Raw genomic sequence first — 54,590 nt, forward strand, 5'->3', positions numbered from 1 at the left:
GGGGGGGGGGGGGGGGGGGGGGGGGGCCCCCGGGGGGGGGGGGGGGGGGGGGGGGCTCCCCCCCCCCCGGGGGGGGGGGGGCCCCCCCCCCCCCCCCCCCCCACCCCTCCCTTTCCGTTTCGCTGATCAGACCTGGGAACCCGTCCGGCGGCGGCGGACGACGAACATCGCCGCGGCGCCGAGCGCCACGGCCGCGCCGCTCGCGAGGGCGAGCTGCGGGGTGGTGGAGGACGAACCCGTCGCGGCGAGGCTGCCGCCGGTGGTCACCGGGTCGTTCGACGCCGTGCCCTGGGCGTTCGGGCCGGAGCCGTCCGAGCTGTCCGTGCCGCCCGTGCCGCCCGTGCCGCCCGTGCCGGTGGTGCCGGGGTCGGGGTCGGTGTCGCCGGTCTTGCCGGGCTTCGGCTTCGCGGCCTTGACCCCGAAGTCGTACGCGATGATGTCGGGGTTGCCCCCGCAGGAGCCGTTCTCGTTGGTGTAGTCGGCCGTCACGAAGACGGCACCGTTGCCGGCCGGGGCCGTGGCGTCGACCGTGAGGCGCAGCTTGACGTCGGTGTGGGTGCCGGCCTTCAGCGGGCCGAGGCCGTTGATGTGGTGGTCGCCGCCGACGTTGTGCCACTTCGGGGAGGACGCCGTGGACCACTGCAGGCGCAGGAGCTTGTCGGTCTCCTTGAGGCCGCTCGTGTCGGTGGCGTGCACGTTGGCGTAGGCGAGGACGTCGTCCATGGCCTTGTCCGTGCGGTTGCTCACCCGGAGCGAGAGCGCGGTGGTCGTACCGGCGGTGATCGAGTCCGGAACGCCGGTCAGGACGGTGGTGAGACCGGGCGCGGCCACGCAGTCCTGGCCCTCGTTCGCCTCTTCCCTGGCCTTGGCCAGGGCCTCGTCGGCGGCGGTCTTCGCGGCGAGGGCGTCCGCCAGGTCCTTCTGCACCAGGGAGTAGGCGCGGGCAGCGGCGACCCGTGCGTCGTCGGAGGCGTCGCCGGCCTCCTTGGCCTTCGTGTCGGCGGCCGTCTTGGCGGTGGCGGCGGTCAGGGCGGCGGCCTCGGCCTCGGTGACGGCCGTCGTGGCCGCGGCCCGCTCCTCCTGGGTGGCCGATTCGGGCAGCGCGTCGAGGGCGGCCTTCGCGTCGGTGACGGCCTGGTCGGCGGCGGTCTTCGCGGCGCCGGCCTCGTCCGCGGCCGTCTTGGCGGCCTTGGCGGCCACGGCGAGCGGTGCCGTGTCGGAGAGCGCCTCCTTCACCACCTCGTAGGCGGCGGTCTTCGCGGCGAGGGCCTTGTCGTAGGCCTTCTGGGCCTCGGCCGCGGCCTTTTCGAGTTCTTCCACCGTCGGCTTGGCCTGCGTCCGCGCCGCCGGCTTGGCGTCGGCGAACGCGGGGGTGACGGAGAGCAGTACGGCGGGGGTGGTCACGGCGACAGCCACGGCAGTGGCGAGAATACGGCGAATCTTCACATGAGCCCTTGGGTCCGGGTCCGAAAAGGAGCGAAATGCAGGTGGGCGCCTGCCACAGCGGCTGGATCACGCGGGCGGCTGTGGAGATGTTATGGCGGTCGCCGGAGTCGGCGGGGTGCAATTTTTGGTGCTCCGCGCCTTGTTTCCGCCGACCGGCGCGGACAGACGGCACCAAAGGGCGCAGTTGCCCTCCGTTCCGGTGTTTTCGTTGTGACGAAACCCACGAGGGGTCCTCGGGGGCCGCGCTGAGCTGCGGTGATCCGAGTACGTCAGTGGCTCGCGCGGCCCGGCGGACCCGGCCCCGCCCCCTCACCTCAGCGGCACGTCCGGCGATGGCTTGAGTGCCCCCGGCAGGCGGATCGTGGCCACCGTGCCGTCGCCGTGCCGTGCCTCGCTGTCGCCGTCGTCCGCCGGGAGCTGGCGATCTCGCCGCCCGCCCGCTGGACCGTGCGCGACGATCGACAGGCCCAGGCCGGAGGCGCTGTTCGCGGCCATCAATGAGTGGGTTGAGGCGGATGTGCGGGGGGTCGGTTCGGTGCGGCTCGCGCTGATGAGCGGCGTGGTGATCCAGTGGCTGACCGACCCGGATCAGGCGCCGACGCCGCCGAGGCCGTGGCGGGCCTGCGGGCGCCGGCGGAGCGGTTGGAGGAGGCGCAGTCGTTTGCGTTTCTTTCGAATTGTGCGATGCTGGGCTCATCTTCAAAGGAGAGAAAGCCATGCACAGCACCGCTGAAGACCGAACTCTGCTACCTGAGCACCGCGCGGAGATCGCGGAGCTCTGTGCGTTCCTGGACCGGACCCCACAGGCGGTGGAGCCTGCCTTGCTGCGGGGCCCGGACGGCTCGACGAAGACGTTGCCCCCGGAGGTCTACGAAGCGCTGATGCTGGTCGTCCGCGCGCTGTCGGAGGGCAAGGCGGTCACGGTCGCTCCGGTGAACACAACGCTGACCACACAGGAAGCCGCAGATCTGCTGGGTGTCAGCCGACCGACGTTCGTCAAGATTCTGGACGAGGGCGAGGTGCCCTATTCACGGCCGGGACGGCACCGCAGAGTGCTGCTGGCTGATGTGCTCGAGTACAAGGAGAAGCGTCGTACCCAAAGAAGCCGAGGGCTCGACAAACTGATCGAGCAGACAGAGGACGCCGGCCTCTACGGCAGCTGAACCCGACAGGACATTCGAGTCACCTGGGAGCGATGTGCAGCGCGTGGTCCTGGACACCTGCGTCCTCTTTCCGAACTACCTCAGAGATACCTTGTTGAGGATGGCCGAAGCGGAGCTGTATGAGCCGCTGTGGTCGGCCGAGATCTTGGAAGAGCTGAGGCGAAACATCGCAGGCATGGTGTCTACGGTGAAGGCGAAGGCCCTGGTCGAGACGATGGCAGGGGCGTTTCCGGACAGCCTCGTGACGGGCTACGGCAAGCTGATACCCGCGATGACCAACGATCCGAAGGACCGTCATGTGCTGGCTGCGGCTGTCCGCGGCCAGGCGCATGCAGTGGTCACGCTGAACGTGAGGGACTTCCCGGCAGACGCGGCGGACCCGTACGAGATCGAAGTGCTGAGGCCCGACGACTTTCTGCTGGACCTGCTCGACCTCGCTCCGGTGGACGTGTTCGGGGTACTGCGGACTCAGGCGCAGAGCTACCGGCGCGAACCGCGCGATGTGCATGGGCTGCTGGACCGCCTGGCCGCCGGAGGAACTCCGCAGTTCGCAGCGGAGTTCCGGCGTCGCCTCTGAATCCCCGCCCCCTCACCCCAGCGGCGCGTCCGGCGGCGGCTGCGGCGCCCCCGGGAGGCGGATCGTCGCCACAGTGCCGTCGCCGTCGTCCGCCGGGAGCAGGGCGATCTCGCCGCCCGCCTGCTGGATCGTGCGCGCGACGATCGACAGGCCCAGGCCGGAGCCGGGGAGCTGGCGGGCGGACGGGGAGCGCCAGAAGCGTTCGAAGACGTGGGGGAGTTCGTCCTCGGGGATTCCCGGTCCGTGGTCGCGGACCGTCAGTTCTCCCCGGTGCAGGACCACGTCGATCGTGCCGCGATTCGGGCTGAACTTCACCGCGTTGTCCAGGACGTTGACGATCGCCCGCTCCAGCGCGGCCGGTTCGGCGCGTACGTACCAGGGGGCCAGCTCCGCCGTGATGGTCAGCTCGGGGCCGCGCAGGCGGGCTCGTCGCAGGGCGGTGCGGGTGATGTCGTGCAGGGCGACCACCTGGAGCGGGCCGGGCTGGGCGGCGTCCGGGCGGGCCAGCTCCTGGAGGTCTCCGATGAGCGAGGCCAGTTCGGTCATCTGGGCCTTGACCGAGGACATCAGCGCCCTGCGGTCGTCCGGTGGGATGGCCCTGCCCGTCTCGTCGCTGCGGGCGAGCAGCTCCACGTTGGTGCGCAGGGAGGTGAGCGGGGTGCGCAGTTCGTGGCCCGCGTCCGCGATCAGCTGGGCCTGGCGGTCGCGGGAGGTGGCGAGGGAAGCGGTCATCGAGTTGAAGGAGCGGGAGAGCCGGGCGATCTCGTCCTCGCCCTCGACCGGGATGCGGACGGTGAGGTCCTCGGTGCGGGCGACGTGCTCCACGGCCTCGGTGAGCTCGTCGACCGGGCGCAGCCCGGACCGGGCGACCCAGAGGCCCGCCGCGCCGGCGCCGACGACTCCGATGCCGGAGACGAGGAGGAGGACCCAGGCCAGGGTGGAGAGGGGTTTGTCGATCTCGCTCAGCGGGCGGGCGACGGAGACGCCGAGGTCGAGGTCGGTGCGCGGCAGACTGGGCCCGCGCGACACCGTCACCGTCACCCGGTAGGTGAAGACCCGCATCTTCACCCCGTTGGCATCGACCTCGGAGTGAAGCACCCCGCTCCGCTCGTGGTTGACGACCGCGAGGTCGGCCGCGGTCACCGGGAGCGCGGAGGAGTCCGGGGCGGTGCAGGCCGTCCCCTGGGCGTCGATGAGCTGGACGGTGAAGCCCGTGTAGGGCTGGGTCGGCTGCTTGCTGATGCCGGTGCAGTACTGGTACAGGCCGGTCAGGTATTCGTTGTCGACCTTCGTGGAACGCAGCGTCGTGTCCCGCTGCTCCTCAAGCTGCGCCTTCGTCACGAACCAGCAGGCCGCCGCGACCGCCGCCACCGCCACGGCCACCGCCACGGTGACCAGCAGCGCGAGCCGGGAGCGGAGCGGCAGGGCGCGGAAGCGGTGCAGGGGCCCCGTCACCCCTCGCCCCCGCCAGGCCGCAGCGCGTATCCCACGCCCCGCACCGTGTGGACGAGGCGCGGTTCGCCGCCCGCCTCCGTCTTGCGGCGCAGGTACATCACGTACACGTCCAGGGAGTTGGAGCTCGGTTCGAAGTCGAAGCCCCAGACCGCCTTGAGGATCTGCTCGCGGGTCAGCACCTGGCGCGGGTGCGCGAGGAACATCTCCAGCAGGGTGAACTCGGTACGGGTCAGCTCGACGCGGCGGGTGCCCCGGCTGACCTCGCGGGTGGAGAGGTCCATCCGGAGGTCGGCGAAGGCCAGCACGTTGTTGTCGGGAAGGTCGCCCGCCGCGGCCGCGTAAGAACTGCGGCGCAGCAGGGCCCTGATCCGGGCGAACAGCTCGTCCAGCTCGAAGGGCTTGACCAGGTAGTCGTCGGCGCCCGCGTCGAGTCCGGTGACGCGGTCCCCGACGGTGTCGCGGGCGGTGAGCATCAGGATGGGCGTGGTGGTGCCCGTGGCGCGGATGCGGCGGGCTGCGGTCAGCCCGTCCATCCGCGGCATCTGGATGTCGAGGACGATGAGGTCGGGGGCGTACGACTCCGCCTTGGTGAGGGCGTCGAGACCGTCGACGGCGACCTCGGTGCCGTAGCCCTCGAACGCGAGACTGCGTTGCAGGGCCTCGCGCACGGCGGGCTCGTCGTCGACGATCAGGATGCGCTGCGGATCGTCTTCGGCGGGGCTCATCGCTGCTTCGTCCTCTTCTCGGTCCGTACGGGCTGCGGCGCTGCCCTCCAGTTTCTCAGCCTCGCACGGCCCGGACGCGGTGGCGCGGATCAGGAGCTGTCGCCGGCCCGCAGGGTGTCCAGGTCGGCCTTGAGGGTGTTGACCGGGATGGCGAAGCCGAGGCCGACGCTGCCGGCGCCGGAGCTGCCGGAGCCTTCGGACGAACTCGCCGAGTACATCGCGGAGTTGATGCCGATGATCTCGCCGCTCATGTTGATCAGCGCGCCACCGGAGTTGCCCGGGTTGAGCGAGGCGTCGGTCTGGAGCGCCTTGTACGTGGTGGTGGAGTCGCCGGTGTCGCCGTTGAACTGCTTCCCGCCGAACTCGAACGGCCACTGCTGTCCGCCGCCCTGACCGCCCTGTCCCTGGCCCTGGCTCTGCCCGCTGTCGCTCTCCTTGGCGACCGTGACGTCCCGGTCGAGCGCGGACACGATGCCGCTGGTGACGGTGCCGGTCAGGCCCTCGGGCGAGCCGATCGCGACGACCTGGTCGCCGACGGCGATCTTGGAGGAGTCGCCGAGGGTGGCCGTCTTCAGCCCGCTCGCGCCCTGGAGCTTGATCAGCGCGAGGTCCTTGTCGGGGTCGGTGCCGACGACATCGGCGGTGTACGTCTTGCCGGTGCTGAGCGTCACCTTGACGGAGGAGGAGCCCGCGACGACGTGGTTGTTGGTGACGATCTCGCCGTCGGACGTGATGATCACGCCGGAGCCGGTGGACTGGCCCGCGGTCGAGGTCGCGCTGATCTCGACGATCGTCGGTGACAGGGCCGCGGCCACACCGGAGACGGTGCCCTTGCTGCTCTGCGAGACGGTGGTGCCCGGGATGACGCCGCTGCCGGTGCTGTTGGTGCCGTGGTCGGTGAGCTGCCCGATCACGGTGGCGGTGCCGCCGCCGACGATCGCCGCCGCGATGGCCACCGCCGCGAGCAGCGCGACCGGGCGGCGGGCCCGGCGCCGGGAGGCGGGCGGCTCGGGCGCGGGCTGCGGCAGCCCGGGGGCGGGCCACACGGGGTCACCGCCGCCGTGGCCCGCACCGCCGGTGTACCCGTCGGGGGTTCCGGGCGCGGGCCACGCGGGGTCACCGCCGCCCGAGCCCGCCGGCTGCGCGGGCTGGTATGACGGCGGCGGCGGGTAGGCCGCGTCGCCGTTGCCGTACGAGGGGTACATCGGGTACTCGCCGCTCGGGCGCTGGCTCTCTGTCATGTCTAGAAGAGTGTCCAGCGAAGATGAGAGGAGCGTGAGGACGCCCTGAGAAGCCCGGCAGAACCTCGTATGCCCGATATAAGGACCCCGGCCGGCGGGATGAGGATCCGTTCCGGCGGGTTCTTGTATCGGGCATACGCGACTCAGGACAGGACCTGGGCCGCCGGCGGCTCGCCGCAGCCGCAGGAGCGCCGGACCACCAGCGCCGAGGGGAACTGCTTCAGCCGCTCCCGCCGCGAGCCGGACACCCGGAGCGAGTCGTCGAGCACCAGGTCCACGGCCGCCCGCGCCATCGCCGGGCGGTCCGAGAAGACCGTCGTGAGCGGCGGATCGGTCAGTCCGGCTTCCTTCACGTCGTCGAAGCCCGCCACCGCGAGCTCGCCCGGCACATCGATCCGCAGCTCGCGCGCGGCCCGCAGCACCCCGATGGCCTGGTCGTCCGTCGCGCAGAAGATCGCCGGGGGACGGTCCGGCCCCGCGAGGAGATCCAGTGCCACCAGGTAGGCGTCGTAACGGTTGTACGGGGCCTGGAAGAGCCGGCCCTGTGTGGACCGCCCCGACTCGTGCATCGCCCGGCGCCAGCCCTCGATGTGGTCGGCGACCGGGTCGCCGACCGCCGGGGTCGACTCCACGCCGCCGAGGCACGCCACGTACTCGTTGCCGTGTTCCAGCAGGTGACGGGTGGCGAGCTGGGCGCCGCCGACATCGTCCGTGACGACCGCGACGTCGTCGATGGCCTCCGGCCGCTCGTGCAGCAGCACGACCCGGGCGTCCCACGCCTCTATCTCGGCGGCGGCCCGCTCGCTGGGGCCCTGGCTGACCAGGATCAGTCCGGAGACCCGCATACCGAGGAAGGCCCGCAGATAGTGGACCTCGCGCTCGTCGCGGTAGTCGGAGTTGCCGACGAGCACCATTTTCCCGCGCTCGGCGGCGGCCTGTTCGACCGCGTGCGCCATCTCCGCGAAGAACGGCTGCCGCGCGTCCGGCACGATCATCCCTATGAGGTCGGTCCGCCGCGAGGCCATCGCCTGGGCGACCCGGTCGGGCCGGTAGCCCAGCTCCTTGATCGCGGCGAGCACCCGCTCGCGCGTGGCCGGGGCAACCGGCCTGGGTCCGTTGTTGATGACATAGCTGACGACCGCTGTCGACGTCCCCGCCAGTCTCGCCACATCGTCCCGCGTCACCTTGGCCACGCGCGGCAGTCTACGCGGATGGACCTACCTCGTGGCAGGCCGGACCGGGGCTTCTTCCGAGACCTCGGTTACCTCCGGCTGCTCCGAACGGGTGAGGGTTTCGGCGGCCGCCTTCGCGGCGGCCGACTTGGCCTCCTCGGCGGCGGCCCGCTCCACCTTCTCCGGGGCCACGAAGCGGTAGCCCACGTTGCGGACGGTGCCGATGAGCGACTCGTGCTCGGGGCCGAGCTTGGCGCGCAGTCGCCGGACGTGTACGTCGACCGTGCGGGTGCCGCCGAAGTAGTCGTAGCCCCAGACCTCCTGGAGCAGCTGGGCGCGGGTGAAGACCCGGCCCGGGTGCTGCGCCAGATACTTGATCAGTTCGAATTCCTTGAAGGTCAGGTCCAGGACCCGGCCCTTGAGCTTGGCGCTGTACGTCGCCTCGTCGATCGAGAGATCGCCGTTGCGGATCTCCATCGGGGAGTCGTCGGAGGTGATCTGCTGCCGGCCGGTGGCCAGCCGCAGCCGCGCCTCGACCTCGGCGGGCCCCGCCGTGTCCAGCAGTACGTCGTCGATCCCCCAGTCCGCGGTGACGGCCGCGAGGCCGCCCTCCGTGACGACGAGGACGAGCGGACAGCCGGGTCCGGTGGACCGCAGCAGCTGACAGAGCGAGCGGACCTGAGGCAGGTCGCGCCGCCCGTCGATGAGGATGACGTCGGCACCCGGTGTGTCGACGAGAGCGGGGCCTTCGGCGGGCGCCACCCGCACGCTGTGCAGCAGGAGGCCGAGGGCGGGGAGCACCTCCGTCGACGGTTGGAGGGCATTCGTCAGGAGCAGCAGTGAACTCATCGCCGCCCACCTGCCTGGGTCGTCGGTCGATGATCGTGCACGGTTGGCTCGCCCATTACGTCGGTCCTCCTCGTTCCCTGCGAGAGGGGCACTCCCGGGCGGGGCCCGGGGGAGTATGCGGCACTGCTTCGTACGCTTATTCGTCTGGTGCCGTACGACGTTTCGTCATACGGGATTTACGGGTCCGGCCCCGCGCCCAGGGCCGCTGAGCTTGTCGAAACGTTTCCGTAACAACGCGCGGAAAGCACAAAAGGACCCGGGGGCTGCATTGCCCGGATCCTCTTCCCAGCAGAATAGCCCACATGAGTTCTGTGTCCGAGGGGCGATTTCGCGGTCTCTCTGTTCCCTTGATCACGCGCGGGCCGTCGCGGACCGTATTGCGGGCCGATGACGGTGTCCGGATCGAGGCGGTGTACGACCCGTGTACAGCGGATGACGGCGCGTTCGCGGAGCCGGGCGACGCCGGTACGGCGATCGTCGTCGCGCACGGTTTCACCGGGTCGGTGGACCGCCCCGCGGTGCGGCGCGCCGTGGAGGTGTTCGCCCAGCGTGCGGCCGTGATCACGTTCTCCTTCCGGGGGCACGGCGGCTCCGGCGGACGGTCCACGGTGGGCGACCGCGAGGTGCTGGACCTGGCGGCCGCGGTGGCCTGGGCGCGGTCGCTCGGGCACCGGCGCGTCGTTACGGTCGGGTTCTCCATGGGCGGTTCCGTGGTGCTCCGGCACGGGGCCCTGTATACGGATCCCGCGGCGGAGGGCGAGGGTGCCCGGTCCGTTCCGGTGCGCAGGGGGCGCACGGAAGCGTGTGAGGGGGCATATGCCGATGCGGTGGTGTCCGTGAGCGCCCCGGCGCGTTGGTACTACCGGGGTACGGCCCCGATGCGTCGCCTGCACTGGGTGGTCACCCGTCCCGCCGGCCGGCTGGTCGGGCGGTACGGCCTCCGGACCCGGATCGACCGCAACGACTGGGACCCGGTCCCGCTCTCCCCGGTCGCGGCGGTCCCGCGGATCGCCCCGGCGCCGCTGCTGATCGTGCACGGCGACAAGGACCCGTACTTCCCGCTCGACCACCCGCGCATGCTGGCCGACGCGGCGGACGGGGCCGCTGAGCTGTGGCTGGAGCGCGGCATGGGGCACGCGGAGAACGCGGCGGACGAGGCCCTGCTCACCCGCATCGCCGACTGGGCGAGCCCGCACCGCCGACTGGGCGACGGGCCGATGACGCGGTGAACGATGATGGACAGCCGACGCGAGACGAGAGGAGCGCCGCCATGCCCGCGGGAACGATCCGTTACTGGGCAGCCGCCAAGGCCGCTGCCGGAACGGCGGAGGAGCCGTACACCGCCGCGACGCTCAAGGAGGCGCTGGACGCGGTGCGCGAGAAGCACCCCGGCGAGCTGACCCGAGTGCTGCAAAGGTGTTCGTTCCTCATCGACGGTGACCCCGTCGGGACCCGGAGCCATGAGACCGTACGCCTTGCCGAGGGCGGCACGGTCGAGGTGCTCCCGCCGTTCGCAGGAGGGTGAACCGCAGAACATGAGCAGCAGCGATCAGCAGCATCCGTACCCGAATCAGCCGCAGCAGCCGAATCAGCCGTACGGCCAGGAGCCGCGGCCGTACGGGGACCAGGCGTACGGGGACCCGGCCTACCCGGATCCCGCGTACGGGCAGCAGCCGCCCTACGGCGGTCAGCCCCAGAGCGGTCAGCCGTACGGCGAACCGTCCTACGGGCAGCAGGCTCCCTACGCGGGCGGCGCGGCGCCGTACGCACCGCAGATGCCGCAGGGCACGTACGAGCCGCAGCAGGCCGTACAGCAGCCCTACCAGGCCGCGCACCACACCCACCCCCGCCAGGCCGCACAGCAGCCGCAGCCGCAGCCGCAGCCGCTGCAGTCGCACGAGCCGCACCCGGCTCCTCAGCCCTTCCAGGCACCCCAGCCCTTCCAGGCACCGCCGGCCGGGGACGACTGGCCGGCCGGAGAGCAGGGCGTCGCGCAGACCTGGGAGGGCCAGACCTGGGACACCCAGTACCAGCCCACCATCCAGCCGAGGCAGCAGCCGGTGCAGCCGGTGCAGCCCGCGCAGGCCGCCGAGCCCGTCCGGCCCGCCGCCGACAACACCCACCTGCTGCCGCAGGGCGCGTCCGGCGCGTACCCGCTGCCCCCGGAGGTCCCGGCGGCTCATCCCGCCGCGCCCGTGCCCGAGCCGGTGGCCGCCGCCCCGGGCGCCGCGCAGGACGACGGATACAGCGCGCCCACCACGCTGGGCAACAGCCGCGTCACGGACGCCCAGCGCGCACGGGCCGAGGGCCGTTCGCCGATCATCGCGCCCGGAATGCAGCCGGCCGCGATCACCGCGGGGCTCGGGCTGCTGCTCGCGCTCGGTGCGGCCATCGGCTCGTACGCCCTGCTCGTCCCGCTGGTCCTGCTCCAGGCGGTGACCGCGGCCGGGTGGTTCCGGCTCAACGGCATGTGGCCGGCCCGGCAGGGCATCGCGCTCGCGTTCGCCGGCGGTCTCGTCGCCGATGTGGTGCTGCTGGCCGCGGGCCGGGAGAACGGGCCGGCCGCGATCCTCGGCACGCTCGGTGTCTGGGTGCTGCTCACCGTCGTCCTCCAGCTGCGCAGCCGGGCGGGCGCCGACGAGCGGATGCAGGGGCTGATGGCCACCGTCGCCTCGGCCGCGCTCGCGGTCCTGGCCGCCGGGCACCTCGCGGCGGTCCCGGACGCCGTGACGGTCGGCGGGGTCGCCGTCGCCCTCGCGGTGCTCGCACGGGCGCTGCCGCTGCCCGGACCGGCCTCCGTCGTGGCGGCGCTGGTCGTCGCCGCGGGTGCCGGTGCCGCGGCGGGTGCCGTGACCGATCTGGGCGCGAAGGGCGCGCTGCTCGGCCTCGCCGCCGGTGGCTGTGCGCTGATCGGGCTGCGGGTGGCCAGCTATGACTACCCGTCACGCTTCGTGCACATGACCGCCGGGGTCGCGCTGCCGCTCACCGCGGCCGCGCCCGCCGTGTACCTGATCGGCCGCGCGATCTCGTAACCGTCACAGAGCCCGTCACGCACACGAGACCCGTCACGCGAATCGCGTCACGTCTCACGCGTCACAGAGATGCCGAAGCCCTCCACGGGGAACCGATGGGGGGCTTCCGCTCGTCGATCACCCGGGGCGTGATGTGCGGCCGCAGTAGGCTCACGGGCGCCAGGGGTCCGAACGGACGCGGGTGGGGAGGACAGTCATGCGTGCACTGCGAATACTGCTGGTCATAGTGGTGGTTCTGGCCGGCGTGTTCATCGCCGTCGACCGCGCGGCGGTGTATTTCGCCGAGTCCCGGGTCGCGGACCGGGTGCAGGTCTCCGGTACGGACATCGGCTCGACGGACGTCGACATCAAGGGCTTCCCGTTCCTGACCCAGGTCGCCGGATCGGAGCTCGACGAGGTCGACGTGAAGATCACCGGCATCGAGACCAGCGCGAACGGCCACACGCTCCGGATCAGCCGGATGAACGCCGAACTGCACCAGGTCCGGCTGACCGACGGCTTCTCCGGCGCCACCGCCGCACGGGCGACCGGCACGGCAGTCATCTCGTACGCGGACCTCACCAAGGCGGCCAGTGCGGACGTCGCCGTCGAGTACGGCGGCAACGGCAAGGTGAAGGTGACCGGCGCGGTCGACATCCTCGGCCGCACGATCTCGCGCAGCGTCCTGTCCACCGTCAGCCTGGTCGACGGTCACACCGTCCGGGTGCACGCCGACAAGGTGCCGGGCGAGGGAATCCCCGGACTCGAGGGCATGGTGCGCAAGAAGGCCGACTTCGAGCGCGAGGTCGGCGGACTGCCGAACGGACTGAAGCTGGAGAAGATCCAGCCGACAGCCGCGGGCCTGGAGATCTCGGTGACCGGCACCGACGTCTCGCTCGCCGGCTGACTCCCGCCGCGACCGGCCGCGCCACATACTGAGACGGCCATGTCCGTTCCCCAGCTGTCCGGCGGGCGCGGCGCTCCGGGGAGCGGCCCGGGAGAGGGTGCGAGACCCCCTCTGTCCCGCATGGTGGACGATCGTGTCTCAATATGCGACACAACGGTGACATGTCCGCCCGTACATCCCTACGATCGGTCCCATGCAGTGCTCTATTAGCGGTCTCCCACAGCGGGGACGGGCGGATCTCACGAAGCGGCGGGCAGTGGACCTGTGCCGCGTCGCCGCCATGCTCTGTCGCACTGTCTGAGCGGGATCCGTCGATTTCCCGCATTCCCGGCCCTCCGACCGTTCGTCGGGGCCATCCCGATGCCTCTGTGCACGCGCCGAACCGGCTCCCGTACATCCGCATCCCGCACCATCTCGCACCATCTCGCCGCAGACTGCCCCGGAGGAGAACACAATGAGCCGCAGTGACGTCCTGGTAGACGCCGACTGGGTCGAGGCCCACATCGACGACCCGAAGGTCGCCATCGTCGAGGTCGACGAGGACACCTCCGCGTACGAGAAGAACCACATCAAGAACGCGTTCCGGATCGACTGGACCAAGGACCTCCAGGACCCGGTCCGCCGCGACTTCATCGACCAGGCGGGCTTCGAGGAGCTGCTGTCCGGCAAGGGCATCGGCAACGACACCACGGTCGTCCTGTACGGCGGCAACAACAACTGGTTCGCGTCCTACGCGTTCTGGTACTTCAAGCTCTACGGCCACCAGGACGTCCGCCTGCTCGACGGCGGCCGCAAGAAGTGGGAGCTCGACTCCCGCGACCTGGTCGACGGCGACCAGATCCCGTCCCGCCCGGCCACCCAGTACAAGGCCAAGCCGCAGGACGAGTCGATCCGCGCCTACCGCGACGACGTCGTCGCCGCGATCGGCAACCAGAACATCGTCGACGTGCGCTCGCCCGACGAGTTCAGCGGCAAGCTGCTCGCCCCGGCCCACCTCCCGCAGGAGCAGTCGCAGCGCCCCGGCCACGTGCCGAGCTCGCGCAACATCCCGTGGTCGAAGAACGCCAACGACGACGGCACCTTCAAGTCGGACGACCAGCTCAAGGCCCTCTACGAGGACGAGCAGGTCGACCTGGCGAAGGACACCATCGCACTCTGCCGCATCGGTGAGCGTTCGGCCCTGACCTGGTTCGTGCTGCACGAGCTGCTCGGCGTCGACAACGTCAAGAACTACGACGGCTCGTGGACCGAGTACGGCTCCCTCGTGGGCGTGCCGATCGAGCTCGGCGCCAACAAGTAGTTCGTCGACAAGTAGTTCGCCGACAAGTAGCTCTTCGCGCGAATCGGATCGGTGAGTCCCCGGAAAATCGCGGGACTTACCGGCCGGCACGCACCGGACCGGCACGAACCAGACCGGCATGACCCCCGATCAGAAGGACAGAACACCATGTGTGGAGCAAAGGCCGGCGGCCCCGACGCTTCGACGATCAAGCCCGGTGAGACCACCATCCAGGGCAGCGTGACCCGCGACGGCGAGCCCGTCACCGGCTACGTCCGCCTGCTGGACTCGACCGGTGAGTTCACCGCCGAGGTTCCGACCTCGGCCACCGGACAGTTCCGCTTCTACGCGGCCGAGGGCACCTGGACGCTGCGCGCCCTCGTTCCGGGCGGCAGCGCCGACCGCACGGTCGTGACACAGACGGGCGGCCTCTCCGAGGTGGCCATCGCCGTCTAGGAGCGGTCACCGGAGCAGTCACCGGAGCAGTTCACCGGCTGCCGCCGCTCCGCGGCTGACGAGAACGGGCCGAAGGGCCGTACCCCAGGGGGTTGGACGCCCACTGAACCGGGGTACGGCCCTTCGCGCCGTTCGGGTGTCGTCCCGTGCTGCCGCCCCGCCCGCTCCAGGACCGGCTGAGCGGGCGGATCAGGCCTACGCTGGACTCATGTACGCCCGACGTCGTCGCGCATATTTCCTGATGATGGGCGGATGTCTCGCCCTCTTCGTCTCGGCCTGGGCCTTCGTGAGGCTCTGGTCGGTTCCGGCCGCCATCATCATGTGTGTGATCGCCATGGTCATCCCGCCCGTCGCGGCGATCGTGGCCAACCGGAAGGGCCCGGAGGACCGCTGGTGGGACGATCCGCCCCCGGGCCCCCTGAACCAGTCGGGCAAAGTGAACCAGTCGGGCAAAGTGAACCCCACCGGCGACCCGGAGTCCGACGAGTGGTGGGACGAACTCGACGGCAAGAAGCGCCGCCGGTGAGGGACCGGAGCCGTCAGTAGACGAGGGCCTGGACGCCGTCGGCCATGATCTCGCTGACGAAGACCTGGGCGCCGGCGATCCGTACGCCCTCCAGAACGTCCTGCTCGGTGATGTCGCGGCGGGCCGCGCACTGGGTGCAGAGGGTGATGAGGCCGCCCGCCTGAATCGACTCGATCAGATCCGGCAGCGGCGCCGAATGCGGCAGTTCGAACTCGGCGGCCCGCCCCGGCAGCGCGAACCAGGCGGATTCCCCGGTCAGCCAGAGCGAGACCTCCACGCCGCTGGCGACGGCGACCGCCGCCACCGTGAACGCCTGCGAGCAGCGCTCGGCGGAGTCGGCACCTGCGGTCACCTTGATCACGAGCTTCTTCGGCATATGCCGAACTGTAATCCTCCGGCGCACAACCTGGACGGTGAGTGGCAGGTCAGCTGGGTGCGCGGGTGACGGAACCTGCGCTTCAGGTCTCTGGGGGGACCCATTTTGAATCCGAATGACACCATTCCCGACGAGCCCGGCGGAGTGACTCCAGTTCCGGGACCGGGCGCGGTGAAACGACGCGCGCGCGGGCGTACGACTCTGATCGTCGCCGCCGCCGCGGTGCTCGGGATCGCCGGCGGCACCGCTGTCGGCTACGGCGTACAGGCGGGGCGGGCACCGACCCCGCTCGGCGCGCTGTCGCAGCCGGGTCTGGCGTATCCGGCGAAGGCGGCGGCCGCCGACCAGGTGCCGGATCCGCTGCCGGCCACGCAGGACCGCAGGGTCCGGACGGACGGTGATCTGCGCAAGCTGCTCATCCCCAGGCCCGCGGGCTGGAGCGAGAACAAGGAAAGGCTGTCCGTGCAGGACGGCTGGATGGAGGTGGAGGACTACGCGCTCGACTTCAAGGAGGAGGACTTGATGTTCAGCGACCTCGTGGGGGCCGACGTCCGCCGTATCGCGGCTGCCGCCTGGAAGAAGGGTGAGTACCGCACGGCCGAGGTCCTGCTCGTGCAGTTCCGCTCCGGCAGCGGCACGGGGGCCGCCGAGCACTCCGCGGACCAGCGCTCGTACATGCCCGGCAAGAAGGACGGCGCGGGCTACGACGGCGACGCGATCAAGGGCAGCCTCAACGGCCGCTATTACGTGTACAAGGCCGAGCTGAAGCCGGGCTACCTGCCGCTCTACCGGGCCAGAGCGGTCTTCGACCGCGGCGACGTCATGGCCGAGATCAATCTGTTCGACACCCGACCGATCAGCAAGAAGGACATCCGGACGCTGGCCGAGAGACAGCTGGAGCGCCTGTGAACGACGACGCCACCACACCCGCACCGCTGCCCGAGCCCGCCTCCGGCCCCTCACCCGAGCCCGCCGCCGTCCCCGATCCCGTCCTCGACCCTGCCCCCGCCCCCGATGCCGTCCCCGACCCCGTCCCCGTGCCGGCCCGGAAGGGCAGGGCGCGACGGGTGATCCTCGCGACGGTCCCCGTCGTGCTGGTGCTCGCCGCCGTCGCCGGTGCGGCCGCGTACACGAAGGTCACCGTCGACGACGCCGACCGCACGGTCACGACCCGCCTCTGGGCGGCGTCCTCGCACGGTCCCGGCAAGGACCCGGCCGGCGACGTCTCCCGGGGCCGGGCGTCCACCGGACTCGGCAAGCTGCTGTTGCCGGTCCCTGGCGGATACCGGCTCGGCCCGGACGACGGGGCGCACGGCAACGACAGCGTGCTCAGCGGCCGCGCGGCCACCGCCGAGATGAAGGCCGGCAGCCGCGGGCTCGCGGGCAAGCAGCGGCGGGAGCTGGAGAAGCGGATCGACAAGCTCCACGTCCAGGGCGTGGCCATCCGCACATACGCGTCGGACGGGAACGACCTGATCGTCAGTACCGAACTGGTGCGGATGAAGGACAAGAAGGCCGTCCGGGACCTCTACGGCTTCCAGGTGGAACTCTTCGACGCCATCAGCGTCTTCAGGGACGGTCCGGTGATCAGCGGCCACAAGAAGAACGCCAAGTGCGTCCTCCAGCCCAAGGACAGCAAGCACAAGATCGAGAGCATGTACTGCCTGGCGTACGACGGGGAGATGGCCCTCAGTTTCTACGCTACGGGCCTCAGGCCCGTCGACAAGGGGTCCGTCGCCGAACTGGTGAAGGACCAGCTGGACCACATCACGTCCCCGGGGGAGTACGTATGACCGAGCAGACGGCCGCACCCGCACCCGATCCCGCCGCGCCCGATCCCGCCGCCGCCCCCGACCCGGCCGGCGTCACCCCCGAGACGGCTCCGCCCCTGCCGCTCCCGCCCACGTCGCCGCCGCCCACGTCGCCGCCCCCGGCGCCCCGCCCCCCGCGCCGGGTGCTGCGGGCCGTGGCCCGGTGGACCGTCGCGGTCCTGGTGCTCGGCGGGTTCGGTGCGGGCACGGCGTACGCCATCACCTCGACCGAGCGCACCGACGTGCCGGGGCTGGCCACGAAGGACGACGGGCGCTGGGACTTCCCCCGGCTGAGCCTGCCCGCGCTCCCGGCCGGCGCGCCGCGCCCGTTCAGTGACGGCAACACCGCCGCGATCCACCACGCCGACCTGCGCGGGCTGCTGCTCCCGGCCCCGGCCGGAGCAACGGCCGACAAGAAGCTGACGGGCGGCTGGGTCAGCACGGAACAGTTCGTGTCCGAGTACGAGAAGGACTCCCGTGCCGGCATCGGCGACCAGCTGAAGGAGTCCGCCCTCCGGCACATCGCGGCGCGCGGCTGGACCATGCCGGACGGCACGTCGAGCCGGATCTACCTGCTCCAGTTCAACTCGACGGGCTTCGCCGACGCGTTCCGCGACGACCGCTACATCGGCGCCTCGACGGGGGATCCGCTGTCCGGTGCGGCTGAGATGGATCTGGACGAGACCTGGTCGGGCGGCGGGAAGGTGGAGAACACCACGTCCTACGTGGCCCTTGAGCCGAAGCCCTTCGGGGCCGCCCAGGTCCGGCAGGCCTATCTGATCGCCGGCGACACCGTCGCCCTGATCGTCCAGTCCCGCCCGGGTGCCGAGGGGACGGAGCACGTCCCCTTCCACCAGACGGTGATCCTGCAGAACCAGCTCCTGGGCTGACCGCCCCGCGGCAAACCCCGAACCGGCGGGCCGGGCCCCCACCCATTAGGCTGGGGCCCGGCCCGTACTGCTGCCATACCGCTCGTTCAAGGAGCTCCCGTGCTTGAGGCATTCTTCACCACCCTGCTGGTCCTGGTCTGTGTCGGCACCCTCGCCTTCGCCGGCCTGACCGTGAAGAAGCTGTACGAGGGTCAGCGCTGATCCCCCGGTTCCACGCGCGCCCCTCCCCGTCCCCCCGCCTCACAGATCGTCTGAGCCGCTCATGATCGAGATTCCGTCCGACCTCCACCCGGACCTCGTCCCGCTGGCCTTCCTCCTGGGCAACTGGGTGGGCGCGGGTGTGTCCGACTTCCCCGGCGCCGAGAAGTGCAACTTCGGCCAGGAGGTCTCCTTCAGTCACGACGGCCGGGACTTCCTGGAGTACGTCTCGCACACCTGGGTGCTCGACGCCGAGGGCGAGAAGGTCCGGCCGCTGGAGTCCGAGTCCGGTTACTGGCGCATCGACAAGGACCGCAAGGTCGAGGTCGTGATGGTCCGGGACCAGGGCGTCATCGAGATCTGGTACGGCGAGCTGGCCCACCAGAAGCCGCAGATCGACCTGGTCACCGACGCGGTGGCCCGGACCGCGGCCTCCGGCCCGTACAACGGTGGCAAGCGGCTCTACGGCTATGTGAAGAGCGACCTGATGTGGGTCGGCGAGAAGTCCACGCCCGAGGTGGAGCTGCGGCCGTACATGTCCGCGCACCTGAAGAAGGTCGTCACGCCCGAAGAGGTCGCCGCGATGGCGAAGAGCCTCGGTGACCTGCCGGACGACGGGATCGCGTTCTTCAAGTAGCCGGTGAACGGTCACCCCGTACCGCGGACTCCGCACTGCGCTGGGTACGGCGGCCGCCCCCGCCTACACTGGGCCTGTGGTGAGCACCGACTGGAAGACCGATCTTCGGCAGCGCGGCTACCGGCTGACGCCGCAGCGGCAGCTTGTCCTGGAAGCCGTCGACACGCTGGAACACGCGACGCCCGACGACATCCTCTCCGAGGTGCGCCGGACCGCGTCCGGCGTGAACATCTCGACCGTCTACCGGACCCTGGAGCTCCTGGAGGAGCTGGGCCTCGTCAGCCATGCCCATCTGGGCCACGGGTCCCCGACGTACCACCTGGCCGACCGCCATCACCACATCCATCTGGTCTGCCGGGACTGCACGAACGTCATCGAGGCCGACGTCGGCGTCGTCGCCGAGTTCACCGAGAAGCTGCGCGGCACCTTCGGGTTCGAGACGGACATGAAGCACTTCGCGATCTTCGGCCGCTGCGCTGACTGCGCGGCGAAGGCGGCGGAGCAGTCCGCGAAGCCGGCCTGAGAGGTCGCCCGACAGCATCTGCGGGCCCGAGTCGTACGCTGGTCGTATGAAGAGCCCCCTGCTGTCCCTGCCCGGTGCAGTCCCCGCCGAGGGCTGCGACGAAGGCGTCGCCGCGCACTACGGCGACCTGTTCCGCGAGCAGCGCGCCCTCGCCGACGGCTCCGGCCTCGTCGACCTCTCGCACCGCGGCGTCGTCACCGTCACCGGGAGCGACCGGCTGGCGTGGCTGCACCTCCTGATCACCCAGCACGTCACCGACCTCGCACCGGGTCAGGCCACCGAGTCCCTGATCCTCACCGCGAACGGGCACGTCGAGCACGCCATGTACCTCGTCGACGACGGCGAGACCCTGTGGATGCACGTCGAGCCGGACACCCAGGGCGAGCTGATCGCCTATCTGGAGTCGATGAAGTTCTTCTACCGGGTCGAGGTCGCCGACCGCACCGAGGACTTCGCGGTCGTGTACCTGCCGGCCGGTTCCATCGCCGCGGTGCCGGACGGAGCCGCGGTACGGGAGATGCCGTACGGCCGAGACCTGTTCCTGCCGCGCGCCGAACTCGAGGCGTACGCGGCGGAGCACGGCCCGGCCGCCGGGGTCCTGGCCTACGAGGCGCTGCGCGTCGAGGGCCACCGCCCGCGCCTCGGCTTCGAGACCGACCACCGCACCATCCCGCACGAGCTGGGCTGGATCGGCACCGCCGTCCACCTCCAGAAGGGCTGCTACCGGGGCCAGGAGACCGTGGCCCGGGTGCAGAACCTGGGCAAGCCGCCCCGCCGCCTGGTCTTCCTGCACCTGGACGGCAGCGAGGTGCTGCTCCCCGGGCACGGCACCCCGATCCGGCTCGCCGCGGACGGGCCCGAGGGCCGTCAGCTCGGCTTCATCACCAGCTCCGCCCGCCACCACGAGCTGGGGCCGATCGCCCTGGCCCTGGTGAAGCGGAACGTGGCGGTGGACGCGGAGCTGCTGGCGGGGGAGAACACGGCGGCGGCCCAGGAGACGGTCGTCGAACCGTAGGCCCTCCGCTGCCGCCCTCCGGCCGCCGGCCTCGATCCGCCGGTCAGACCTCGATGATGACGGTGAACGGGCCGTGGTTCGTGAGCGAGACCCGCATGTCCGCCCCGAACCGGCCCGTCTCCACCCGCGCCCCGAGCGCCCGCAGCCGCGCGACCACCTCGTCGACCAGCGGCTCGGCACTCTCGCCGGGCGCGGCGGCGTTCCAGGTGGGCCGGCGGCCCTTCCGGGCGTCCCCGTAGAGAGTGAACTGCGAAATCACCAGAAGCGGCGCATTCACATCGGAGCAGGACTTCTCGCCCTCCAGGATGCGGACCGACCAGAGCTTGCGGGCGAGCTGCGCCGCCTTCTCCGGGGTGTCCTCATGGGTGACTCCGACCAGCACACACAGGCCCTCGCCGATGATTTCGCCGACCACCGCGGGGCCGCTGCCCTCGCCGTCGGCGCCGGCCACCGTGACGCTCGCGCCGTCCACCCTCTGTACCACTGCACGCATACAGACCAACCTATCTTGGGCTGAACGGGTACAGAGCATCTCCACCGGCACCCTCGGAGTGGCACCATGCTCGGAGGCGGTGCGCCGACGCACCGGTCGAGGGGATGGACACAAGCATGAGCACCCATGGAACCGGGCAGTCCCCGGGCACCGTGCCGGTCACGCGTGCCGGCGTCAACAGCAGTGCGGGTACGAGTACGAGCACCATGCGCCCACCCGTGCAGCGGACCGGCCAGGGCTCCGACGAGGGTCCGGCCGCGCCCCCGCCCGAACTGGGCGCCCTGCGGCTGCCGGAGCTGCGCACCCTGCGCCGCGACTCGCAGCGCGACGAGGCCGACCTCAGCTATGTGCGGCGGCTGGTCCAGGGGCGCATCGACATCCTGCGGGCCGAGCTGGCCCGGCGGCGGGACCCGGAGTCGCCGGTGGTGGACCGGCTCTCGGAGATCCTCGCCGACACCCCGTCGCTGCACCGCTCCTCGGCCCGGCACGTCACGCTGAGCACCCCGCGCAGCGACGAGTACCGGCAGCTGGCCGCCGAGACGCTCGCCGAGGTCGAACTCTCCGACCTCGACGCCCGTACGGACGAAGAGCTGCACACCGCGATGGGACGCCTGGTCCGCTACGAGCAGCAGGTCTCCCGGCGCCGTCACCGGCTCCAGCGCACCGCGGACGGCTGCAGTGCGGAGATCGCCCGCAGGTACCGTGACGGGGAAGCACAAGTAGACGACCTGCTCGCCTGAGGCAACCCCTCCGGGGGCGGGTCCCGCCCCGCCCCCGGAAGGCCACCATGACCTCCAGCGCAGCCCCGTCCGCCCCGTCCGGCGCCATATCCGGCCCGGCACCCGCCCCGCCGGTGCTGGCCGAGGTCGTACGGTCCGGATTCGTCGAGGGCCACCATCGCGGCTCCCTGGTCGTCCTGGCCGCCGACGGCAGCGTCGAACTGGCCATCGGCGATCCGGCGGCACCGGTCTTCCCCCGGTCGTCCAACAAGCCGATGCAGGCCGCGGCCGTGCTGCGGGCCGGGCTCGAACTGTCCGGGGAGCGGCTGGCGCTGGCCGCCGCGAGCCACGCGGGCGAGGGCTTCCACCTCGATCTCGTACGCAGGATGCTCGCCGAGCACGGACTGTCGCCCGACGATCTGCAGACCCCGCCCGACCTTCCGCTGGACCCGGCCGAGGCGGAGACGTATCTCGCCGCGGGCCACGTCCGGGAGCGGATCACCATGAACTGCTCGGGCAAGCACGCGGCGATGCTCGCGGTGTGCGTGCGCAACGGCTGGGACCCGGCCACCTATCTCGACCCGGCGCATCCGCTCCAGCGGCTGGTCCACCAGGTGGTCGAGGAGGCGGCGGGCGAACCGGTCGCCGCGGTCGGCACGGACGGCTGCGGGGCGCCGCTGATGGCGATCTCCCTGGTGGGTCTCGCGCGGGCGTTCCGTACGTTCGTCACGGCGGCACCGGACACGGCGGAGCGCCGGGTGGCGGACGCGATGCGCGCCCACCCCGAGTACGTGGCGGGCACCCGCCGCCCCGACACCTGGCTGATGCGCGAGGTGCCGGGCGCGCTGTCCAAGATGGGCGCGGAGGCGGTCCAGGCGGTGGCGCTCGCGGACGGCAGGGCGCTGGCCTTCAAGATCGACGACGGCTCTGGCCGTGCGCTCGGCCCGGTCCTGGCCCGTGCGCTGGGGCTGCTCGGGGTGGACGCCCCGGTGGTGTCGCGGATCGGCCGGGCGCCGCTGCTGGGCGGCGCCGCGGAGGTGGGGGAGATCCGGGCGGCGTTCTGACGCCGGCGCACGGGGCCGGCCCCGTACACCAGGAAAAGCGGGCGACATCCCGCACCGCCGTGTCTAGCGTGGAGCGCATGAACAGCCTTGAGGCCCGCCCCGTCACCGAGTCCGAGTTCGCCGACTGGCTGCGTGCCTTGAACACCGGCTTCCTGCGCCCGCCGACCCCCTCGGACGAGGAGGTGGCCGGACGGCTGCCGCACACGGATCTGGCCCGCGTCCAGGGGGTGTTCGACGCCGGCCGGTGCGTGGCGACGTTCCGTTCGTTCGCACAGGAGCTGACCGTCGTCGGCGGGGCGACGGTGCCGGCCGACGCGATCACCAACGTCACCGTGACCCCCACCCACCGCCGTCGCGGGCTGCTCACCCGGCTGATGGCGAACGACCTGGCGGCGGCCAAGGAGCGCGGCGACGTGGCCGCCACCCTGATCGCCGCCGAGTACCCGATCTACGGGCGCTACGGCTTCGGTCCCGCGGCCTGGACCACCGAGTGGGAGATCGACATACCCCGGGCGGGGCTCGACCCCCGGCTGTCCGGGACGTCGGCCGCGGACGGCGGCCGGATCGACCTGGTGGACGGCGCGGAGGTGCGCAAGCTGGGCCCGGCCCTCCACGACCGGCTGCGGGCCCGGCAGCACGGGGTGGTGAGCCGCGGTGACCGCTGGTGGGACCTGACGACCGGCGAGGCGCTCTTCCCGCACGACCACTGGACCGAGCCGTTCTACGCCGTCCACCGTGACGCCGAGGGCACCGTGGACGGTCTCCTCGTCTACCGCGCCGACGACCACTGGGGCGACGCCAAGCAGCCGCTGAACCGGGCGACGGTGCGCAGCATGATCGCGACGACCCCCGCGGCGGAGCGGGCGCTGTGGCACTTCCTCTGCTCGGTCGACTGGATCACCACGGTCCGTACCGGCAACCGCGCCCCCGACGACCTGCTCCCGCTGCTCCTCCCGGACCCGCGCGCGGCCCGCGTGGTGACGCAGGCGGACTTCCTGTGGGTGCGCGTCCTGGACGTCGTACGCGCACTGGAGGCCCGCACCTACGCGGTCCCCGGCTCCCTGGTCCTGGACATCCACGACGCCACCGGCCTCACCGCCGGCCGCTTCCACCTGGACGCCTCCCCGGCCGGAGCCACCTGCGCCCCGACGACGCGCAACGCGGACCTCGCGCTGGACGTAGGTGAGTTGGGGACGCTCTACCTGGGCGACGAGTCGGCCCTGCGGCTGGCGGCCCTGGACCGCGTCGAGGAGCTGACCCCGGGCGCGGCGGCGCTGGCGGACGTGGTGTTCCGGGCGGGGCGGCGGGCGTGGTGCCCGGACGTGTTCTGATCCTTCCTGTGTTCTGAACGGCGTGCCCGGCTCCGTCCTCACCGGGTCCGCACTCTGAACAGCGCGCCCGACAGTGCCATCGCCGGCAGCGGGATGCGGCCGGCACCGCTTTCTTCGCACGAGCCTTCTACGTACTGATTACGCGTGACTGTGTAAGGGTTACGCATAACTAGGATGGCCGTCGAGGGAAGGTGGGTTCAGGTGACGGAAGAGAGCGGTTCGCCGGGCGGTACGGGCCTGCCGGTCAGCATCGAGGCCGCCTGGGGGCTGCGGGCGCGCCCGGTGAAGGGGCCCAAGCCGGGGCTCACCCTGGAGCGCATCGTGGACGCCGCGGTGGCGGTGGCGGCGGCCGAAGGGCTCGGCGGGGTGTCCATGGGCCGGGTCGCCAAGGACCTCGGCGCCTCGACGATGTCGCTCTACCGGTACGTGGGCGCCAAGGACGAGCTCTACGTACTCATGCAGGAGGCGGCCATGGGCCCGCCGCCCCCGCTGCCCGCGCCGGAGGAGGGGGCCGGCTGGCGGGAGGCGCTCGCGCAGTGGGCCTGGGCGCGGCGCCGGGTCTTCCACCGCAACCTGTGGATGCTCCGCATCCCGATCTCCGGGCCGCCGGCGAGTCCGCACTCCGTCGCCTGGTGGGAACAGGGCCTGAAGGCCCTCGAAGGCAGCGGTCTCGGGCCGGGCGACGCGGTCTCCGTCATCCTCCTGGTCGGCGGGTTCGTGCGGAACGAGGCGCTGCTCATGGCTGATCTGGACACCGCCGTCGAGGCGCGCGGCGTACCGGCGCAGGAGGTGATGGACGGCTACGCCCGCACGCTGAACCGGCTGGTCGATCCCGAGCGCCATCCCGCGCTCTCCCGGCTGATGGCGTCCGGCGTGATGTGGGGCCCGGAGGAGCCCGACCATGAGTTCCGCTTCGGTCTCGAACGGGTGCTGGACGGTATCGAGGCGCTGGTCAGTGAGCGGCACCGGTGAGGCCGGCCGTACGCTTCATGGTCATGAGCGCAGAGAAGCCCAGGTCCGGCGCGGCGGCGGACGAGGACGCGTCCCGTGGGCCGAACGCGCCCATGAGCCTGCGTGAGCGGAAGAAGCAGCTGACGTACCAGGCCGTCTCCGACGCCGCGATCGCGATGTTCCTGGAGCGCGGCTTCGACAAGGTCTCGGTGGCGGAGGTCGCGGCCGCCGCGGACATCTCCAAGCCGACGCTGTTCCGGTACTTCCCGTCCAAGGAGGACCTGGCCCTGCACCGGTTCGCCGATCACGAGGACGAGCCCGCCCGGACGGTCGCCGCCCGCGCGGACGGCGAATCTCCGCTGGACGCGCTGCGGCGCAACTTCCTGGACGGCCTGGAGCGGCGCGACCCGGTCACCGGCCTCTGCGACGTGCCCGAGGTGCTGGCGTTCCACCGGCTGCTCTACGGCACGCCGTCCCTGGTGGCCAGGCTCTACGCGTACCAGGGCCGCTCCGAGGCCGCTCTCGCCCGCGCCCTGGGCGACCGGGTGCCCGATCGGCTGGCCGCGGGCCAGATCATCGCGGTCCTGCGCATCCTGGCCCTGGACAACTGGCGGCGGATCAGCGCGGGACAGAGCGCGGACCAGGTGTACGGGGACGCGGTCGAGGCGGCGGAGCTGGGGTTCGTGCAGCTGCGGTCGGGGCTGGGGCGGTAGGCCGCGGACCGCCCCAGCAGGTGTGCTGCGGCCGGGACGTGGTCAGGTACCCGGATCGTCATCCCACTCGGGTACCTGACCACTGCGCGGGTCTCAGCGACGCGGCCCTCTCACGTCGGCCCCCTCGCGAGGGCCACGAAAGCGTCGCTCCCCCGCGTGAGTGTGCGGATCAGCAGCTGGTGGCCCACTTGTGAGACCTGAGGTGCGCCCCGGTGTTGCCCTTCTCGCCTTGGCGGACGCAGCCTTTGTAGCCCTTGTAGTCGGCACCCTTGTAGAACTTCACGTGCCGGTAGGCGCCTTCCCCTCCCGTACCGCGGTTCCAGACCGACAGGACGCTCTTCGCCCCGGACCAACCGCACCGGACGGTGCCGCCGCGCCAGTCGAGGTCGTCTCCGTCCCAAGCGCATACCGACCCGGTGCCGTTGCTGCCCGAGTAGACGCAGATGTCCCCGACGGCGCAGCCGCCCCACGCTGCCGCGGTGCCCGCGGGCGTGGCCGCCATTGCTCCGGATCCGGTACTCAGCGCGCTTCCCAGTGCCAGCGTGGCTCCGAGCGCGGCAAGGGTCAAACGATGACGTCCCATGTGGTGTTGTCTCCTTCGGCTGGGGAGCCGCCGACAGCCGGCAGCTCCGTGCGCGACCGAGGTCGCGGGCTTCCCTGGCCCGCACGGTCCTTCTCGGGCCGTGCGGGGGAGACCGCCGCGCCAGGTGCGGCCGTCTCGGGATGACCTCAGCTTTCGTGGCCGGGCGATTGTCCGGCAGCCCCCTTTCGCCACTTCGGACAATCGCGGCGGCCCACGCGGGCGGGCGGTGTGCCGCCTTGTGGACGCCCGCAGAGGTTCGTAGCTTCGATGGGGCAGCCTGCGGATGAGGGGGAAGCCATGGGGCGTCGTGAGCGGCCGTTGGACATGGACGGGGGGCCTGTCGCCGAATTCGCCGGCGACTTGCGGAAGCTGCGTGACAAGGCCGGAGGAATCACCTACCGGGCGATGGCGGGCAAGGGGCAGTACTCCGCCGCGACCCTCGCGCAGGCCGCTGCCGGAGTGCGATTACCGACGCTCCCGGTCGCCATCGCCTACGTCCGTGCCTGCGAGGGCGACTGCGAGGAGTGGGAGGAACGCTGGCAGCGGGCGGTACGTGAAGTGGGCGACGACAACGCGGCCTCGGAAGCCGGGAGTTCCCCCTATCCGGGCCTGGCCCGCTTCGACGTCGAAGACCACGATCGGTTCTTCGGGCGGGACCGCCTCGTCGACGAACTGGTCGACCTGTTCGTCCGAAGAGAGATGGTCGTGCTGGTCGGGCCGTCGGGCAGCGGCAAGTCCTCCTTGCTGCGGGCAGGACTGCTGCACCGCGTGCGGCAGGGCGGGGCCCGTGGCCACCGGACATCCACGATCCGCGTCCTCACCCCCGGCCCGCGTCCTGCGCACACCCATGCCGGGCTGCTCGATCCCACAGCCATGAGCGAGGGCACGCTGCTCGTGGTGGACCAGTTCGAGGAGATCTTCACGCAGTGCTCGGACCCGGGCGAACGCGCACGCTTCGTTGAACTGCTGTGCTCCGCCCCCGGGGCCGGCCGCGGTGCACGAGTCGTGATCGCTGTCCGCGCCGACTTCTACGGTCACCTCACCCGGTATCGAGCACTCGCCGAGGCGGCCCGCAAGTCGACCCTGCTGGTGCCTCCCATGAGTGCGGAGGAGCTGCGTGAGGCGATCATCAAGCCCGCGGCACACGCCGGGCTCGTCGTGGAACGTGCGCTGACAGCGCGGCTCCTGAGCGAATCCGCCGACGAGGACGGCAGTCTCCCGTTGGTGTCCCACGCTCTGCTGGAGACCTGGCGGCACCGCAGAGGGAGGGTGCTGACCGAAGCCGCCTACGACGAGGCGGGCGGCATCCACGGCGCGATCGCCCGCACCGCGGAGGACCTCTACCGGCGCCTGTCACCCGACCGGGCCGACACGGCCCGGCGCATCCTGCTCCGCCTGGTCACCCCGGGCAGGGGCAGCCCGGACACCCGCCGGCCCGCCCCACGCGCCGAGATCACCGCGCTGGGTCCGGGCGGCACGCAGGACACCGAACTCGTCCTCGAACGCCTCGCCCGCGCTCGCCTCATCACCCTCGACGAGGACTGGGTCGATCTCGCCCACGAGGCCGTGCTCGCTGCCTGGCCCCGGCTCGGCTCATGGCTCGACGCGAGCCGCGACCGGGTCCGCGCCCAGCGCCGGCTCACGGAAGCGGCCGCCAACTGGCAGAGCCTGGAGTGCGACACCGGGGCCCTGTACCGGGGTCTGCGTCTGGACGAGGCTGCGGGGTACTTCGGCAGCCCGGAGCACAGCGGGGAACTGACCGATGGGGAACGACAGTTCCTCAAGGCCAGTCTCACCGCCCGGCGCCGGCGGCACCACCGCCGCCGGGCCGGGACCACCGTCCTGTCCGCTCTCCTTGCCCTGAGCCTCCTCGCCGGCCTGGCTGCCTGGCAGCAGAACCGGATCAGCGAGCAACGCAGCCGCGAGGCCGAGGCCCGCCGCCTCGTCGGTACCGCCGCCGGCCTCCGTCTGTCCGACCCACAGACCGCCATGCGCCTGAGCCTGGCCGCCTGGCAGGCCGCCGACCTGCCCGAGACACGATCGGCGCTGCTGAGTGCCATGGTGCAGAAGCAGCAGGACGTCTTCACCGACCCGGACAGCAGTGCCGCGTCCATGCGCCACCTCACCCCTGACGGCCGCACGCTCGTCAGCGTGGGCGCGGACCGGGTGGCCCGCTGGGACGTCGACAGCCACCGGCGCATCGACGTGCGTCCCGGGCTCGGCCGGGACTTCGACGAAGCGGGCTTCATCCGCGCGGACGCCCGGTGGCTGCCGGTATTCAGCCGTGAGGCGGTCCCGATGCACGGCCGTCGAACGGTCTCACTGCGTGACCTCACCACAGGACACACGGACAGAAGCACGGCGCTGTCCGCCCACGGCGGAGCGGAGATGACGCCGAGCGGCCGCAGCCTTGCCGTCTACGACTCCGACGCGGCCGGCTACTCGGTCAGCCTGGTCGACGCGGAAACCCGGCGCGTACTCCTGCGGATCGAGGTTCCCGGAGGCGGCGGCACGGATACCGGGATGCTGGAAAGGATCCCCTGGGCCCGGCAGACAGCGCTGAGGCAGCAGTTGGAGATGGAGCATCGGCCCTTCACCTTCATGGGCGAAGAGTCCGTCATCCCTGATGAGCTTGCTCCCGATGCGACGGTCAGCTCCGATGACCGTTACCTGGCGCTGTGCACGGAAGGCGAGCGACTACAGCTGTGGGACGTCGGCAAAAAGCGTCGCATCTCCGCTGCGTGGCTTCCCGAAGTCACTCTTGAGCAGTGCGTTCACGAACACATCGTCTTCAGTCCGGACAGCGCCTACCTCGGGGTGATCACCGACAGAGGTTTTCGCGCCTGGCACATCGCCTCGGGCCGGGAGCTGCCGCCGGTGGAACACAGCGGGCTGAAGACCGCGGTGCTGAGCGAGGACGGCTCCTACCTGGCAGCCTCGGACGGCACGGAGATCCTCGTGTGGCGACTGGCCAACCCGGACTTCCCGTCGGTACGGCACCAGTTGTCCGGCGAGACCGTCAAAGACCTCCGTCTCGATGCCGCGTCGCACACACTCCGGTACCTCGGCGGCCCCGAAGGATCTTGGGGGCCCCTCGTGCACACCCTCGACCTGGGGCCGATGTTCAACACCCCATGGAGCCGCGCGCCCGCGCCGACCCAGTACAGCCGCTCGGGCGACAAGCTCGCTGTCGCCCGGCCGGACCCGGACGGCCGGTACGTCCGCGTGCGCATCCTCGACGGAAAGACCGGTGCACTGCTTGCAACGCCACCGCGCGTGCCCTGTCCGCAGTACGAAAATTTCCAGCACTGCGTCGTCGCTCTCGCTTTCGACTCCACAGGACGGACCCTCGCCTACGGCGTGACAGAAGTCGAAGATCCGTCCGGCCCGGGGCGAATCGCCCTCTACGACGTGCCCCGGCAGCGCACCACCGCCGTCCTGACGGGCAGCGACCTCAGCGGGATCGAATGGCGGGACATCGTCTTCACCCCGGACGACCGGAAACTGGTCATCGCCGGCAAACCGGGCCCGTCGGCGGCCATCCGGATCTGGGACGTCGGAAAGAAGGCCGTCACCGCCACCATCCCCGATGCGGCCGGCCGGCCGGTGCTGAGCCCCGACGGCGCCCTGCTCACCACGACGCAGGGCACGGCGTACCGGCTGCCCTCCGGCACACCACTCCCTCCGTCGCGGACTCCGGGCAGGGCCACGGCCCTGGCCTTCAGCCCTGACGGGAAGTACCTGGCCGTCGGTGACGACTCCGGCCGGGTCGGGCTCTGGGACGGCCGGATCACGCGGCGGCTCGGCGAACTCGCCGACTCGGACACGTCCACCTCCCAGTACGTGTCCGCCCTGGCCTTCACACCCGACAGCCGCACCCTGGCCGTCGCCGGCGACGAAGGGTCCGTGCAGCTCTGGGACTCCACCACCCACCAGCGCATCGGTATGCCCCTGCCGACCGCGGGTGACACCATCGGCAGCCTCGTCTTCGAGAGCGACCACGTGCTGCGTGCGGTGGGCAGCCACACGGCGGCCCACACCTACGAGCTGTCACCGCGGGCCGCGACCCGGGCGATCTGCCGCCGCACGGGAAAGCAGATCACTCCCGGCGAATGGCGCGCGTACCTTCCCGGAACCCCCTACGGACAGACCTGCCCGCGACGCGACTGACGCAGGCGCTGCTTGCCGGAGAGCCGGAGAGCCGGGGGGCCGGGAGGGCCGGGAGGGCCGGGAGGGCTGAGAAGGCCGGGAGGGCCGACGAGTAGTCCTTAGGGGGTGTCCTCGGAGTGCTGCACCGCTTCGGCTATCTCCCGCACGCGGTCGAGCGTGATCCCGTTCCGCTGCTCCACGGCCAGCGGGTGGTCGGTCGGCTCCAGCTCGATGAGCGGGCGCCGGCCGATGGGGCGGGTGTGCGCGTTGGTCTTCAGGTTGGTCGTACGGGGGGAGTAGAGCCCCAGCTCGGTGGTCAGCCAGCCGAAGTACGGCTTCTCGGACTCCCGGCCCGGGGTCTCCCACACATCGAGGGCCCGGCCGAAGTTCTCCCGGCTCAAGGACACCCAGACGCCCCAGGAGAACGGCTCCTGGCTGCCCGCCACGGGTATCTCGATCAGACCCTTGATGAAGTAGTGCTCGTGTCTGACGATGCACTGGTCCGTCGAGAGCATGCTGTCCGGGTCGCTCTCCAGACTCGCGTCCCAGACGTCGGGTGCCATGGTCGAGTACCCCATCGGGAGTTCCGTATGGTGTCCGCCGCAGCGGGAGCAGGTGTAGCCGGGGTCGGGTGCCATGGGCGGGATCCTAGAGCGTCTGCCCGCGCGGGTGCCGCACGGGCCGTCAGCGGGGCCGCACGGGCCGTCACCGCCGGGCCCGCCGGACAGGCCCTGGCGGACATCCCCCGGCGCGGTCCGGCGCGGCGCGGTGCGGTCCGGTGCGGTGCGGCGCGGTCCGGTGCGGCCGGTCTGGGACTATTTCGCTGGCCGATCCGATTCCGCCCCCGCACAGTGGCCGTATGACCCACCCCGAAGCCGCCTTCCTGCCCGGTCTGGAGCTCTCCCGAATCCTGTACGAGGAGGGGGTGCGGCCGGTCCTGGACGCCGCCTTCCCCGGACTGCCGTACGCCGCCGCGCGGATCGGGCCGGGCTCCGAGGTGCTCGGCTTCGACACGGCCCGGTCGGCCGACCACGACTGGGGCCCGCGTCTTGACCTCTTTCTCGCGGCGGACGACGTGGCGGCCCACGGCGAGGCGATCCGGCGGCTCCTGGCGGACCGGCTGCCGAAGGAGATCCGCGGCTGGCCCACCCACTTCCGCCCCGCCGATGACCCGCTCGACCCGGTCGGGCACATGGAGAGGACCGAAGGGCCGGTCAGCCACCGCGTGTCCACGTACGACATCGGCGGCTGGCTGACCCGGGAGGCCGGCTTCGACGCGTCGGCCGCCGAACCTGCCGTCCGGGACTGGCTCGCGATGCCGCAGCAGAGGCTCGCCGGGATCACCGGCGGCGCGGTGTTCCACGACGGCCCCGGCCTCCTCACCGCCGCACGGCGCCGGCTGGCCCGGTATCCCGAACAGGTCTGGCGCTACCTGCTGGCCTGTCAGTGGCAGCGGATCTCCCAGGAGGAGGCCTTCGTGGGGCGCTGCGCCGAGGTCGGGGACGAACTCGGCTCGGCCGTGGTCGCGGCCCGGCTGGTGCGCGACCTCATGCGCCTCAGCCTGCTCCTGGAGCGGCGGTACGCGCCGTACGGCAAATGGCTGGGCAGCGCGTTCGCGCAACTGGACGCGGCCGAGGGGCTGTTGCCGTCGCTGCGCGGCGCGCTGGCGGCCACGGACCTGCCGGAACGGGAACGGCACCTCTGCGCCGCGTACGAGGCGGTGGCGATCCGCCAGAACGCGAGCGGCCTCGTCGATCCGGTGGACCCGTCCCCGCGCCCGTACCACGGCAGGCTGTTCCTGGTCCTGCACGCGGAACGCTTCGCCCGCCCGCTGGCCGCCTCGGTCACGGACCCGGAGCTGCGCGGCCGGCCGCTGACCGGGGCCGTGGACCAGTGGGCGGACAGCACGGACCTGTTGACGGGCGCGGGCGGGGACGCGCTCCGCGCGGCGGAGGCGGCGACGGCCCGCCGGTGAGGTGGCGCCGAACGCCCTTCCCGCACCCGGACGCCCCCCGCTGTCCGCGTCTACGGCAGCAGCTGAACCCCGCCCCTCCGCGTCCCGTACCCACCGGGCGGCTCTTCTGCCGTACCGGCCTGTTCTGTTCACGGCTGAAAGGATCCCCCGTATGACCACTTTCCGCGCGCCCGACGGAACCCGGCTCGCCTACCGCGTCCACGGGGACGGCGACCCGCTCATCTGCGTCCCGGGAGGCCCCGCGGACTCCCGCTACCTGGGCGAACTCGGCGGCCTGTCCGGTCACCGCCGCCTGATCGTCCCGGACCTGCGCGGCACCGGGCGGTCCGATGTCCCCGAGGACGCCTCGTCCTACCGCTGCGACCGCCTCGTCGACGACATCGAGGCCCTGCGTGAACACCTCGGCCTGCCCCGGACGGACCTGCTCGCCCACTCCGCCGGTACGAACATCGCGACGCTGTACGCGGCCCGGTTCCCGCAGCACGTGGGCAGGCTCGCCCTGATCACCCCGAGCACCCGGGCCGTCGGCATCGAGATCACCGGGGAGGAGCGCCGCGAGCTCGCGGCGCTCCGGAAGAACGAGCCGTGGTACCCGGCCGCGTCCACCGCCCTGGAGGCGATCACCCGGGGAGAGGGCGGCGACTGGGAGGCCGTGGCCCCGTTCTTCTACGGCCGGTGGGACGACGCGGCGCGCGAGCACTCCGTGGCGAGCCGGCCGGAGAACCCGGAGGCCGTCGCCGGCTTCGGGGCCGAGGGCGCCTTCGGCCCGGACGCCACCCGTGCGGCGATCGCCGGCTTCGGCTCCCCTGTCCTGCTGCTCGCCGGGGAGTTCGACCTGAACAGCCCCCCTCGGTCGGCAGCCGGATTCGCCGCGCTGTTCCCCGGAGCGGCGCTCGTCGTGCAGCCGGGGGCGGGGCACTACCCGTGGCTGGACGACGCCGACCGGTTCACCGCGGCGGTCGAGGCGTTCCTGGGGTGATCCGGATAGGCCGAAGAGGCGTCGTCGTCTCCCGTTCGGCCGCGGGATGGCGTGGCAGACGGGATGGCGTGGCACACGGGATGGCGTGGCAGACGGGATGGCATGGCGCACGGGGACGCCATGGCAGACCCGGCTGACATGGCACGCGGGGATGACGTGGCACGCGGGCCGGGGTGATGCTTGCGGTCATGGAACTCTCGACGGCGTTCACGGACTTGCTCGGTGTGCGGCACCCGATCGTGCTGGCGCCGATGGGCGGATCGGCCGGGGGCGCGCTGGCGGCGGCCGTCTCCCGCGGCGGCGGACTCGGCATGCTGGGCGCCGGAATGGGGGGCCGGGACTGGCTGGCCCGCGAACTGCCGGTCATGGCGGGTGTGCGGGAGCCCTGGGGCGTCGGGTTCCTGAGCTGGGCGGCCGATGCCGGTGCGGTCGGGCAGGCGCTGGAGTACGGGCCCCGGGCGGTGATGCTGTCCTTCGGGGACCCGGCCCCGTTCGTGGAACGCGTCCGCGCGGCCGGTGCGGCGCTGATCATTCAGGTCACCGATCTGGAGGAGGCCCGGCAGGCCGTGGACCTGGGCGCCGACATCATCGTGGCGCAGGGCACCGAGAGCGGTGGGCACGGTGCCCGGCGCGGGCGGTCCACGCTTCCGTTCGTGCCGGTCGTGGTGGATCTGGCGGAGCCCGTACCGGTGCTGGCGGCCGGTGGGATCGCCGACGGCCGCGGCGTGGCCGCCGCCCTGGCCCTGGGGGCTGCGGGTGCGGTCATCGGCACCCGGTTCCAGGCCACGGCGGAGGCGCTCGCCGACCCCTCGGTCACCGAGGCGCTCGTGCGGGGACGCGGGCAGGACACGGAGCGCAGCCGGGTTCTCGACATCGCCCGGGGGTCCCGGTGGCCGGCGAAGTACACGGCGCGCACCCTCGGCCACCCCTACCTCGACCGATGGCGGGGCCGGGAGGCGGAACTCGCGGCGTCCGCCGGGGCGCGGCAGGACTATCAGGCCGACGTCGCCAGAGGCGATGTGCCGCCCCTGCCGGTATGGGCGGGCGAGGCCGTCGACCTCGTCACCGACGTGCCGCCCGCGGCCGGTCTCGTCGCGACCCTGGCGGCTCAGGCCGTCGAGGCCCTGGCACGGGCGGGTCGGCGCTGACCGGGCCGGGACGGGGGAGCGGTCCGGGTGCCCGGCCGCGTTACTCGCCGACCTTGCGCACGTGTGACGTCGATGCAGTGACGGGCCGGCCGCTCCGGTCCAGGACGCGGAAGCGGGGCACGTCCCGTCCGTCGTGGTCGATCAGGACGGAGTGGTCCTCGCCGGGGGCGAAGGCGTGGCTACGCGATCCAGCCGGTGCTGGCGGCTGCGGGCAGCGACCTCGGGCTGGCTGGTCGCGGTCGGCCGGCTCGGGTACTTCGCCGGGCTCGTCCTGCTGGTGCCTCTCGGGGACGTCCTCGACCGGCGCACGCTGATCGTCGGGCATCTGATCCTCACCGGCACGGGTGCGACGATCACGTCCCTCGCGCCCGGTGCGGTGATCGCCGGGGCCGGTCCGGCGGTCGCGGGCCTGTTCGCGGTGGTCGTGCAGATCACGGTCGCCTACGTGGCGGCCACCTCGCCGGCGGACGAGCGTGGCCGCAACATCGGCACGGTCACCTCGGGCGTGGTGCTCGGGATTCTGGGCGTCCGCGTACTCGCGGGCGTGCTGGGGGACAGCCTCGGCTGGCGGTCCGTCTACGCCGTACTCGCCGCGCTCTCTCGCTGATCGCGCACCTGACCCTCCGCCCCGATACCCGGCCCGCGCGGGCCCGCTACCGGGACGTCCTCGCCACCGCGGGACGCCTCGTCGTCACCGACCGGCTCTTCCTCGGCCGCGGGCTGATCGCGTTCTTCCTGTTCGCGTCCTTCGGCACCCTGTGGAGCGGGCTGGCCCTGCCGTTGGGGGCCGCGCCGTGGCACTTCGGTACGACGGCCATCGGGCTGTTCGGCCTGGCCGGCCTCGTCGGCGCCGTGGCCGCCGCACGCGCGGGCAGCTGGGCCGACGCGGGGCGCGCCCAGGCCGTCACCGGCTGGTCGCTGGCGCTTCTGGCCGCGTCCTGGACGCTCACCGCGCGGACGGCACCGACCCTGTGGCCGCTCATCACGGGCGTCGTCCTGCTCGACTTCGCCGTCCAGGCCGTACACGTCAGCAATCAGCACCTCCTCACCGCCGCGCACCCCGAACACTCCAGCAGCGTCATCGGCGCCTACATGGCCTTCTACTCGCTCGGCTCCGCCCTCGGCGCCGTCACCACGGCATGGGCGTACGCCGCCGCGGGGTGGTGGGCGTCCTGCCTGCTCGGCGCCGCCTACGCCGCGGCCGCGCTGGCTGTGTGGGCACTCGCGCGGCGCGCGACGGTCGCCTCACTGGTGCGGTGCCCGGCATGACGAGTCGGGCAGACCCGTTGCCCGGCCGCCTTCCCCCCAGCGCTCGACGAACGGGGGGTCACCTCCCAGCCAGTGGGCGTCGTTGCCGGGCAGGAGGCCGCCGTACGGGTGCGTGCCGCCCAGGTGCCGGCGGACGGCCTGACGCCTCGCGAGAAGGGCGGCCGGTGTCGAAGAACCGGTCACCGCAGCGAGTTCCATAGATACGCCATCGATGCTGCCGTCCACCCCAGACCCACCAGGATCGCGCTCGTTCTGACTCTTGCCTCAGCTGCCCGCAGCCCCGCGAGGACGCCTACGGAGCCGAATGCGACAGAAAGCCCGCCGAATGCACTGAGTACGAACATCAAGCCGAAGGAAGCGTCCTGGTTGGCCGGGTTGTCGGCTCCCCAGATGCCGAGAGGAACGGTAAATCCTGCCCCCGTCAGGATGAAGACGGCCCCGGCGACTATGGGACCGGGCTGGAGGGGCCGCTTCGCCTCCTCGTCCCGCTCCTTCCGCCCGTCCCGCTCCTTCCGCTTCTCCGGTTCGCGCCCGTCGTCGCGCTTGCGCGTGCCGCCCTCGGCGCCCACGCCCTTGTCGCGGCTGCGCGGGAGTTCCTGGCTCGCAGCATGTGGTGTCGGTGCGGTCATCGGCTTCGTGCGGGCGGGTCGGCCGCTGTCGAGCATGCGCAGCGCCTCGGCGGGGGAGGGGCGTTGTTCGGGATACTTGTCGAGCAGCGCTGTGATCAGCTCCGCGAGAGGGCTGGGCGGTACGGGTGGGGCGGGAGTGTGGAGGCAGACGGCGTTGAGTGTGTCGGTGCGTGTCTCACGGTGGAACGGGGACGTGCCCGTGACCGTTTCGTAGAGGGTGGCGCCGAGGGAGAACAGGTCGCCGGCCGGTCCGTCCTGTGTTCCGTCGATACGTTCCGGAGCCATGTACTCGGGAGAGCCGATGACCATTCCGGTGGCGGTCATGCGGGTGTCGGCCTCGTGGGCGGCGATCCCGAAGTCGGTGAGCAGGACCTGCCCGTCGGCGCCGAGGAGGGCATTGGCGGGTTTGACGTCGCGATGCACGATGCCGGCCGCGTGGACGGCGTCCAGGGCGGACAGAAGGGCGCGCGCAACCCTGGCCGACTCCTCGGGTGGGAGGGGACCGGCTTCGAGTCGTACGTCGAGCGGGCTGCCCGCGACGAGGCGCATGATCGTCCAGGGGATGCCGTCCTCGAAGACGAGGTCGTGAACGGCGACGATGTTCGGGTGGTCGCGCAACTGGGCGGCGTTGTGGGCCTCTCGCTCGGCGCGCACCCGTCGCTCGGCCGCCTCGGTGTCGCCCGGCAGTTCCGGCAGCCAGACCTCCTTGGCGGCGACGTCGACCCCCAGCACCTCGTCTCTTGCGCGCCAGACGCGGCCGAAGCCGCCGCTGCCGAGTACTTCCTTGATCTGGTAGCGTCCCGCGATCATCTGCCCCGGCTCGGCCCGTCCCACCACTGGAACCTCCATTCCGTCCGTCGAGTGCGGCCACCCGGTACGTCATGTCACACCGTCTCAGCGGCCTTCGGCCTGCGGCGGTTCCCAGACCGAGCAGTCGTGGGCGAAGAGCACACGTCGTGGATCGAAGTCGGCGAGTCGGTCCAGCCAGTGCTGATAGGGAGGAAGCGGCTGCTCCACGCCGTGAAGTGTCGCGTGGCGGGCCAGTTGCTCGGACGCGAAGTGGGAAGCGAAGTCGTGTGCCTGGCCGGCGAGGACCACTGTGCCGTCGCCTTGCCGGACGACCAGCGACTGGTGCCCTTGGGTGTGCCCAGGTGTCGGAATGATCCAGATTCCCGGCCAGACCTCGGTTTCGCCCGCGATTTCCTCGTAGGTGGCGCCGGGAAAGTCGATGAGCTCATCGAAGGTGTAGTTGCCCCGACGAGCGGTGGCCAGTTCGACGTCCTGGACCAGGACGGGCTTTCCGCTCAGGAGAGGGTTCCCGCCGCAGTGGTCGAAGTGCAGGTGGCAGTTCACGACCATGGAAATGTCGTCAAGGGCGACTCCGGACGCCGACAGGGCGTCCTGCAACGCTCGCCGGCGGGGCCGGTAGTGTGCTTCGGTCCCGGGGTCCGCGCTGCCGATGCCGGTATCGAAGAGGATCAAGCCCCTGTCGTGTTGCACCAGGTAGGCAAGGACGGGTTCGACCCGTGGCTGCGGGCCGCCCGTCTCCGATGCGGGCCGGATGAAGTACCCCAGATCGAGTCGACGCACCACCGTATTCATCCCCATACGGCCATCCTGGCAGTTCTCCGTATGGTGTCCAGCCGGTCTGCCGACAGCGAAACCGCAACCACCACCCCGTCGACCGGCATTCCCTCTGCGGATCGAGGACGGGTCCCTGGTGTGCCAGGACACAGTGGAGGCTGCCGACGCGCAGTTCCTCGGACGCGTGCCCGGGGCGCAGGGGCGGGCCATAGGGTGATCGGATGGCTGCCCCAGAGGGATCTTCCGGGTCGATGCGCCGCAGGACCTCTTGACCGACCTCTGCGCCTCGCCAGTCGCCGTCGACCGCCTGGAGCGACCGGAGCCGTGGGCAGTAGCCCGGGTCCGGCTCCAAAGGGCTTCCGCGCTTCCGCGCCCCGTCGTCGTCAAGTGGAGACCGGACGGGCAACGCGAGGCTCGTACTGACCCACGACGGCTGCGCAACGAACTGGCCGCGCTCCGATTCCTCAGCGAGGATCTCGGGATCAACCTCGCGCCTCGCGTCATCGCCGCCCGACACCGCCGCCCGACTCCTCGTCCCGGAAGACCTCGCTCCCCGCATCTGCCTGGACCAACTGCTTCGAGGGGGCGGAGCGGCAGCGCACGGCGACCGACTCACCGCGTTCGCCCGCGCTCGCGGTGCGCTGAGCGCGGCCACCGTGGGGCAGGTGGAGACCTACTACGCTGGCCCGATCCCGACGGCACCTACCCGCCCGGCCCGGCCCGCAGGTCCGTGACCACGCGCAGTTGTTGCAGCTCGTCGCGCTCGGCCGTGCTTGCGCGGTCTCACCGGAGTCGTGCCGAGCCCAACTGCACGGTGACCTTGCGGCCGTGCCCGTGCTGGACGCGCCGACAGTCACCACCGTGATCGCCTGGCCACCGCACAGCCGGTCCAGAGCCGTCGCCGACCTCGTCCGGACTGCGACACGTCTCCAGCTAGCCAGTGATTCCCACCTGCCTGGCCGGGTTCCACCTGCCGTGTCCCGGCTCAGGCAGGACATCACTCATCTGATCAAGGTGGTGACACGTGGTGAGGCGCTGCTGTCCTGTCCCAGATATCTGTGGGCGGGTGAGGTTCTGACCTGCGTTGCCTACGGTTGAGTGGGACAGGTTGGCGGTCGGTGTTCCGCTCAACCGTAGGCAGCGTGGTGGTTCACCCGCGGAGCCAAGCCAGCAGGCGCCGTGGCTTCGGTTGCGAGGCGCTGGCTGCCATGGGTCGGGGAGCCGGCTTGGCTCTCCTGGCTTGCCGGGCGAGTCGGTACTCGTCGGCTTCACGGATGAGTTCCTGAGAGCGGATCTGGTGCAACTCGAAGTGCATGCCGCTCGCTCCTACTGCTGGAGCTCCACGACGTCGGCGACCACGCAGCTGACGTTGTCGGGGCCGCCGGAGCCGTTGGCGAGGGCGATGAGTTCGCGGACAGCCTGCTCGGGCTCCCTGATCTCGGAGAGCACCCGGTGGATCTTTTCGGTCGGCACGACGGTCGACAGGCCGTCGGAGCAGAGCAGATATCGGTCTTCCCGCTGGGCGTCGTGCAGGCGCATGTCGGGGGTGCCATCGGCTCCTTGGCCCATGGCCCGAATCAACAGCGACCGCTGGGGGTGGGAGACGGCCTCCTCCGGGCCGAGGCGTCCTTCGTCGACCATCGACTGCACCATGGTGTGATCGTGGGTGATCTGGAACAGCTCTCCGGCGCGCAGGAGGTAGACGCGGGAGTCGCCGATGTGGACGAGGGCCAGCTGTGAGCCGGTCCAGAGCATCGCGGTGAGTGTGGTGCCGGCCTCCCCGGGCGATGAGGCGGGTCCGGCGACGCCGTTGACGGCCTGTTTGGCTTGTTCGATGGCGTCCTCGAGGAGGCTGAGGAGATCGCCTGCCGGGATGCTGTCGGTTTCGAGGCGCTTGAGCGCGTCAACAGCGGCGGCGCTTGCGGGGGCTCCTCCACTGCCGAAGCCGTCGGCGACGGCGAGCAGGCGGGACCCTGCATAGGCGGTGTCCTGGTTGCTCTCACGGACAAGGCCCGTGTCGGAAAGAGCGGCGTAACGGATTCCCAAGGGCTTAGCGGTCGGAGACATAGCGGGGTCCTTCCAGGACAGATGGCCGATGAGGAAGGAAGCGAGGTCTCGCCGCGCGGCGGTGGCGGCCTCGACCTGGGCCCAAAACGCGCGGACCTCCCGGGCTGCCGGGCCTGCCTCCAGCGTGCAGACGTGCTGGATGCGGGCCAGGGGCATCCCCAGGCGCCGGAGCCAGGCGACCAGCCGGGCTTGCTCCAGCTGTTCCGGGGCGTAGAGACGGTAGCCGGTCACCGGGTCGACGCGAGCGGGGGTCAGCAGACCGAGCTCGTCGTAGAGACGTAGCGCCTTCGGCGACAGCCGGGACGCTTTCGCGAACGTCCCGATGGTCAGCAACCCCATGCCCGCTCTCCTCCTCATGCCGAGCACATCGCCCGGCCCCACCGATGCTGTGGCTTCCCCCAAGGTGAAGGTCAACTAGCGGCTCTCCGACCGAACAACAAACCCCAGATCTGGCTCCGGGCGATCGTGCTGCACGGCTGCTTCGACTCGCATGGCGGTCCGCTTGAGTTCAGTGAGGAACCACGCCCGAGCCGTGGTCCGGAGCGCTCGTTCCTGGGGCAGTCGTCGGTTGAACTCCGCTCTGAACTCTTTGAACTTCGTTTCATTGTCGGTGAGAGCGAGACTCCGCCAGTATGGGGATGCAAAGAGCGAGATGGCCTCGACGATTTCCGGGTAGACGGCGACATAGCGGCGTGGGTCGAAGGGGCGAACCTCCCGGGTGACCGGCGACAACTGGCGGAGCCGTTCCGCTCGGTCACTGAGTCGGTATCCGCGCTGGAACAGGCTGTGCCAGAAGTCCGAGCCGTACTGGTAGCACGAATCCATCACCTCGCCCGGCCGGGCTGCGGTGAGCTGGCCGAACATGCCGTCCGGCTGCTTGGCCAGCGAGCGGCGAGTGCGGGCCGAGCCCAGGGTGTGCCGCCCTGAGGAGAGTGCGGACAGCAGCCGGTAGAACGTCGTCCGGGACGGCAGTGCCACCACTCCCGGACCGTGTTCGGCCTCCAGCGCACGTTCCATCCGGCGCCGCAGGACCTGAGCGGACACCGTGGAGCGACTGGTCTGGTCCTCCACGACCTTCCGCAGGGCATCGACGACCCTCCGGTCGACGCGGCCGGTACCGTCCGAGACGGACCGCAGCCGCGGGTCGACCAGGCCCAGCGCGCCCTCGCGCTCGAAACGCCCCCGCATCCGCTGGATCAGCTTCAAGGACGCGGGGTGCCCACCCGCCTCAAGCTCTTCCGCCTTGGTCAGCTCTCGCTGCCGCAGCGAGCGGACCGCCGGATCGTATGCGGCCCGCACCGGCCCGTGCGGGTCCTCCATAGGACGGCCGGTGTGCATCTCCACCAAGTGCCGCTGCACCACTCCGCCCGTTCAACGGCCTTGCGAGGAAACCCCTCCAGCACTCCGGCCGCTGGCACCACCGCCCGCACCGAGGACGGCGTGACCACCTCGAAGCCGGCAGACGACAACAGGTGGGCCAGGAACACCACGCTCGGAGACTGGCCCTCATCGACGATCCGGACCGCGGTCCCCTCCAAAGCCGCCACCGTGTGCAGACGGCCGTCAAAACGGACCAGGTCACCCGCTCGCAGAAGCCGCGGACGCGACGGCATCACCGCCCCCTTCCCGTACCTCTCCGAGCCCGACCCGCGTACCCGCCGACAGCAGTCCCGCGCGGAGATCCACGGCAAGGACGCGCTGTCAGAGCAAGTGGAAGAGCACCACCGCGATCTGATCGCCCACCCGTCTGGCCCCGGCCAGCAGCGAAGCCCCCTCGCCGAACACCTCCATCAACCGTTCGGCGACCTGCGGGCGGTGCACGCGCGGATGCCGGTAGCCGGCCAGCCACCGCACGTTCTCCATCAGCACCGCATCCGGCGCCCCCAGCCGCGCAAAGTCCCACCCCACGAGCCCGCAGGCTGCGGCGGTCGTCGCGAACTTCATCGCGTCCCTCGGCTCGATGCGCTCATCCGGGCGCACGTCCACGACCAGCACCGTGCCGTCCGCGCGGCGTACGAAGAAATCCGGCGTGTGCCGCACCCGCTTCCCGTCCGGCCCCGACCACGACAGCTGAAAGGGCTGCGAGGCGACCGCCGTCACCCACGGGTCGAAGTCGAGCAGCATCAGATGATCGCGCTCCAGCCACGACTCATAACCCACGTGCCCGCCGCAGGTCGCTGACCAGTACCAGCCGCACCAGTTGCCCTGACCCCGGAAAGACGGAAACCGACCGTAGAAACGGCGCGACTGCCCTGCCCACAGAAGACTGGAACACCTCAGAACTTGCCTACAGATGACCGGGACGGTGGTCCTCTTGCCCACAGAAGAGCGGGACTGCCCACATATCGCTGGGGCCGGACAGCCGCGAGGCACGCAGGCCCGTACGAGTGGTTCGGAACACTTTTGCAAGCGTCTGCTTGCAAAAGTTAGCACCGCTGGTCCACCATCGAGGCATGGCATCACTCAACGTCGGCAATCTCGGCGAGTACCTGCGTGAGCAGCGGCGTACCGCACAGCTGTCGCTGCGGCAGCTCGCCGATGCCGCCGGGGTGTCCAATCCCTATCTCAGCCAGATCGAGCGCGGGCTGCGCAAGCCCAGCGCCGAGGTGCTGCAGCAGGTCGCCAAGGCGCTGCGGATCTCCGCCGAGACCCTTTACGTACGGGCCGGGATCCTGGACGAGCGGGAGCGGGACGAGCTGGAGACGCGGGCGGTGATTCTGGCCGATCCGTCGATCAACGAGCGGCAGAAGAGCGTGCTGCTGCAGATCTACGCCTCCTTCCGCAAGGAGAACGGGTTCGAGGACGAGCCCGGGGGTGAGGAGGGGAGTGCGTCCGGTGCGGACGCGCCCTTCAATGCCGACGGCAGTGCTGCCGATACAGCTTCAAAGCCTTCAAAACCCTCACACTGAGTCTGATGATCCGGGAGGACCACAGTCATGGCCATCACCGATGACCTGCGCAAGACCCTCACCGACCCGACCCCCCTCTACTTCGCCGCCGGTACGGCCGATCTCGCCGTGCAGCAGGCGCGCAAGGTTCCGGCGCTGATCGAGCAGCTGCGGGCCGAGGCGCCGGAGCGCATCGAGGCCGTGCGCAACACCGACCCCAAGGTCGTGCAGGAGAAGGTGGCCGGGCAGGCCAAGGAGGCGCAGGCCACCCTCCAGGCCAAGGTCACCGAGGTGATCGGGGCGTTCGACACCGATCTGAAGAAGCTGGGCGAGAGCGCCCAGGACCTGGCGCTGCGCAGCGTGGGTGTGGCCGCCGAGTACGCGGTCAGGGCCCGGGAGACGTACGAGAAGGTCGCCGAGCGCGGCGAGCAGAGCGTGCGGACGTGGCGGGGCGAGAGCGTCGAGGAGATCGTCGAGATCGCCGTCGTCGTCGAGCCGCGCAAGGAGTCCAGGCCGGAGGCCAAGGCCGACTCCAAGGCGGAGCCCAAGGCCGCGCCGAAGCCGGTCGCCAAGCCCGCGCCCGCCGCCGGGAGCGGCAAGGCGGAGGCCAAGCCCTCGCCCGCGCCCGCCAAGAAGGCGCCCGCGCGCAAGCCCGCCGCCAAGAAGACCACGCCGCCCACCGGCAAGTAGCGCGACGGCCGGCAGGAGTGCCGGGAGGGCGCTCGGGCACCTTTCGGGGTGCTCCGGCCGTTGTCCCGGTACCTTGGCCGCGAGGCGCTCATCCACCTACTAGGCGGTGCACATCATGTTGCTCGAAGGCTTCAACTCAATCCTCGGGCTGATCTACACGGCAATGCTGGTCCTTGCCGTGGTCGCCCTGATCATGGCCGCGGTCGTCCGCGAGGACGCCTACCGGGCCGCCGACAAGCGGACCAAGCCCTTCTGGCTGATCATTCTCGGCGTCACGGTGGTGGTGAACCTCTGGGTTCCCATGCTCTTCATCCAGCTCGCCGGGCTGGTCGCGACCATCGTGTTCTTCGTGGATGTGCGGCCCGCGCTCAAGGCCGTCACGGGCGGCGGCAACCGCCGCGGGGGATCGAGCAGCGACGGGCCGTACGGGCCCTACAACGGCGGGCGTTGAACGCCCGCGGGTGACACCTGTCCGGGGCGGGAGCGGGGAACGCTCCGGCCCCGGTCGCCGTTGTGCGCCCGGCGGCGCACGACGTCCTCGTCGCGGTCGAGCAGCAGGACCGCGACATCGTCGGTCAGCTCGCCGCCGTTCAGCTCGCGGACGTGGGTGACGGCCGCCTCCAGCAGGTCCTCGCCGGTCAGCCCCTCGGCCAGCTGGCGGTTGATCATCGCGACCATTCCGTCCTGTCCGAGGCGCTGCGTACCGATTCCGGTCCGGCCCTCGATCAGCCCGTCCGTGTACATCATCAGGCTCCAGGAGCCGCCCAGCTCCACCTGCCGGCGCGGCCACCGGGCGCGCGGCAGCAGGCCCAGTGCCGGGCCGCCGTCCTGGTACGGGAGCAGGTGCGCGGCCCGCCCCTGGCGGGCGATCAGCGGTGCGGGGTGGCCCGCCAGACAGAGGCCCGCGCGGCGCCCGTCCGGGGCGATGTCGACCGTGCAGAGGGTCGCGAAGATCTCCTCGCTCTCCCGTTCGTGCTCCAGGACCTGCTGGAGCGTGGAGAGCAGTTCGTCGCCGCAGAGCCCGGCCAGCGTCAGCGCCCGCCACGCGATGCGCAGCTCCACGCCGAGCGCCGCCTCGTCCGGGCCGTGCCCGCAGACGTCGCCGATCATCACGTGGACCGTGCCGTCGGGCGTACGGACCGTGTCGTAGAAGTCCCCGCCGAGCAGCGCACGGCTGCGGCCGGGGCGGTAGCGGGCGGCGAAGCGCAGATCGGAGCCGTCCAGCAGTGGCGTGGGGAGCAGGCCGCGCTCCAGGCGTGCGTTCTCCTGGGCCCGCAGCCGGGACTCGGTGAGCTGGTGCTGCGCGACGTCGGCGCGCTTGCGTTCGACGGCGTAGCGGATGGCGCGGCTGAGCAGTTTGCCGTCGAGCTCGTCGCGGAAGAGGTAGTCCTGCGCCCCCACCCGTACCGCTTCGGCGGCCAGCTCGGCGTCCTCCTGCGCGGTGAGGGCGAGTACGGCGTGCCGGGGCGCGATCCGCAGGACGTGCTTGAGGGTGGCCAGCCCGTCCGCCTCCCGCCCCTGCGCGGTACGTGCCTCGCCGCCGGAGGGCAGGGCCAGGTCCAGCAGGATGCAGTCCACGTCGTCGGTGAGGAGCCGGCCCGCCTCGGTCAGATTGCGGGCGGTACGGATACGGACCCGGGTGCCGGCCGCGGCCGGGAGTTCCGGGACGGTGAGGGTGCCCGCCGGGTCGTCCTCGATCACCAGGAGGGTGAGGTCGGCGCCATAGCTGGTCTCCGCAGCGGGAACGGAACGCTGCTGCGGTACGGGTACGGGCATCGAAATCGGGTTTCCTTCCCTCCCCCCGAGGGCGCGGCGGAGCGACGAACGACGACCCGCCAGACGGGGACGATAGCGGTACGGGATGTGAGAACGGAATGGCGCCCGATACGTGCCCGCCGTTCCGGAGAGGGCTTTATGCCGCGGAAGGACGCAGATCCGGCGGGATGCGCCGGGGGTGCGGCCGTTTCCGGCACATGACAAAGGTCACGTGCCGCGCCGGGCCCCGGGTGGCGCGGGTCACGGCTGCGGGGCGGGGGTGGATCCGGGCCCGGCGGCGGGGACGGAATCGGCACCGTTCGTTCCCGGACTCCCGCCCGCTCTCCGCCCACGCTCAGCCCGTTCTCCGGCCGGCCTCAAGGGTCCCTTGAGGCTCTGTTGAGGCTGGCCGTCACTCGGCCGTCACCTGGCCCTCATTTGTCCGGGCGTACGACTCCGAGGATCTCCATCGATCCGGCCCCCGCGAGGGTGACGTTGCGGCCGGGGCGCGGGGCGTGCACGATCGCGCCGTCGCCGACGTACATCCCGACATGCGTGGCGTCACCGAAGTAGATGATCAGGTCGCCGGGGCGCATGTCCTTGATGGCTATGTGCGGCAGCTGCCGCCACTGCTCCTGTGAGGTGCGCGGGACCGGCCGGCCAGCCGCCGCCCATGCCTGGGACGTCAGCCCCGAGCAGTCGAACGACGAGGGGCCCTCGGCGCCCCATTTGTACGGCTTGCCGATCTGCGAGGTCGCGAAGGCCACGGCCTTCTTGCCGCTCGCGCTCGCCCCGCGGTTGATCTCCTTCAGGGCGCCGGAACTCAGCCAGGCGGTCTGCGACTTGTACTCCGCCTGCTGTTCCAGCTCAAGGAGCCGGGCCCGCTCCTTCTTCTCCAGCCGGGACTCCAGCTTCTTGGCCGCCGCGATCTGCGCGTTGATCTTCTTCTTGGCCTTGGCCTGCTTGACGCGATTGGCTTCGAGCTTGGTCCAGTTGGTGCTCGCGTCCTGGGTGTACGTCTCCAGGTCCTCCTGGGTCCTGTTCAGTTCACCCAGGACCCCCTTGGCGGCCTGCTGGCCCTGGCGGGCCCGGCTGACCCCGTCCAGGAAGAGCTGCGGGTCGCCGCTGAGCATCAGCTGGGCGCCGGGCGGCAGCCCGGCGTTGCGGTACTGCTCGCGGGCCTGGGCGCCCGCCCTGCTCTTGAGGTCGGCGATCTTCGCCTGGCCCTCGACTATGGCCTGCGCCAGCTTGACGATCTCGCCCGACTGCTTCTTGGACCGCTCCTCGGCGAGGTTGTACGCGTCCGTCGCGGCCCCCGCCTTGCGGTAGAGGGCCTCGATCTCCTCGCGCACCTCTTCGAGGCTCTTCTTCCCGGGCTTCGCCGGCTGCTCCGGCGCGGGGGGTATCGGAGCGGCGAAGGCCTGGACCGGTGCGGCCAGTACAGCCAGCGCGCAGACCAGCGTGATCGCCGCGGCGGCACTGTGGCGTCGGTTCACGAGCTCCCCCTCCGGCAGATCCGAACGGATCTGATTTACCGTCAGTAACTTATGGCACCGACGAGATCGTGCCACGCCGTGCCGAAAAGCAACAGAGGCTCACACCTCTCCGGCACATTCCGGCAGGTCGCCGGCGCCGCAGACATGCTCCCCGTACCGCTCCCCGTACCGCTCCCCGTACCGCTCCCCGTACCGCTCCCCGTATCTGGGACGAACGGTGCCCGGCCGACGTTCCCGGCGGAGGGGGAGTTCCTGCTGTTCCCGGCGTGTCGGTCTACTGGCGGGGTCTCAGCGCCGCCCAGTTCACCGTGACTTCACCCTGGCGCCACCGCCGCACCCCGTCCGTCAGCGGCCAGTCGCCGGACAGCGCCCGTACCGCCGTGATCCAGCGCTGCCGGGCGCCCAGCGAGGCGTACGGTGCCGCGGCGGCCCAGGCCCGGTCGAAGTCGCGCAGGAACGCGTGGACGGGCTCGCCCGGGACATTGCGGTGGATGAGCGCCTTGGGCAGCCGCTCCGCGAGGTCGGAGGGCCGGTCGAGGGAGCCGAGCCGGGTCGCGAAGGTCACCGTGCGCGGCCCTTCCGGGCCCAGCGCCACCCAGACGTGGCGGCGCCCGATCTCGTCGCAGGTGCCCTCCACCAGCAGCCCGCCCGGCGCGAGCCGCGCGCACAGCCGCTGCCAGACCGCGGCGACCTCGCCCTCGTCGTACTGGCGCAGCACGTTCGCCGCCCGGATCAGCACGGGCCGCTCGGGCAGCGGGATCTCGAAGCCGCCGTGCCGGAACGTGAGGCCCTCGCGTTCGTACGGCTTCGCGGCGGCGACCCGGTCCGGGGAGATCTCGATGCCGACCACGGCGGTGCGCGGCTCGGCGTCGCGTAGCCGCTCCAGCAGTTCGACGGCGGTCCAGGGCGCGGCCCCGTACCCGAGGTCGACCGCGACGGGGGTGCCGGCGCGGCGCAGGGCGGGGCCGTGGGTGGCGGCGATCCAGCGGTCCATGCGGCGCAGCCGGTTCGGGTTGGTGGTCCCGCGGGTCGCGGTGCCGATGGGGCGCATGACACAGAGCGTAACGAGCGCCGTGGAGCGGATGCCGCGGAGGCGTCGTGACGACGCGCCGGAAAGACACTGTAATTATTTGGCAAAGCGGAAATGAAAGGAGGAGTTCCGCTGTTCCAGCCCTTCGAAGGGACCGTGTGTCCCTTCGGTGCCATGCCTGAACGAGTCGGTGTCAAGTGCCTGAACGAGTCGGTACCAGTGCCCTGAACGAGGAGGACCGGACGACGTGAGCCAGTACGTCTCTCGGCTCGGCAGCAGCCGCGTCGCACCGCGTCTCAGGTTCCCCGCCGGTTTCTCCGGCTCCTTCCCGGGCGGCCACCGCAAGCCCCGCCGGATCGCGATGCTCTCCGTCCACACCTCCCCGCTGCACCAGCCGGGGACGGGCGACGCGGGCGGCATGAACGTCTACATCGTGGAGCTGGCCGAACGCCTCGCCGCGCTCAACATCGAGGTCGAGATCTTCACCCGCTCCACCACCGGCGCACTGCCGCCCGCGGTCGAGCTGTCGCCCGGTGTCCTGGTCCGCCACGTCGACGCGGGGCCGTACGAGGGTCTGGCCAAGGAGGAGCTGCCCGCCCAGCTCTGCGCCTTCACGCACGGCGTGATGCAGGCGTGGGCCGGCCAGCGCCCCGGCTACTACGACCTGGTGCACTCCCACTACTGGCTCTCCGGCCATGTCGGCTGGCTCGCCGCCCAGCGCTGGGGCGTCCCGCTCGTCCACGCCATGCACACCATGGCGAAGGTCAAGAACGCGTCGCTCGCCGAGGGCGACACCCCCGAGCCCGCCGCCCGGGTCATCGGCGAGACCCAGATCGTCAGCGCGGCCGACCGGCTGATCGCGAACACCGCGGAGGAGGCCGACGAGCTCGTCCGCTTCTACGAGGCCGATCCCCAGGCCGTGGCCGTCGTCCACCCCGGCGTCAACCTGGACCGCTTCCGCCCGGCCGACGGGCGGGCCGCGGCACGGGCCCGGCTGGGGCTGCCGCAGGACGCCCTGGTCCCGCTCTTCGCGGGCCGCATCCAGCCGCTGAAGGCCCCTGACGTGCTGCTGCGCGCGGTCGCCGTCCTGCTGGACCGCGACCCCTCGCTGCGCTCGCGCATCGTCGTGCCCGTCGTCGGCGGCCCCAGCGGCAGCGGGCTCGCCAAGCCGGAGGGGCTGCACAAGCTGGCCGCCCGGCTCGGTATCGCGGACGTCGTACGGTTCAACCCGCCGGTCGGGCAGGACCAGCTCGCCGACTGGTTCCGGGCCGCGTCCGTGCTGGTCATGCCCTCGTACAGCGAGTCCTTCGGCCTGGTCGCCATCGAGGCCCAGGCGGCGGGCACCCCGGTCGTCGCGGCGGCCGTGGGCGGGCTCCCGGTGGCGGTACGGGACGGGGTCAGCGGCTTCCTGATCCCCGGCCACGACCCGGAGGCGTACGCGGAGGCGCTGGCGCGCTTCGCGGACGCGCCGGAGCTGGTCGCCCGGATGGGCGGCGCGGCCGCCGCGCACGCCCAGCGGTTCGGCTGGGACACGGCGGCGGCGGCGACCGCGGACGTGTACACGGAGGCGATGCAGGAACACCGGCGACGGGTGCGGTCGCGCCACGTGTGAGGTCGCGCCCTGTGCGTGGTCACGCCACGTGTGAGGTCGGGGCCATGTGGCGCGGGCACGCCATCTGTGAGGCGAGGACCGGCCGGCGGATGTGGCGCCGGCCTCGGGGCGACGTACGCTCGGAGCATGGCTGACGCACCCGATGAAGCGGCAACGACGCAGGTCAAGCAGGTCAAGCAGGTCAAGCAGGTCAAGCAGGACACGCAGGACACGCAGGACACGCAGGACACGCAGGACACGCAGGTTACGCAGGTCATCGAGACGACGCTCAACGACGCCGGGCTCGACTGGGAGAGCCCCGCGCCCGGGAGTTACGTCGTCCAGCTGCCCGGCACCCGCAAGCTCTCCACCACCTGCTCGCTGCTCGTCGGCAAGCACTCGCTCTCCCTCAACGCCTTCGTCATCCGGCACCCCGACGAGAACGACGCGGCGGTGCACCGCTGGCTGCTGGAGCGCAACCTCCGCCTCTTCGGCGTGAGTTACGCCGTCGACTCGCTCGGTGACGTCTACCTGGTCGGCAAGCTGCCGCTCTCCGTGGTCTCGCCCGAGGAGCTGGACCGGCTGCTGGGCGTGGTCCTGGAGGCCGCCGACGGCGCCTTCAACCCCCTCCTGGAACTCGGGTTCGCGAGCGCGATCCGTAAGGAGTACGAGTGGCGGGTATCGCGCGGCGAGTCCACCCGGAACCTGGACGCGTTCACACATCTGACCCAGCGCCCCGCTGGCTGACGCTCCCCAACTGAGCCTCACCGCCCGCCGGTTCCCGGCCTGAAGGCTCCGACAAATCCACAACAACCCACGGCGATTTCTCGGCGCAGGGCCCTTTCGCCGTGCCGGGGGTGCGTGGCATGCTCACCGCCGACGCAGATATGAATATCGTTCACATCCATGAAAGGCGGGTCGGGCTCGTGGCGATCATGGGGAACATCAGCAGGCGTGGACTGCTCGGCAGCGCGGTGGCCGTCGCGGCGGCCGCGGCCACCGGAGCGGCCGGCGGCGGGACGGCGTTCGCGGCGGGACGGGGAGACCCCGCCACCCGCGCCGCGGCGGGACGGGGAGACACCGCCACCCGCGCCGCGGCGGGACGGGGAGACACCGCCACCCGCGCCGCGGCCGGTGCGGGCGGCAGGCCACAGGCCACCCCGCTCTGGCGGGAGTTCACCGCAGCGCCCCTCACCCATCCGCAGATCCCGTTCATCGGCAGGGCCGGCTACCGGGGCGGAGCGGACCTGCCCCGCCGCACCGGCCACGGCTTCACCGCCAACGTCCTGCACTACGGAGCCAAGCCCGACAACTCCGCCGACGCCGCCCCCGCGATCAACCGTGCCATCGCCGCCGCCGGAGAGCGCGGCGGTGGCACGGTGATCGTCCCCGCGGGCACGTACCGCATCGACGACATCATCCGCATCGGCCACAGCGACGTCGTGGTGCGCGGTGCGGGCAGCGGCCGTACGACGCTGTACGCGACCCGGAACCTCACCGAACTGATCGGCGTCTACGGCAGCCGGTACGGCGGCGACAAGTCCAGCTGGTCCTGGGCCGGCGGGCTCATCTGGCTCTGCCCCGAAGCCCGTTGGACCTCCCTCACCGACGCCATCAAGGCACAGGACTGGCCCTTCGAGGGCTGGACCGGCAACAAGCGCGACGCGTGGCGGACCCTGACCACCGTCGCCCCCGCGCGCCTCGGCGACCGTACGATCACCGTCGACGACACCCGCGGGCTGAAGCGCGGCGCACTCGTGCTGCTCCGCCTCGCCGACGACTGCGCGCACACCCTCCTGGAGCACATGGCGGGCGGCGGTCCGGGCCCCGAGGCGTACTACTGGGACGACAAGACGAAGCTGACCTCGTACGTCCCCTACGAATGGCCGGTCCGCATCACCGCCGTGCACGGCCGCAGGGTCACCCTGGAACGCCCCCTCCCGCTCGACATCCGCCCCGAGTGGGACCCCCGCCTCACCACCCTCGCCGCCCCGCTCACCGGTTCGGGCGTCGAGGGGCTCACGCTCGAAGCGGTCGAGACCCCGCAGTCGCAGCACCTGCTCGACAAGGGGTACAACGGCGTCGCGTTCCAGTGTGCGTACGACTGCTGGGCCGACGACATCACCGTGCGCCACGTCGACAACGGCTTCGGCCTCATCGGCGCGTCCGCCTGCACCCTGCGGCGCACGAAGGTCGCGGGGCGCGGCTCGCACCACCCGTACTACTGCCGCGAAGGATCGCACGACAACCTGATCGAGGACTTCACCATCGAGCAGCGCACCGTCCCGGCGCCCGCCGGGACCCAGCTGCACGGCATCAACGTGGAGGGACTGTCCAGCCACAACGTCTGGTCGCGCGGCGTCATGGAGATGGGCACGTTCGACTCGCACCGCGGGATGCCGTTCGCCAACGTCCGCACCGACATCACCGTCAACAACAACGGGCGGCACGGCGGCGACGCGAGCGCCGGACCGCTGTTCGGCGCCCGCTTCACGCACTGGAACATCCGGGTCACCAACGGACGGGCCGGCCTGATGCGGATCGACGGCCTCGCCCCCTACAGCGCGACTGTCGGGGTCAGCGAGGTGACGGAGTTCGACCAGATCGACGTCCCCGACTTCACCGGCGACCTGCACACCCGCCTGGAGGCGTACGGCGCCCCCGATGCCGTCCGCCCGCAGAACCTCCACGACGCCCAACGCGCCCTGACGCGCTGACGAAGCGCACACCCCGGACCGCCGGCGCTGCGGTCACCCCCCCTGTCCGCAGCGCCGACTCCACCTCACCGAGGGCCGCTTCGAGCCGTGGCGCGACCTCGTTCCACGTCCCCTCCAGATCCTCCCCGGCCGTCTTCCGGGGCACAGTCTCCACCAGCATGATCAGGTAGAGGTACGAGCGGTAGAGCGCCAGCCGCAGCCGCAGGGAGCCGTCGAACTCCACCGGGCCGCCCGGCGCCGACGCCCCGTAACCGTCGAGGAAGTCCTTGTCCTCCTCGATGTTCCCGAAGAGGGCGAGCGAGACGAAGTCGGCGGCCGGGTCGCCCCAGAACATCCGCTCCCCGTCGATGATCCCGCCGATCCGCCGCGCCCCCGGTTCCCCGGCGACCAGGATGTTGCCCTGCCACAGGTCGAAGTGGACCAGGGCGGGGCGCGTGACGTCGTCCAGTACGTACGAGGCCGCGCCGAGCAGTCCGCGGATGTCCGGCGCCGCGCGCGGCAGCCTCGCCGCATAGGCCAGCGCGTCGGCCAGCACGGCGTCCGTCATCGTGGTGAACGCCTGCCGCCAGGTGGGCGCCAACGGGGCGAGCGCCGCCGACGGGTAGCCGAACCCGCCGGGCGCCGGGGCGGTGTGCAGCCGGCCGACGGACCGGCCCAGGTCCCCGCGCAACCGCTGCTCCTCGCCGTCGGCCATCGCGCCGGTGACCTCGTGCCAGGGCTGCCCGGGGCACGCCGTCATGATCACGTACGCGCCCTCGGGGGCGGCCGCGTCGAGCCCGCTGTGCACGACGCGGGGGACCGGGGTCCCGTCGGCGAGGGCGGCCGCCGCGGTGTAGAAGGCGACCTCGTTGACCAACAGATCGCGCTCGTACCCGAGATGGGTCCCGGCGGTGGCGGGCGGCGGGATCTTCACCACCCACTCCCGGCCGTCGGTGAGCCCGACCCGGGTGACGGCGTTGTACGTGCCGCCGGTGAGCGGGTCACACGAGGCGATCAGCTCCGGCGGCACACCCACGGACCCGAGTACGGCGGACAGGGCGGAATCGATCGGCATCAGCGGACCCCCTTCGGGTGGTCACCCCGGAGCGAGTTACTGATGACCGGGGGTGAATACCCAGCTCAGAGCCTTCTCGGAGTGATCACGACGTAGTCACGATCAGGGGCGATGCCCGGTCTGACGGATTGCCAAACCACAGACCCCTCATAGAGTTGGCATACCCCCACGATCTCCGCAGGCCGCGCCGAACCCGGCGCCGGCCGCTCTCGTGCGGGCGAAACGACCTGATACAGAAGGATTGGCCATGCGACCCACTGCCATACGCCGTACCGCTGTTGCCGCGACCGTGATGTCCCTGGCCCTGCTCACCGCGGCCTGCGGTTCGGACGGGGCGGACAAGGACGGCGGCAACAAGGGCAAGGCGGACGAGTCCGCTTCGGCCAAGCCCGCCGCCGCCAAGGCGCTGACCGCCGCCGAGCTGGAGAAGGCCTCGCTCGCCCAGGGCGACGTCAAGGGCCACAAGATCACCAAGGCCGGTCCCGCCGACGCCATTTCCGCCGGTGACGTCACCGCGGACAAGGCCGCCTGCGATGTCTTCGCCGACACCCTGATGGGCGCCAAGGCCGGTTCGCCCGCCGCGTCCACCCAGCGCAAGGTGATCAGCGAGCCGAAGAAGGGCGCCGACAAGGACAGTGCCGACCCCGAGGAGGCGTTCAAGGCCGCCTTCGACATCACGACGACGCTCACCACGCTCTCCTCCTACGAGGGCAAGGGCGCCGAGGAGACGGTGGCCGCCCTGCGGACCGCCGCGACCGGGTGCGCGTCCGGCTTCACGATGAAGGCGGCCGGAACCAAGCAGAAGATCGTCAAGATCACGGAGGAGCAGGTCAAGGCCGGCGAGGACGCCGCCGCCTGGACGGTGACGATCGAAGCGGACGGCGACAAGAGCACCATGAAGCTCGTGCAGGTCCGCCAGGGCGCCACGGTCGCCTCGTTCGCCGCGCTCAACCTGGCCGCGGCCTCCTCCGGCGGCGACTTCGAGCTGCCGAAGGCCGTGATCGACGCGCAGGTCGCCAAGCTGGCCTGACGGCTGACCGATCGACTGCTGGCCCGATCGACTGCTGGCTCGTCCGACTGCTGGCTCGTCCGACCGCTGGTCCGTCCGACCGCTGCCCCGACCGCTGGTCAGGGCAGCGGGACGAGCCGGACCACGGTGACGGTCAGGACCGACCCGGAGACGTAATAGAGCACGATCGCCCCGGCGACGGTGGCCTCGCGGCGGTCGTGCTCCTCCTTGACGGCGGACGACCCGTGCCCGTACGGCTCGTGCCCCAGGGAGCGGGCCATCTGGTCCCGGAAGGTGTCGCCGTCCGGCATCTTGGCCAGGGTGTCATCGGCAGGTGGCGCATAGGAGATCCGGAAGCTCAAGCGACGCTCCGCCTCTCGGCCTCGTCCCGCGCCAGGCGGTCCAGAATCCGTTCCGCCTCGGGATCGGGCACGGCCTCCAGCATCCAG

General features: G+C 71.4%; 56 protein-coding genes and 1 pseudogene (1 of these 57 running past the window's edge). 35 read left to right on the plus strand and 22 right to left on the minus strand.

The features are described from left to right. Positions 1–126: 126 nt before the first annotated feature. Both ACZ6S6_RS21140 and ACZ6S6_RS21145 read right to left on the minus strand, forming a co-directional pair. A complete protein-coding gene (locus tag ACZ6S6_RS21140) occupies positions 127–1,446 on the minus strand; it encodes an LAETG motif-containing sortase-dependent surface protein (protein ID WP_469706568.1) in 1,320 nt (439 codons plus the stop codon). Between the two features lie 309 nt (positions 1,447–1,755). Then, on the minus strand, positions 1,756–1,941 hold the full coding sequence (locus ACZ6S6_RS21145) for a hypothetical protein (RefSeq protein ID WP_469706755.1): 186 nt from the start codon (positions 1,939–1,941) through the stop codon (positions 1,756–1,758). 221 nt (positions 1,942–2,162) lie between these two features. On the opposite strand from ACZ6S6_RS21145, the gene ACZ6S6_RS21150 reads away from it, so the two are divergent. Both ACZ6S6_RS21150 and ACZ6S6_RS21155 read left to right on the plus strand, forming a co-directional pair. Next, positions 2,163–2,609, plus strand: coding sequence for a helix-turn-helix domain-containing protein (locus tag ACZ6S6_RS21150; protein WP_362959750.1), 447 nt, complete (start codon positions 2,163–2,165; stop codon positions 2,607–2,609). A gap of 43 nt (positions 2,610–2,652) precedes the next feature. Continuing rightward, positions 2,653–3,186, plus strand: a complete 534-nt coding sequence (locus ACZ6S6_RS21155) for a PIN domain-containing protein (RefSeq protein WP_469706569.1) — start codon at positions 2,653–2,655, stop codon at positions 3,184–3,186. A 12-nt stretch (positions 3,187–3,198) separates the two neighbouring features. Here ACZ6S6_RS21155 and ACZ6S6_RS21160 read toward each other — a convergent pair whose 3' ends face one another. From ACZ6S6_RS21160 to ACZ6S6_RS21180, 5 genes are all read right to left on the minus strand, one after another. Then, positions 3,199–4,641: a sensor histidine kinase gene (locus tag ACZ6S6_RS21160; RefSeq protein WP_469706570.1), complete on the minus strand. Its 1,443-nt coding sequence runs from the start codon at positions 4,639–4,641 to the stop codon at positions 3,199–3,201. After that, positions 4,638–5,366 (minus strand): response regulator transcription factor, encoded by a 729-nt coding sequence (locus ACZ6S6_RS21165; RefSeq protein ID WP_362959741.1) that lies wholly within the window; start codon positions 5,364–5,366, stop codon positions 4,638–4,640. Before ACZ6S6_RS21165 ends, ACZ6S6_RS21160 begins: the two co-directional genes overlap by 4 nt. An 89-nt stretch (positions 5,367–5,455) precedes the next feature. Continuing rightward, positions 5,456–6,607, minus strand: coding sequence for a S1C family serine protease (locus tag ACZ6S6_RS21170; RefSeq protein WP_469706571.1), 1,152 nt, complete (start codon positions 6,605–6,607; stop codon positions 5,456–5,458). Between the two features lie 143 nt (positions 6,608–6,750). After that, entirely contained in the window at positions 6,751–7,800 is a 1,050-nt protein-coding gene (locus ACZ6S6_RS21175; RefSeq protein WP_362959735.1) for a LacI family DNA-binding transcriptional regulator, read from the minus strand. 24 nt (positions 7,801–7,824) lie between these two features. Beyond that, the gene (locus tag ACZ6S6_RS21180; protein ID WP_362959732.1) at positions 7,825–8,628 is read right to left on the minus strand and encodes a response regulator transcription factor; all 804 of its coding nucleotides are present in this window, start codon (positions 8,626–8,628) and stop codon (positions 7,825–7,827) included. A gap of 302 nt (positions 8,629–8,930) precedes the next feature. Here ACZ6S6_RS21180 and ACZ6S6_RS21185 point away from each other — a divergent pair, with 302 nt between their 5' ends. The 8 genes from ACZ6S6_RS21185 to ACZ6S6_RS21220 all read left to right on the plus strand — a co-directional run bounded on the left by ACZ6S6_RS21185 (position 8,931) and on the right by ACZ6S6_RS21220 (position 14,807). Then, positions 8,931–9,857 carry an alpha/beta hydrolase family protein gene (locus ACZ6S6_RS21185; protein ID WP_362959729.1) on the plus strand — a complete coding sequence of 309 codons (927 nt, stop codon included), beginning with the start codon at positions 8,931–8,933 and terminating at the stop codon, positions 9,855–9,857. Positions 9,858–9,898: 41 nt separating this feature from the next. Next, positions 9,899–10,153, plus strand: a complete 255-nt coding sequence (locus ACZ6S6_RS21190) for a MoaD/ThiS family protein (RefSeq protein ID WP_362959726.1) — start codon at positions 9,899–9,901, stop codon at positions 10,151–10,153. A 10-nt stretch (positions 10,154–10,163) separates the two neighbouring features. Then, entirely contained in the window at positions 10,164–11,660 is a 1,497-nt protein-coding gene (locus tag ACZ6S6_RS21195) for a hypothetical protein (RefSeq protein WP_469706573.1), read from the plus strand. Positions 11,661–11,856: 196 nt separating this feature from the next. Then, positions 11,857–12,546, plus strand: a complete 690-nt coding sequence (locus ACZ6S6_RS21200; RefSeq protein ID WP_362959720.1) for an LmeA family phospholipid-binding protein — start codon at positions 11,857–11,859, stop codon at positions 12,544–12,546. A gap of 193 nt (positions 12,547–12,739) precedes the next feature. Beyond that, on the plus strand, positions 12,740–12,847 hold the full coding sequence (locus ACZ6S6_RS21205; RefSeq protein WP_353962123.1) for a putative leader peptide: 108 nt from the start codon (positions 12,740–12,742) through the stop codon (positions 12,845–12,847). Between the two features lie 153 nt (positions 12,848–13,000). Beyond that, a complete protein-coding gene (locus tag ACZ6S6_RS21210; RefSeq protein ID WP_469706575.1) occupies positions 13,001–13,846 on the plus strand; it encodes a sulfurtransferase in 846 nt (281 codons plus the stop codon). Between the two features lie 147 nt (positions 13,847–13,993). Further along, positions 13,994–14,281, plus strand: coding sequence for a DUF1416 domain-containing protein (locus ACZ6S6_RS21215; protein ID WP_469706577.1), 288 nt, complete (start codon positions 13,994–13,996; stop codon positions 14,279–14,281). 208 nt (positions 14,282–14,489) lie between these two features. Beyond that, positions 14,490–14,807, plus strand: coding sequence for a DUF3099 domain-containing protein (locus ACZ6S6_RS21220; protein ID WP_469706578.1), 318 nt, complete (start codon positions 14,490–14,492; stop codon positions 14,805–14,807). Between the two features lie 13 nt (positions 14,808–14,820). On the opposite strand, the gene ACZ6S6_RS21225 is transcribed toward ACZ6S6_RS21220, so the two are convergent. After that, positions 14,821–15,183 carry a DsrE family protein gene (locus ACZ6S6_RS21225; protein ID WP_123460672.1) on the minus strand — a complete coding sequence of 121 codons (363 nt, stop codon included), beginning with the start codon at positions 15,181–15,183 and terminating at the stop codon, positions 14,821–14,823. A 171-nt stretch (positions 15,184–15,354) separates the two neighbouring features. Between ACZ6S6_RS21225 and ACZ6S6_RS21230 the strand changes: the two genes are divergently transcribed. From ACZ6S6_RS21230 to ygfZ, 6 genes are all read left to right on the plus strand, one after another. After that, positions 15,355–16,092, plus strand: a complete 738-nt coding sequence (locus ACZ6S6_RS21230; protein WP_362959707.1) for a hypothetical protein — start codon at positions 15,355–15,357, stop codon at positions 16,090–16,092. Continuing rightward, entirely contained in the window at positions 16,089–16,976 is an 888-nt protein-coding gene (locus ACZ6S6_RS21235) for a hypothetical protein (RefSeq protein ID WP_469706579.1), read from the plus strand. Before ACZ6S6_RS21230 ends, ACZ6S6_RS21235 begins: the two co-directional genes overlap by 4 nt. After that, positions 16,973–17,884: a hypothetical protein gene (locus tag ACZ6S6_RS21240; protein WP_469706581.1), complete on the plus strand. Its 912-nt coding sequence runs from the start codon at positions 16,973–16,975 to the stop codon at positions 17,882–17,884. The genes ACZ6S6_RS21235 and ACZ6S6_RS21240 overlap by 4 nt, the downstream gene beginning before the upstream one ends. A 262-nt stretch (positions 17,885–18,146) precedes the next feature. Next, positions 18,147–18,719 (plus strand): heme-binding beta-barrel domain-containing protein, encoded by a 573-nt coding sequence (locus ACZ6S6_RS21245; protein ID WP_362959699.1) that lies wholly within the window; start codon positions 18,147–18,149, stop codon positions 18,717–18,719. Between the two features lie 76 nt (positions 18,720–18,795). Next, the gene (locus ACZ6S6_RS21250) at positions 18,796–19,242 is read left to right on the plus strand and encodes a Fur family transcriptional regulator (RefSeq protein ID WP_362959696.1); all 447 of its coding nucleotides are present in this window, start codon (positions 18,796–18,798) and stop codon (positions 19,240–19,242) included. A 46-nt stretch (positions 19,243–19,288) separates the two neighbouring features. After that, positions 19,289–20,257, plus strand: a complete 969-nt coding sequence (ygfZ, locus tag ACZ6S6_RS21255) for a CAF17-like 4Fe-4S cluster assembly/insertion protein YgfZ (RefSeq protein WP_362959693.1) — start codon at positions 19,289–19,291, stop codon at positions 20,255–20,257. A gap of 43 nt (positions 20,258–20,300) precedes the next feature. On the opposite strand, the gene dtd is transcribed toward ygfZ, so the two are convergent. Continuing rightward, positions 20,301–20,750 carry a D-aminoacyl-tRNA deacylase gene (gene dtd, locus ACZ6S6_RS21260; RefSeq protein WP_469706584.1) on the minus strand — a complete coding sequence of 150 codons (450 nt, stop codon included), beginning with the start codon at positions 20,748–20,750 and terminating at the stop codon, positions 20,301–20,303. A 116-nt stretch (positions 20,751–20,866) separates the two neighbouring features. Here dtd and ACZ6S6_RS21265 point away from each other — a divergent pair, with 116 nt between their 5' ends. The 5 genes from ACZ6S6_RS21265 to ACZ6S6_RS21285 all read left to right on the plus strand — a co-directional run bounded on the left by ACZ6S6_RS21265 (position 20,867) and on the right by ACZ6S6_RS21285 (position 25,528). Continuing rightward, positions 20,867–21,490, plus strand: coding sequence for an RsiG family protein (locus ACZ6S6_RS21265; RefSeq protein WP_362959686.1), 624 nt, complete (start codon positions 20,867–20,869; stop codon positions 21,488–21,490). Positions 21,491–21,537: 47 nt separating this feature from the next. Beyond that, positions 21,538–22,533 (plus strand): asparaginase, encoded by a 996-nt coding sequence (locus ACZ6S6_RS21270; protein WP_362959683.1) that lies wholly within the window; start codon positions 21,538–21,540, stop codon positions 22,531–22,533. A gap of 77 nt (positions 22,534–22,610) precedes the next feature. Then, positions 22,611–23,864 carry a GNAT family N-acetyltransferase gene (locus ACZ6S6_RS21275; protein ID WP_469706585.1) on the plus strand — a complete coding sequence of 418 codons (1,254 nt, stop codon included), beginning with the start codon at positions 22,611–22,613 and terminating at the stop codon, positions 23,862–23,864. Between the two features lie 201 nt (positions 23,865–24,065). Continuing rightward, a complete protein-coding gene (locus ACZ6S6_RS21280) occupies positions 24,066–24,836 on the plus strand; it encodes a TetR/AcrR family transcriptional regulator (RefSeq protein ID WP_469706586.1) in 771 nt (256 codons plus the stop codon). 17 nt (positions 24,837–24,853) lie between these two features. Further along, complete coding sequence (locus tag ACZ6S6_RS21285; RefSeq protein WP_362959789.1) at positions 24,854–25,528, plus strand: TetR/AcrR family transcriptional regulator; 675 nt, start codon at positions 24,854–24,856, stop codon at positions 25,526–25,528. 169 nt (positions 25,529–25,697) lie between these two features. Here ACZ6S6_RS21285 and ACZ6S6_RS21290 read toward each other — a convergent pair whose 3' ends face one another. After that, positions 25,698–26,111 (minus strand): peptidase inhibitor family I36 protein, encoded by a 414-nt coding sequence (locus tag ACZ6S6_RS21290; protein WP_469706587.1) that lies wholly within the window; start codon positions 26,109–26,111, stop codon positions 25,698–25,700. Positions 26,112–26,408: 297 nt separating this feature from the next. Between ACZ6S6_RS21290 and ACZ6S6_RS21295 the strand changes: the two genes are divergently transcribed. After that, complete coding sequence (locus ACZ6S6_RS21295) at positions 26,409–30,281, plus strand: nSTAND1 domain-containing NTPase (RefSeq protein ID WP_469706588.1); 3,873 nt, start codon at positions 26,409–26,411, stop codon at positions 30,279–30,281. 98 nt (positions 30,282–30,379) lie between these two features. Here the strand turns inward: ACZ6S6_RS21295 and ACZ6S6_RS21300 are convergent, their stop codons facing one another. Further along, entirely contained in the window at positions 30,380–30,838 is a 459-nt protein-coding gene (locus tag ACZ6S6_RS21300; protein WP_362959786.1) for a DUF2199 domain-containing protein, read from the minus strand. A 281-nt stretch (positions 30,839–31,119) separates the two neighbouring features. Between ACZ6S6_RS21300 and ACZ6S6_RS21305 the strand changes: the two genes are divergently transcribed. The 5 genes from ACZ6S6_RS21305 (at position 31,120) to ACZ6S6_RS21325 (ending at position 35,631) form a co-directional block, all read left to right on the plus strand. Further along, positions 31,120–32,235, plus strand: a complete 1,116-nt coding sequence (locus ACZ6S6_RS21305; protein ID WP_469706589.1) for a DUF4037 domain-containing protein — start codon at positions 31,120–31,122, stop codon at positions 32,233–32,235. Positions 32,236–32,386: 151 nt separating this feature from the next. Next, the gene (locus ACZ6S6_RS21310; protein WP_469706590.1) at positions 32,387–33,214 is read left to right on the plus strand and encodes an alpha/beta fold hydrolase; all 828 of its coding nucleotides are present in this window, start codon (positions 32,387–32,389) and stop codon (positions 33,212–33,214) included. A gap of 188 nt (positions 33,215–33,402) precedes the next feature. Beyond that, entirely contained in the window at positions 33,403–34,362 is a 960-nt protein-coding gene (locus ACZ6S6_RS21315) for an NAD(P)H-dependent flavin oxidoreductase (RefSeq protein ID WP_469706591.1), read from the plus strand. Between the two features lie 175 nt (positions 34,363–34,537). After that, on the plus strand, positions 34,538–34,969 hold the full coding sequence (locus tag ACZ6S6_RS21320; protein WP_469706592.1) for an MFS transporter: 432 nt from the start codon (positions 34,538–34,540) through the stop codon (positions 34,967–34,969). Positions 34,970–35,142: 173 nt separating this feature from the next. After that, on the plus strand, positions 35,143–35,631 hold the full coding sequence (locus ACZ6S6_RS21325) for a hypothetical protein (RefSeq protein WP_469706593.1): 489 nt from the start codon (positions 35,143–35,145) through the stop codon (positions 35,629–35,631). Between the two features lie 179 nt (positions 35,632–35,810). On the opposite strand, the gene ACZ6S6_RS21330 is transcribed toward ACZ6S6_RS21325, so the two are convergent. Both ACZ6S6_RS21330 and ACZ6S6_RS21335 read right to left on the minus strand, forming a co-directional pair. After that, the gene (locus tag ACZ6S6_RS21330; protein ID WP_469706594.1) at positions 35,811–37,097 is read right to left on the minus strand and encodes a serine/threonine-protein kinase; all 1,287 of its coding nucleotides are present in this window, start codon (positions 37,095–37,097) and stop codon (positions 35,811–35,813) included. Positions 37,098–37,154: 57 nt separating this feature from the next. Further along, the gene (locus ACZ6S6_RS21335) at positions 37,155–37,868 is read right to left on the minus strand and encodes an N-acyl homoserine lactonase family protein (protein ID WP_469706595.1); all 714 of its coding nucleotides are present in this window, start codon (positions 37,866–37,868) and stop codon (positions 37,155–37,157) included. 649 nt (positions 37,869–38,517) lie between these two features. Between ACZ6S6_RS21335 and ACZ6S6_RS21340 the strand changes: the two are divergent. Next, a pseudogene (locus ACZ6S6_RS21340) lies at positions 38,518–38,774 on the plus strand (LysR substrate-binding domain-containing protein); the annotation flags it as partial. A 396-nt stretch (positions 38,775–39,170) separates the two neighbouring features. On the opposite strand, the gene ACZ6S6_RS21345 reads toward ACZ6S6_RS21340, so the two are convergent. The 3 genes from ACZ6S6_RS21345 to ACZ6S6_RS21355 all read right to left on the minus strand — a co-directional run bounded on the left by ACZ6S6_RS21345 (position 39,171) and on the right by ACZ6S6_RS21355 (position 42,371). Further along, positions 39,171–40,250 carry a MerR family transcriptional regulator gene (locus tag ACZ6S6_RS21345; RefSeq protein ID WP_362959650.1) on the minus strand — a complete coding sequence of 360 codons (1,080 nt, stop codon included), beginning with the start codon at positions 40,248–40,250 and terminating at the stop codon, positions 39,171–39,173. 75 nt (positions 40,251–40,325) lie between these two features. Next, positions 40,326–41,210 carry a hypothetical protein gene (locus ACZ6S6_RS21350; protein WP_362959647.1) on the minus strand — a complete coding sequence of 295 codons (885 nt, stop codon included), beginning with the start codon at positions 41,208–41,210 and terminating at the stop codon, positions 40,326–40,328. Between the two features lie 402 nt (positions 41,211–41,612). Further along, entirely contained in the window at positions 41,613–42,371 is a 759-nt protein-coding gene (locus tag ACZ6S6_RS21355; RefSeq protein ID WP_362959644.1) for a TnsA-like heteromeric transposase endonuclease subunit, read from the minus strand. Here ACZ6S6_RS21355 and ACZ6S6_RS21360 point away from each other — a divergent pair. From ACZ6S6_RS21360 to ACZ6S6_RS21370, 3 genes are all read left to right on the plus strand, one after another. Further along, a complete protein-coding gene (locus ACZ6S6_RS21360; protein WP_363073880.1) occupies positions 42,365–42,820 on the plus strand; it encodes a helix-turn-helix domain-containing protein in 456 nt (151 codons plus the stop codon). The two genes, ACZ6S6_RS21355 and ACZ6S6_RS21360, sit on opposite strands and share 7 nt — an antisense overlap. Positions 42,821–42,847: 27 nt before the next feature. Continuing rightward, complete coding sequence (locus tag ACZ6S6_RS21365) at positions 42,848–43,489, plus strand: hypothetical protein (protein WP_362959639.1); 642 nt, start codon at positions 42,848–42,850, stop codon at positions 43,487–43,489. Positions 43,490–43,604: 115 nt separating this feature from the next. Next, positions 43,605–43,940, plus strand: a complete 336-nt coding sequence (locus ACZ6S6_RS21370) for a DUF2516 family protein (RefSeq protein ID WP_362959637.1) — start codon at positions 43,605–43,607, stop codon at positions 43,938–43,940. Here ACZ6S6_RS21370 and ACZ6S6_RS21375 read toward each other — a convergent pair. The 3 genes from ACZ6S6_RS21375 to ACZ6S6_RS21385 form a co-directional block, all read right to left on the minus strand. Next, positions 43,922–45,265: a PP2C family protein-serine/threonine phosphatase gene (locus ACZ6S6_RS21375; protein ID WP_362959634.1), complete on the minus strand. Its 1,344-nt coding sequence runs from the start codon at positions 45,263–45,265 to the stop codon at positions 43,922–43,924. The genes ACZ6S6_RS21370 and ACZ6S6_RS21375 overlap by 19 nt on opposite strands. Before the next feature lie 413 nt (positions 45,266–45,678). Continuing rightward, on the minus strand, positions 45,679–46,740 hold the full coding sequence (locus tag ACZ6S6_RS21380) for a C40 family peptidase (RefSeq protein ID WP_362959631.1): 1,062 nt from the start codon (positions 46,738–46,740) through the stop codon (positions 45,679–45,681). A gap of 274 nt (positions 46,741–47,014) precedes the next feature. Next, entirely contained in the window at positions 47,015–47,791 is a 777-nt protein-coding gene (locus tag ACZ6S6_RS21385) for a class I SAM-dependent methyltransferase (protein WP_469706596.1), read from the minus strand. Between the two features lie 226 nt (positions 47,792–48,017). Between ACZ6S6_RS21385 and mshA the strand changes: the two genes are divergently transcribed. The 3 genes from mshA to ACZ6S6_RS21400 all read left to right on the plus strand — a co-directional run bounded on the left by mshA (position 48,018) and on the right by ACZ6S6_RS21400 (position 52,078). Next, positions 48,018–49,382 carry a D-inositol-3-phosphate glycosyltransferase gene (gene mshA, locus ACZ6S6_RS21390; RefSeq protein ID WP_362959625.1) on the plus strand — a complete coding sequence of 455 codons (1,365 nt, stop codon included), beginning with the start codon at positions 48,018–48,020 and terminating at the stop codon, positions 49,380–49,382. Between the two features lie 126 nt (positions 49,383–49,508). Next, entirely contained in the window at positions 49,509–50,108 is a 600-nt protein-coding gene (locus ACZ6S6_RS21395; RefSeq protein WP_469706597.1) for a type III secretion system chaperone family protein, read from the plus strand. Positions 50,109–50,296: 188 nt separating this feature from the next. Then, positions 50,297–52,078, plus strand: a complete 1,782-nt coding sequence (locus ACZ6S6_RS21400) for a glycosyl hydrolase family 28-related protein (RefSeq protein WP_469706741.1) — start codon at positions 50,297–50,299, stop codon at positions 52,076–52,078. Here the strand turns inward: ACZ6S6_RS21400 and ACZ6S6_RS21405 are convergent. Further along, the gene (locus ACZ6S6_RS21405) at positions 51,981–53,132 is read right to left on the minus strand and encodes a phosphotransferase family protein (RefSeq protein WP_469706598.1); all 1,152 of its coding nucleotides are present in this window, start codon (positions 53,130–53,132) and stop codon (positions 51,981–51,983) included. The two genes, ACZ6S6_RS21400 and ACZ6S6_RS21405, sit on opposite strands and share 98 nt — an antisense overlap. A 247-nt stretch (positions 53,133–53,379) precedes the next feature. On the opposite strand from ACZ6S6_RS21405, the gene ACZ6S6_RS21410 reads away from it, so the two are divergent. Beyond that, a complete protein-coding gene (locus ACZ6S6_RS21410) occupies positions 53,380–54,162 on the plus strand; it encodes a hypothetical protein (RefSeq protein ID WP_469706599.1) in 783 nt (260 codons plus the stop codon). 98 nt (positions 54,163–54,260) lie between these two features. On the opposite strand, the gene ACZ6S6_RS21415 is transcribed toward ACZ6S6_RS21410, so the two are convergent. Together ACZ6S6_RS21415 and ACZ6S6_RS21420 are read right to left on the minus strand one after the other, a co-directional pair. Then, positions 54,261–54,503 (minus strand): hypothetical protein, encoded by a 243-nt coding sequence (locus ACZ6S6_RS21415; protein WP_362959615.1) that lies wholly within the window; start codon positions 54,501–54,503, stop codon positions 54,261–54,263. Continuing rightward, a protein-coding gene (locus tag ACZ6S6_RS21420; protein WP_362959612.1) for a hypothetical protein crosses the window boundary here: on the minus strand, positions 54,500–54,590 show its 3' end. It continues 158 nt past the right edge of the window; 91 of the gene's 249 nt are visible here — the last part of the coding sequence; the start codon falls outside the window, past its right edge; the stop codon is at positions 54,500–54,502. Before ACZ6S6_RS21420 ends, ACZ6S6_RS21415 begins: the two co-directional genes overlap by 4 nt.

The organism is Streptomyces sp. NPDC048671, from assembly GCF_055587045.1.

Excerpts from the sequence above, each read along its gene's own strand:
- ACZ6S6_RS21290 (WP_469706587.1), bottom strand. The coding sequence starts at position 26,111 with ATGGGACGTCATCGTTTGACCCTTGCCGCGCTCGGAGCCACGCTGGCA.
- ACZ6S6_RS21210 (WP_469706575.1), top strand. The coding sequence starts at position 13,001 with ATGAGCCGCAGTGACGTCCTGGTAGACGCCGACTGGGTCGAGGCCCAC.
- ACZ6S6_RS21275 (WP_469706585.1), top strand. The coding sequence starts at position 22,611 with ATGAACAGCCTTGAGGCCCGCCCCGTCACCGAGTCCGAGTTCGCCGAC.
- ACZ6S6_RS21385 (WP_469706596.1), bottom strand. The coding sequence starts at position 47,791 with ATGCGCCCCATCGGCACCGCGACCCGCGGGACCACCAACCCGAACCGG.
- ACZ6S6_RS21300 (WP_362959786.1), bottom strand. The coding sequence starts at position 30,838 with ATGGGGTACTCGACCATGGCACCCGACGTCTGGGACGCGAGTCTGGAG.
- dtd (WP_469706584.1), bottom strand. The coding sequence starts at position 20,750 with ATGCGTGCAGTGGTACAGAGGGTGGACGGCGCGAGCGTCACGGTGGCC.
- ACZ6S6_RS21410 (WP_469706599.1), top strand. The coding sequence starts at position 53,380 with ATGCGACCCACTGCCATACGCCGTACCGCTGTTGCCGCGACCGTGATG.
- ACZ6S6_RS21165 (WP_362959741.1), bottom strand. The coding sequence starts at position 5,366 with ATGAGCCCCGCCGAAGACGATCCGCAGCGCATCCTGATCGTCGACGAC.
- ACZ6S6_RS21215 (WP_469706577.1), top strand. The coding sequence starts at position 13,994 with ATGTGTGGAGCAAAGGCCGGCGGCCCCGACGCTTCGACGATCAAGCCC.
- ACZ6S6_RS21150 (WP_362959750.1), top strand. The coding sequence starts at position 2,163 with ATGCACAGCACCGCTGAAGACCGAACTCTGCTACCTGAGCACCGCGCG.
- ACZ6S6_RS21240 (WP_469706581.1), top strand. The coding sequence starts at position 16,973 with ATGACCGAGCAGACGGCCGCACCCGCACCCGATCCCGCCGCGCCCGAT.
- ACZ6S6_RS21195 (WP_469706573.1), top strand. The coding sequence starts at position 10,164 with ATGAGCAGCAGCGATCAGCAGCATCCGTACCCGAATCAGCCGCAGCAG.
- ACZ6S6_RS21365 (WP_362959639.1), top strand. The coding sequence starts at position 42,848 with ATGGCCATCACCGATGACCTGCGCAAGACCCTCACCGACCCGACCCCC.
- ACZ6S6_RS21200 (WP_362959720.1), top strand. The coding sequence starts at position 11,857 with ATGCGTGCACTGCGAATACTGCTGGTCATAGTGGTGGTTCTGGCCGGC.
- ACZ6S6_RS21265 (WP_362959686.1), top strand. The coding sequence starts at position 20,867 with ATGAGCACCCATGGAACCGGGCAGTCCCCGGGCACCGTGCCGGTCACG.
- ACZ6S6_RS21295 (WP_469706588.1), top strand. The coding sequence starts at position 26,409 with ATGGGGCGTCGTGAGCGGCCGTTGGACATGGACGGGGGGCCTGTCGCC.
- ACZ6S6_RS21370 (WP_362959637.1), top strand. The coding sequence starts at position 43,605 with ATGTTGCTCGAAGGCTTCAACTCAATCCTCGGGCTGATCTACACGGCA.
- ACZ6S6_RS21205 (WP_353962123.1), top strand. The coding sequence starts at position 12,740 with ATGCAGTGCTCTATTAGCGGTCTCCCACAGCGGGGACGGGCGGATCTC.
- ACZ6S6_RS21190 (WP_362959726.1), top strand. The coding sequence starts at position 9,899 with ATGCCCGCGGGAACGATCCGTTACTGGGCAGCCGCCAAGGCCGCTGCC.
- ACZ6S6_RS21345 (WP_362959650.1), bottom strand. The coding sequence starts at position 40,250 with ATGGGGTTGCTGACCATCGGGACGTTCGCGAAAGCGTCCCGGCTGTCG.
- ACZ6S6_RS21185 (WP_362959729.1), top strand. The coding sequence starts at position 8,931 with ATGAGTTCTGTGTCCGAGGGGCGATTTCGCGGTCTCTCTGTTCCCTTG.
- ACZ6S6_RS21180 (WP_362959732.1), bottom strand. The coding sequence starts at position 8,628 with ATGAGTTCACTGCTGCTCCTGACGAATGCCCTCCAACCGTCGACGGAG.
- ACZ6S6_RS21245 (WP_362959699.1), top strand. The coding sequence starts at position 18,147 with ATGATCGAGATTCCGTCCGACCTCCACCCGGACCTCGTCCCGCTGGCC.
- ACZ6S6_RS21305 (WP_469706589.1), top strand. The coding sequence starts at position 31,120 with ATGACCCACCCCGAAGCCGCCTTCCTGCCCGGTCTGGAGCTCTCCCGA.
- ACZ6S6_RS21375 (WP_362959634.1), bottom strand. The coding sequence starts at position 45,265 with ATGCCCGTACCCGTACCGCAGCAGCGTTCCGTTCCCGCTGCGGAGACC.
- ACZ6S6_RS21220 (WP_469706578.1), top strand. The coding sequence starts at position 14,490 with ATGTACGCCCGACGTCGTCGCGCATATTTCCTGATGATGGGCGGATGT.
- ACZ6S6_RS21225 (WP_123460672.1), bottom strand. The coding sequence starts at position 15,183 with ATGCCGAAGAAGCTCGTGATCAAGGTGACCGCAGGTGCCGACTCCGCC.
- ACZ6S6_RS21310 (WP_469706590.1), top strand. The coding sequence starts at position 32,387 with ATGACCACTTTCCGCGCGCCCGACGGAACCCGGCTCGCCTACCGCGTC.
- ACZ6S6_RS21270 (WP_362959683.1), top strand. The coding sequence starts at position 21,538 with ATGACCTCCAGCGCAGCCCCGTCCGCCCCGTCCGGCGCCATATCCGGC.
- ACZ6S6_RS21395 (WP_469706597.1), top strand. The coding sequence starts at position 49,509 with ATGGCTGACGCACCCGATGAAGCGGCAACGACGCAGGTCAAGCAGGTC.
- ACZ6S6_RS21355 (WP_362959644.1), bottom strand. The coding sequence starts at position 42,371 with ATGCCATGCCTCGATGGTGGACCAGCGGTGCTAACTTTTGCAAGCAGA.
- ACZ6S6_RS21360 (WP_363073880.1), top strand. The coding sequence starts at position 42,365 with ATGGCATCACTCAACGTCGGCAATCTCGGCGAGTACCTGCGTGAGCAG.
- ACZ6S6_RS21145 (WP_469706755.1), bottom strand. The coding sequence starts at position 1,941 with ATGGCCGCGAACAGCGCCTCCGGCCTGGGCCTGTCGATCGTCGCGCAC.
- ygfZ (WP_362959693.1), top strand. The coding sequence starts at position 19,289 with ATGAAGAGCCCCCTGCTGTCCCTGCCCGGTGCAGTCCCCGCCGAGGGC.
- ACZ6S6_RS21335 (WP_469706595.1), bottom strand. The coding sequence starts at position 37,868 with ATGGGGATGAATACGGTGGTGCGTCGACTCGATCTGGGGTACTTCATC.
- ACZ6S6_RS21405 (WP_469706598.1), bottom strand. The coding sequence starts at position 53,132 with ATGCCGATCGATTCCGCCCTGTCCGCCGTACTCGGGTCCGTGGGTGTG.
- ACZ6S6_RS21170 (WP_469706571.1), bottom strand. The coding sequence starts at position 6,607 with ATGACAGAGAGCCAGCGCCCGAGCGGCGAGTACCCGATGTACCCCTCG.
- ACZ6S6_RS21285 (WP_362959789.1), top strand. The coding sequence starts at position 24,854 with ATGGTCATGAGCGCAGAGAAGCCCAGGTCCGGCGCGGCGGCGGACGAG.
- ACZ6S6_RS21400 (WP_469706741.1), top strand. The coding sequence starts at position 50,297 with ATGGGGAACATCAGCAGGCGTGGACTGCTCGGCAGCGCGGTGGCCGTC.
- ACZ6S6_RS21315 (WP_469706591.1), top strand. The coding sequence starts at position 33,403 with ATGGAACTCTCGACGGCGTTCACGGACTTGCTCGGTGTGCGGCACCCG.